Consider the following 57,671-nt stretch of genomic DNA (forward strand, 5'->3'; position numbering starts at 1 on the left):
CTAATTTGACCTACACCGATTTTAGTGTTTAATAAATTAAATGTTTTGAAATCTTGATTAAAGATTTCTTGTACACTTTTACCAGTAAGAGATGTACCGGCTTTAAACAGTTGATGGGCGTAATCTTCAACATTAATATTAGCCATTTTAGATAATCTATTTAGCATTAATTTATCCATATCAGTAGATGTTGGTGACTTAAATAATAGTGTATCAGAAATTATAGCACTGCATAATAAACCAGCTATTTGCTTAGATGGTCTTATTCCATTTTCAAAATATATAGAAGCAACTATAGTAGCTGTACTTCCAACAGGTTCATTTCTAAAGTATATTGGAAGACCTGTTTGTATATCTGCAATTCTATGATGATCGATTATTTCTGTAACTTCTGCATCTTCAAGTCCATCTACAGATTGAGATAGTTCATTATGATCTACCAATACAACGTTTTTATTGATTTTGGAAATTAAATGAAAACGTGATATAGTTCCTAACACTTTATTATTTTCATCAAGTATAGGATAGCTTCCAAATCTTGTTTTAATCATTGTTTCTTGTACATTTTCAACAAAGTCATTATTCTTGAAGCTTATAATGTTATCACTAGTCATTACATATTTTACTGGAATGCTTTGAATAATCATTCTTGATGTTGTAAAAGAATCAAATGGAGTTGAAATTATAGAGCATCCTTTTTCAGAGGCTTTTTCAATTATTTTAGCATCAATTTCATGGTTTCCAGTGACAATCATTAAAGAAGTATCAGATTCTATAGCTAATTGCTGAGCTTCTTCTCTGTTTCCACATATTACTATATCCCCTGGCTCTATAACTTTTTTGATACCTTCAGAATTCATAGCTGTAACTATTATTTTACCATCAAATTTTTTGGATTTATCGTTATGGTATATTGATTTACCAGATAAAGCATCAAGCATGTTTTCAAATGAAACATTACTTTTTGCAATTATGTAATTATCCCATATATCCATGTATGCGGATGTTAAGTCGGATAAGCTTACAATTCCTAGAAAAGTATCATTTTCATTTATTACAGGAATAGTTTTTATATTGTTTTTTTTCATTAAGTTCCAAGCAGTTTTTAAAGAAACTTCTGGAGAAAGTGGTGCTGCTGTATCCATATTTAAGTCATTAACTGTAGCTTTTAAAGTATTTACTAATTTTGGTGTATCTACTCCAAAATAATCTAATGCAAATTGAGTTTCTTTATTTAGTTCCCCTAATCTGATTGGTATAGCATCAGCGTTTTGTGTTTTGTTTTTAAATTCTGCATATGCAATAGCAGAGCAAATTGAATCCGTATCAGGATTTTTGTGCCCAGTTACATAAATTATGTCTTTCATAAAAAAAAATACCTCCCAAATTAAATAATCAAATTTCACTTTATTATTTTACCACAAAAACATCAATTTGCATTATTTTTATGAAAAAATATAATTTTTTCATAAGATACCACATAGCTTTCATATATATTTATAAGAATACAAGAAAAGTGTGACGCACTATAAGAATATTGTTACACAATATTCTTAGATTGTGGATAGGGGGAAAAACATGATTAGGGAAAAAGATTTGATGAGAGGTCTTACTAATGATGAAGCAAATAAAAGATTGCAAAAATATGGGCTAAATGCACTAAAGAAGAAAAAGAAAATATCATCCTTTAAAATATTTTTGGACCAGTTTAATGATTTTATTATTTGGGTTTTAATTGCTGCTACAATTTTATCAGCACTTATGGGAGAAAAAGCAGACTCTATAACAATTATAATTATAGTGATTATGAATGGGGTTTTAGGTTTTGTTCAAGAGTATAAAACAGAAAAATCTTTAGAGGCTTTAAAAGAGCTTGCAGCACCTACAGCTAAGGCTATAAGAAATGGTGAAGTCAAAGTTGTAAATGCTGAGTTCTTAGTTCCAGGTGATTTAATAGTTATTGAGAGTGGAGATAAAATACCAGCAGATGCTGTGTTGGTAGAAGAAAACAATTTATTGGTTGATGAGTCATTACTTACTGGAGAATCGGTAGGAGTTGAAAAAAATAGAGAGAGTAAGAATAATAAAATATATATGGGTACTATAGTTTTAAGAGGAAGAGGAATGGCTAAAATAGCACAAACTGGAATGAAGACAGAAATGGGTAAAATTGCAAATATGCTTCAAAATATAGAAACGGAAAAATCTCCTTTAAAGAAAAAATTAGCTTTTTTAGGTAAAGTTATGGTTTTTATATGCATTGCAATTTGTATAATAGTTACTTTTATAGGTATACTTAGAGGGCAAGATAAATATCAAATGCTTCTTTTAGGTGTTAGTTTAGCAGTTGCTGCAATTCCAGAAGGTATGCCAGCTATAGTTACAGTAGCCTTAGCTTTAGGAGTTTCAAGAATGCTTAAGAGAAATGCTTTAGTTAGAAAATTGCCAGCAGTAGAAACTCTAGGATGTACTTCAATAATTTGTAGTGATAAAACAGGAACTTTAACTCAAAATAATATGACTGTTGAAAAAATATATTTTAATGAAAGAAGCTGTAATGTTATAGAAAAGGAATGCTTAAACTGTGAAATCTTAAAAAAAGCATTTGTATATTGTAATGACTGTACCTATGATTTTAATCAAAAAAGGTTTGAAAAAGTTTTAATAGGAGATCCAACTGAAACTGCTTTGATAAAAGCTTTTTTTAAGGATAGTAAGAGTATTAAAACTTTTGTATCTAAAGCTAAAAGAATGTACGAAATTCCTTTTGATTCTAATAGAAAAATGATGTCTGTAGTAGTAAATGAAGGAAATAAAAAGAGATGTTATGTTAAAGGTGCACCAGAAAGAATAATAGAAAATTGTAAATATATTTTAATAGGAAGTGAAATTAGTTTATTTAATAGAGAATATAAACAAAAGGTTGTAAAACAGGTTGAAAAAATGTCTTTTGATGCATTAAGGTGTATAGCAGCAGCATATAAAGAAAATAACTTAAATCAAAACAATAAGTTAGAAGAAAATTTAATTTTTTTAGGAATAGCTGGGATGAAAGACCCACCAAGACCAGAGGCGGGAGAAGCAGTATTAAACTGTAAAATTGCAGGAATTAGACCTGTTATGATAACTGGTGATCATAAAAATACAGCTTATGCCATTGCAAAGGAACTTAATATATGTAAAAATGGTTCGGAAGTTATAACAGGTACAGAAATCGATGATTTATCGGATAAAGAACTAATTAATAAAATAAATAAAATTTCTGTATTTGCAAGAGTAAGTCCTAAACATAAATTACGTATAGTTAAAGCATTTAAAAAGAAAAATAATATTGTTGCTATGACTGGAGATGGAGTGAATGACGCTCCAGCAGTTAAAGAAGCAGATATAGGAATTTCTATGGGAATTTCAGGAACTGATGTGACAAAAGAAGCATCCTCAATGATATTATTAGATGATAATTTTACTACTATTGTATCTGCAGTAGAGGAAGGCAGAGTAATATATGATAATATAAGAAAGTTTATTAGATATTTGCTTTCGTGTAACTTAGGAGAAGTATTAACTATGTTTTTATCATCATTATTTTATTTAGAAACGCCACTGCTTCCAATTCAAATTTTATTTATTAATTTAGCTACTGATGGATTACCAGCTATGGCTCTTGGAGTTGATCCTCCAGATAAGGATATAATGACACAAAGACCAAGAGATAAAAATGAGAGTGTTTTTGCTAGAGGGCTTAAAGAAAAAATTGTTTTAAGAGGAACCTTAATTGGAATATGTACAATTTTCGCATTTTTGTCAGGAAAATATTATGATATGAATTTAGAGGCGTGTAGAACTTTAGCATTATCAACTTTAATAATGTCTCAGCTCATTCATGTTTTTGAGTGTAGATCTGAGAAACATTCTATTTTTGAGATAAAGCTTTTTACTAACATATATTTGGTAGGTGCAGTTTTGCTTTCTATTGTGATGCTCTTATCTATAATTTATATACCGTTTTTACAAAAAATATTTCATACAGTTTCATTGGATTTAGGACAATGGATTATAGTAATATTTTTCTCAAGCTTTGTTTCATTTATAAATAGCTTATATCTATTTTTTAGAAAATAATATTTCACTTCTTAACAATTAAGAGTTAAGAGTTAAGGAGTGAATTCAACAAGCTGAATTCTATAAGTAAAGATAATTTTAGGTGTAATTAAGCAATAATAAAAAGCCGTTGTAAGTCAACGACTTTTTATTTAGATATTAGTTTTGCGATTAATTGTTAATTATTAACTCTTAATTGTTTTCTTACTATCTGTATTTTACCTTTTGAGCTTTTTGAAGCTTTTTAATAGCATCTCCACCTTCAACAGGTACAAGTTGTTTTTTAGTAGTTAAGTTAAAGATATTCATTACTTCAATAAGTTCACTATTGCCTTTACCCTTTTTGCCTTTTACTCCTTGTACTACAACTGAATGACCTTGAGATAAATTCATAAATTCAGGTTTTTTAAACCATCTATTTTTTCTATACAAACATTTTGTAACATTTCTGCTTCTATCTGGCTTTACTACTACTGTTACTGTTAACTTATGAAAAATCCATAGTATAGATTTTTCTTGTATCTTTACGGAAAGGACCTTTCCTTGAGCTTGTGTAATTCTATCACCGTATTTTTTTAAATAAGATTCTGCATATCTTTGAGATAACTTTTCCTTAAGACCCATTCTATTAACTCCTTTACATATAATTTCTAATATAGCGAATTATGAAAGTATGAATTATAACTAAGGTTTATTATATCATAGTATTATTTTTTTTAAAACAGTTATTCATAGTTTTACCTAATACAGCTTAATACATGTACATACTGTGAATTTAAATTTATACAATAAAACATTTATATCAAAATTTGTTCCTAAATTAATATTTTTAGAATATTAATATAGTAAGGTGCAGGAAAGGGGGAGAAATATGAATATGGAATTATCATCCCGAGATGTAACATACAAATTTAATATTGAGGGTATTGATTTAGAAAAGTATAAAGATAATTTACCAGAATACACAGAAGAAGTTTATGATAAAATAAAGACTGCATTAGAAATATATGAAGAGGGATTTAATGTTTATTTAATAGATGATTTTTCTAAAAATAAATTAGCAAATATTGAAAAATTTATAAATAATATATTTGAAAATAGAGATAAACCTAAAGATATATGTTATGTTATAAAAGATGATGTTGAAAAACCAGTGTCCTTAATTTTATCGAATGGAAAAGGAAAGATATTAAAACAAAGTGTGATAGAATTGCAAGACACATATTATAATGTTATATATGATTTTTATAATAATTCTGTAAATAAAGAAAAAGACGAAATAATTGAAAATATTCAAAAGAAAAGAACGGAGCTTATAACAGAACTAATGCAAAATGCAAATAGTAAAGGATTTGAAATAAGATATGCTTCTAAAGGTTTTACATTTATTCCACTTAAAGAAGAAGGAGTTATGACAGAAAAAGAATATGATGATTTAGATGCTGATAAAAAAGAGGAATTATTAAATAAAGTTTCAGAACTTAAAAATAAATCACAAGATATATTAAAAATATTAAAAAATATTGAGATTAGTGAAATTGAAAAGATACAAAACATTTTAATAAAATATTTGAAAGATGAAGTAGAAAATTTCAAAAAAAAGTATAAAGAAGAGTTTATATGTGATTCGAATGCTGTGGAATTTTTAACAGAAATGTGTAATGAAATAGAGAAAGAAATAGTAGAAAATTATTCTATGGTATATGAAGATGATGAAGCAGGTATTAATGAAATAATAATGAAATATGATGTTAATGTTTTAGTGGATAATAGTGAATTTTTAAGACCTAGAGTTATTTTTGAAGAAGATCCTAGTGTGAATAATTTACTTGGAAGTATAGAATATAAAAATCAAAATGGAAATTATGTTACAGACTGTTCTTTAATTAAGGGCGGTTCTTTATTAAAGGCAAATGAAGGTTGTATTATAATACGGGCTAATAGTCTTTTATCTAATCCTTCAACATATTATAATTTGAAAAAAACTATAATGAATGAAAAAGTTGATTTTGACCACAATAAAGGATATGTTGAGCTTTTGTCTTTAAGTAGTTTAAATCCGGAACCGATTAGAAGTAAAGTAAAGGTAATATTGATAGGAGACTATCAAATTTATGATTTATTATATAATTATGATGAAGATTTTAAAAAGATATTTAAAATAAAAGCTCAATATAAACCAGTTGTGGATATTAATGAAAGTACTAAGGCAGCACTAGTAAATGAAATTTTAGAGATTTGTAATGATAAAAAATTAAAATCCTTAAATAAAGAAGCTATTAAGGAAGTTGCAAAATTTTTATCACGTAAAGCGGAAAATAAAAATAAACTATTTTTTAATGATGAAGAACTAAGTAAAATTCTTATGCTTTCTAATAATAAGGTTGTAAGTGAAAATAGAGATAATATTACAATAAAAGATATAATTGATATAGCAAATGATGAGGATTTGATAGAAAAAGAAATTAGAAATTACTATAAAGATGGCAAAATACTGCTTAATGTAACAGATAAAAAAATAGGGCAAATCAATGCACTTTCTGTTATAGATTCTGGATATTTTAGTTTTGGAAAACCAATAAGAATAACCTGCTCATGTTATAAAGGCGGAGGAGATATTATAGATGTTCAAAAACAGAGTGATATGAGTGGAAATATTCATGATAAAGCAGTTAACACCTTAAGGGGAGTTATAAATGGATGTTTCGGTAAATACAGTAAATTACCTGTAAATTTCCATTTGAGTTTTGAACAGATATATGGAAAAGTAGATGGAGATAGTGCTTCGGTTGCAGAATTTATTTGCATGATCTCAGCTTTAAGCAATATTCCTATAAAACAGAATATTGCTGTAACAGGTTCTATAAACCAATTTGGTGAAGTGCAGCCGGTTGGTGGTATTAATGAAAAAATAGAAGGATTCTTCAAAACTTGCAAATGTATTGATACTATTGAAAATAAAGGAGTTTTAATACCTTTTTCTAATAAAGATAATTTAATTTTAAGCTATGAAATAGAAAAAGCTATAGGAGAAGGAAAATTCCACATATATACTATGAAGGATGTTAGGAATGCTGTAGAGACTTTAATGGGTGAATATAAAAAAGTTTTTTCTACTGCAAAGAAAGAAATAAGAAAATATTCTAAAATATTGCTGTAATTACTTGACAGGTAGAAATTAATAACGAAGAATAATAAAATTTTGGTAAATCAAAATAAAAAACGTAGGCATTTGCCGACGTTTTTTATTTTGAAAAATTAAACGTTAAATCTAAAATGTACTATGTCTCCATCTTGCATTACATATTCTTTGCCTTCAAGCCTATAGAAGCCTTTTTCTTTTGCAGCTGCTTCAGAACCACATTCTATAAGTTTATTATAAGAGATTATTTCAGCTCGAATGAAGCCTCTTTCAATATCGGAATGAATTTTACCAGCAGCTTGAGGTGCTTTAGTTCCTATTTCTATAGTCCAAGCTCTAACTTCATCACTACCAGATGTTAAGAAACTCATAAGACCTAGAAGAGAGTAGCTTGAATTTATTAACTTATTTAGTCCAGGTTCTTTTAAGCCATATTCAGATAATAATTCATCTCTTTCTTCATCTTCAAGAGAAGATAATTCTTCTTCAATTTTAGCACATATAGTTACAACTTCTGAATTTTCTTCTTTAGCATAATCTTTAACTTTTTTTACAAAATCATTTTCTATATTTCCTGATACAAGCTCTTCTTCAGAAATATTCGTTACATAAAGTATAGGTTTTGAAGTAATTAAAAATAAATTTTTTACAATTATACTTTCATTTTCATCAAGTTCAAGAGTTCGTACAGGTTTATTTGCTTCAAGATGGGCTTTTACTTTTTCCATTACTGTAAGCTCAGCTTTAGCTTCTTTATTGCCTGAAGAACGAGCAGATTTGACTGTTCTTTCAAGCCGTCTTTCTAATACTTCAAGGTCTGCAAAGATTAATTCAAGATTTATTGTTTCAATATCACGAATAGGATCTACAGAACCTTCAACGTGCACTATGTTACTGTCTTCAAAACATCTAACAACATGGACGATTGCTTCAACTTCTCTTATATGAGATAAAAACTTATTTCCAAGACCTTCGCCTTTGCTTGCTCCTTTAACTAGACCAGCAATATCATAAAACTCAACAGAAGCATATATTTTTTTCTTAGGGTTATACATTTTATCAAGTACATCTAATCTTTTATCTGGAACATTTACAACTCCAATATTGGGTTCTATGGTACAAAATGGATAGTTTGCAGATTCAGCTCCAGCTTTAGTTATTGCATTAAATAAAGTACTTTTTCCTACATTAGGTAAGCCTACAATTCCTAGCTTCATTTATGTACAGTCCTTTCTTTACTTATTAGTATAATTTCCTAATAAATTATACTCTAGATTAGGTAGTATTTCAAGGAAGGTATGTAAATGTCAATATATAACAGGTTTCCATAAAAAATTATAGAATATAATTTAATTTACTTTTAAATTTTATTAAAGTTTTTTAAATTATTAGAAGGAGTTTTTAGTTTTTTATAGAATACTAAGAAAAGTAGTGAATTATTTAAATATCATACTAAGTATTTTAGAAAAAATTAATTTGAGCATTTGTGCCACAAAATCTTTTAGAATATGCTAATCCTAAAAAGGAAATAGTAAGTATTAGAGTAATAAATAGACTTAAGATATGGAGCAAGAAAAAATGGGATAAATATAATAATTTAAATGTAGATTTTAATTGAGATAGTAGTAAAAATTGATAAACTAGGAATATAAAGGACAGAAGGAGAATATTTGAATGATAGAGTTTAAGCATGTATCAGTATTATTAAATGAAGTAATAGAATCACTTGATATAAAAGAAGATGGAATATATGTAGATTGTACACTTGGTGGCGCGGGTCATTCAAAGGAAATATTAAAAAAATTATCTAATAAGGGTAGACTTATTGGTATTGATCAAGATACAAATGCTCTTAAAGCTGCAAAAGAGAGATTGAAAGAATATTCTAATGTAACTTATGTTCATGATAATTTTTATAATATAGATAATATTTTAAAAGAACTTAATATAAATAAAGTTGATGGTATACTAATGGATTTAGGAGTATCTTCATATCAATTAGATACTACTGAAAGAGGATTTAGTTATATGAGAGATGCGTCCCTTGATATGAGAATGAATACAGAAAATGAGTTTTCGGCATATGATATCATAAATAGTTATAGCGAAACTGATATTTTTAGAATTATCAAGGAATATGGAGAAGAACGATTTGCTAAAAAAATAGCAAGATTTATTGTAGAAAGAAGAACAGAGAAACCTATAGAAACAACTCTTGAACTTGTAGACATTATAAAAAGTGCTATACCAGCTAAATTCCAAAGAAAGGGTCATCCAGCAAAAAAAACATTTCAAGCTATTAGAATAGAAGTTAATAAAGAATTAGAAATATTGAATCAGGCTGTTGAAGATAGTGTAGAAAGTTTAAATATTGGAGGAAGACTAACAATAATTACATTCCATTCACTAGAGGATAGAATTATAAAAGTTAAGTATAAGAAACTTGAAAATCCATGCACTTGTCCAAAAGAATTTCCTATATGTATTTGTGGTAAAAAACCTATAGTAAAGGTTTTAACAAGAAAACCTATAGAACCAACAGAAGAGGAAAAAGAACTTAATTCAAGAAGTAAAAGTGCTAAGCTTAGAGTGTTAGAAAAGATTTAGTTCTAAATTGGGAATGGAGGGAATAAAGTGATAGTGGCGAACAAAAAAAATACTGTAAATGGTAACAATGCTTTAGCTCCAGAATATGTTCCTTCAAGAGGAATAAATGATCATAAATACAAAGATTTAAAGCAATCTAAGAAAGATCATAAAAAAATTAATAAACAAAAACAAATTAGATCAAAGACAAGTGTGCTAAGAAATATAATATTAGCATTTACAGTATGTATCACTTTAGTATATAGATATTCTTTAATATACAATATGGAAAAAGATATACTCGATATAAAAAAGCAGATTTCAAAAGTTAATGCAGAAAATGAAAATTTAAGAATAGGTCTGCTTATGTTTAATAATATAGAGAGTATTGAACGAAATGCTATAGATAATCTAAATATGATTCCTAAAAGTAGAGCTAATGCAGTGTATGCCAATTTAGAAAAAAATAATTTTAATGAAATAACAAAAGTTAAGGATAAGTCTAATGAAAGTGTACTAGCCAAGATAAAGAAGATACTGTTCTAACGGAGGTAAGATATTGTGGCTAAAAAAGAATATAGAGACAAAGTTATAATAAAACAAAGGATGCTAGGGGTTTTTGGCATACTTTTTCTTTTGTTTTTTGGACTAGTATGTAGATTGTCGTATTTGATGATAGTTAAATCTGGCGAATACAAAAACATTGCAACAGCACAATGGACAAACGAAGTGAAAATTGATGCTAGAAGGGGAAAGATACTTGATAGAAATGGACATGAACTTGCTGTAAGTGCTAATGTATATAGAGTAGATTTAGATATGAATACTCTTAGAAAAACTAAAGATAAGAATAATATTTCCTATGAAGATATAGCAGTTAAGTTGGCTGATGCGATAGACATGGAGAAAGATGAAATAATAAAGATTTTAAATAAAAAATTGCCTAATGGATTACCGATGGGATCTGCTACATTAAAAAGAAGAATTGAAAAAGAGGAAGCTGATAAAGTTAGAAACTTAAAAATTAGAGGAGTTATTGTTTCACCAGATACAAAGAGATATTATCCTAATGGAAATTTTTTAGCACATGTATTAGGACATACTAGGTCAGATGGAAAAGGGTTAACAGGAGTAGAACTTAAGTATAATAAATATTTAGCTGGTATACCTGGAGTTAAAATATCGGAAACAGACATAAAAAAACAAGAGCTACCTTATACTATTTCAGAATATACAAAACCTGTTCCAGGAAATGATATAATATTGACTATAGAAGATATGATACAGCATTTTTGTGAAAAAGCTGCAGAGCAGGCTTTAATTGATAATAAGGCTAAAGCAGTTACTATAATTGCTATGAATCCTCAAAATGGAGAAATACTAGGTATGGCTAATAAACCCGATTACAATCCAAATTCTCCATGGGAAGAAGGAATAAGTTTTGGTGAGCTTCAGAAAAAATGGAGAAATAGGGCAGTAAGTGATACTTTTGAACCAGGTTCAATATTTAAAGTAATAACAGGGGCAGCAGCTATGTCAGAAAAGGTAATAGATGAAGATTCTTATACAATTACTTGTCATGGTGGCAAGAAGATAGGAAGAAGAACACTTCACTGCTGGAATTGGAGAAAAGGAGGACATGGAACAGAAAAGTTTGTTGATATCTTTAAAAATTCTTGTAATGTAGGTTTTATGGATTTAGGAGAAAGACTAGGTGCAGAAAGATTAAATAAATATATTAAAGCATTTGGATTTGGACAGAAAACAGGAATAGATCTTCCAGGTGAAGCACGAGGTATAGTGAAAAAAACAGAAAATATAAGTGAAACAGATTTAGCTACAATATCATTTGGACAGACTAATACAGTAACTTGCATTCAGTATTTAGCAGCTTTAAATACTATAGCAAATGGTGGGGTTTGGATAAGACCACATGTTATGAAAGAAATTGTACATTATGATGAAAATAATGAGAAAATAATAGATAAAAAATTTGAGAATAATGGTAAAAAACGAATAGCAGATGAAGATGTTATGGCTAGATTAAGAGGTTATCTTGAAAAAGTTGTTTCAGAAGGAGGAGGCGGAAAGGCGGCTGTAGAAGGATATAATATAGGAGGTAAAACTGGTACTGCTCAAAAGGTTGTGAATGGCAGATATGCTTCAGGTAAGTATATAGCTTCTTTTGCAGGAATAGCACCAGTTTCGGCTAATAAGAAACCTAAGATTACACTGCTTATATCAATAGATGAACCGGATCCTTCTAATTATTATGGAGGACAGATTGCAGCACCAGTTGCAAAACAAGTTTTTACTGATATATTTAATTATTTGGCTTTAAAAGAAAATAACATAGATAGTATGGTTCAAAATGTTGTTATTCCTGAAGTAAGAGGTTTAAAAAAGAGTGAAGCTATAAAGGTTTTACAAAAATCAAAATTAAATTATAAAATTGATGGAAAGGGAGAATATATTGTAGATATAACACCTAAACCAGGATATTCTGTAGAGGAAGGCAGAAAAATACAGCTTTACACAGGTACATCAAAAAATTATAATAAGGAAGTAGCAGTTCCAAACTTAAAAGGTTATAACAAAGAGAAAGCAGAAAAATTACTAAAAAATTTAGGAATTAAAGCTAAAATTATAGGTAAAGGAGTAGTTAATGAACAAAGCATAGGTTCAGGTCAAAAAATCAATAGAGATACTACTACAATTGTTCTTAAGCTAAAAGAAATAGGAGATTAAATTTATTTTAGCGGTTGGACATATATATTAAATAATGAAAACAAGACAATAGTAAATCAATAAAATTTTAAGGCAAAGCTATGATAAGTAGCCAAAGAAAAAATTATTGAAGAAAAAATTATCAAATGTGATTAGCAAGGGAAATGTGCTAATCACATTAATTTGTAAATTATAGAGGTGATAGGTATGAAGCTTTTAGAAATACTAAAAGGATTAAATTATAAAGTTATTAAGGGAAATATTAGTGTAGATATTAATAAAATAGAATATGATTCACGTAAAATTGAAAAAGGAGATATGTTTGTTTGTATAGAAGGGTTTAGTGTTGACGGACATAAATATATAGAAAGTGCTTATGATAAAGGGGCTGCTGTAGTTATGTGCAGTAAGCAGTTGGCAAATTTACCAGATTGTATTGTGATAAAAGTAGATAATACTAGAGAAGCACTTGCAGTTGGTGCATCCAATTTTTATGATAAGCCATCAGAAAAAATGAAATTAATAGGTATTACAGGAACAAATGGAAAAACTACATCTACATATATGATAAAATCGATTTTTCAACATTCTGGATATAAAACAGGACTTATAGGAACTATTGCTAATTATGTTGGAGAAAAAAAGATAAAAACTGAAAGAACTACTCCTGAATCATTAGAACTTCATAAGCTTTTTAATAAAATGGTAGTTGAAAATGTTAAATATTGTATAATGGAGGTTTCATCTCATTCGTTAAGTTTAGATAGAGTATATGGATTAAAATTTGATGAAGCTATTTTTACAAATTTAACACAAGATCATTTAGATTTTCATAAAAATTTTGAAAATTACTATAAGGCAAAATTAAGGTTGTTTAAAAACACCAATAATTCTGTTATAAATATTGATGATAATTATGGTAAGAGAATATATAAGGATATCATACAAAATAAAATTACATATTCAACTGAAGGACATGGGGATGTTATGGCTAAAAATATAATTCCTCATTCTAGAGGAATAGAGTTTGATTTATATTATAAAGAACAAAGTGTACATGTTAATTTGGGTATTCCTGGAAGATATAATATTTATAATGCATTATGTAGTGCAGCTGCGTGCATTAATGAAGGTATATCACTAAAAAATATTAAAGAGGGACTTGAAAATGTGGTAGTTCCAGGAAGATGTGAAATAGTTACTAAAGAATATGATTTAGGCTTTGATGTTATTATTGATTATGCTCATACTCCAGATGGGCTTGAAAATATATTAAATACTGCAAGGGAATTTACAAAAGGAAAACTTATAAGTGTATTTGGGTGTGGTGGAGATAGAGATAGAACTAAAAGACCTATAATGGGAAGGTTAGGATCAGAAATATCTGATATTGCAATAGTAACTTCAGATAATCCAAGAACGGAAAATCCTGATTTAATAATAGAAGATGTAATAAAAGGAATTGAAAAAGATAATTACATTGTAGTTGAAAACCGTAGAGCAGCAATAAAGAAAGCGATAGAAATAGCTAAAAAAGGTGATATTGTTGTTGTTGCAGGTAAAGGACATGAAGATTATCAGATTTTAAAGGATAGAGTTATACATTTTGATGAAAGAGAAGTTGTGAAACAGATTATAGAGGAGGTGCGTTAGGTGGAACAATTAACCTTAGAAGAAATAGTTAAAGTTGTAAATGGTAAGGTAGACATAAATGGAGAGTGTAGAAAATATAATTATTTAAGTACAGATACAAGAAAATTAAGAAACAATAGTATATTTGTAGCATTAAGAGGAGAGAATTTTAACGGTAATGATTACGTAAAAGAAGCAAGTGAAAAAGGTGCCAATTTATGTATAGTAGATCAGATAAAGTTTAATCCAGATGAATTAAAAGGTAATACCTCAATTATATTAGTAGAAGATACTAAACAAGCATTATTATCATTAGCAGAGTACTATAGAAGTAAACTAAATGTTAAAGTCATAGGTATTACAGGATCAACAGGTAAAACTTCAACAAAGGATTTGCTAGCAGCTTTTTTAAGCTCTAAGTTTAAGGTGTTTAAAACAAAAGGAAATTTCAATAATGAAATTGGACTTCCCCTTATGATTTTTGAACTTGATAATACTTATGATATTGCTGTGTTAGAAATGGGTATGAGTGACTTAGGAGAAATTCATAGGTTAGCAAAGGTAGCAAGACCAGATGTTGCAATAATAACTAATGTAGGAATATCTCATATAGAAAATTTAAAGACAAGAGAAAATATACTTAAAGCTAAAATGGAAATAACAGATTATTTTAATGATAATAATATATTAATAATAAATATTGAAAATGATCTTTTATCTTCAATACCTTCAGACAAATATAAAGTTGTTAAAGTAGGATTTAACAAAGAATCAGATTATAAAGCAGATAATGTTACTCTGAATCAGAGTTTTATAGAATTTGTGGTGTCTGATGATAATAATGAAGAAGAGTTTCATATTGATATTCCAGGTAAGCATAATATTTTAAATGCCTTATTAGGAATTGCAGCAGGAAAAATATTAGGAATAGAATATGAAGAAATGAAGAGTGGAATAAAAAATTTAAGCGTTACATCTATGAGATTGGATATAATTAAAAACGAAAAAATTACTATAATAGATGATTGTTATAATGCTAGTCCAGACTCCATGAAAGCTGCTTTAGATGTTATGAATTCTATTGAAGGTAAAAGAAAGATAGCAGTATTAGGAACAATGAAGGAACTCGGCGATAAAGCAAATGAGTCACATAAACTAATAGCAGAATATGCATCAAAACAAGGTGTTGACATTTTAGTAACTATAGGAGAATTTAATGATGCATATAGAGAAGGATTTAAAAATGATAAAGGATTTAAATCTTTTGAAAATAATAATAATGCATCTGAATTTTTATTAAATAATACTAACAATGGAGATGTAATATTAGTTAAAGCTTCAAGAAGTATGAAGTTTGAAAGTATTGTAAATAAACTTAAAGCTGAAAATTAAAAATTGCTAAAGGGGATAGTTAAATGAGTTTGATGATATATTCAGTATTGGTTGCATTTTTCATAGCACTTCTTCAAGGTCCTATATTGATTCCAATGTTTCATAAATTGAAATTTGGTCAGAATATAAGAAATGAAGGCCCTGAAAGTCATAAGAAAAAATCTGGAACTCCAACAATGGGAGGAGTAATATTTATTATTTCATGTGTAATAACAGTATTAATTATTTTAAATAAACCTGGCAGTGAAACCTTACTAGCAATATTTGCTTTAATTGGGTTTGGAGCAATAGGATTTATAGATGATTTGCTTAAAATAATACATAAGGACAATGAAGGATTGAATCCTAAACAAAAAATGATATTATTACTTATAATTTCTGGTATAATTGCATTTTATGGATATAAAAATCCTAATATAGGAAGTAGTATAATAATTCCTTTTACACATAAAACTTGGAATTTGGGAGCCTTATACATTCCATTCATAATAATTTATTTTACGGCTACTACTAATGCTGTTAATTTAACAGATGGATTAGATGGGTTGGCAACAAGTATTACTTTGCTTGTAATGACTTTTTTTGCTGTAGTTAGTTATGCAACTGGATATTATACTCTTGCTATATTTTGTTCAGCTTTAGGTGGAGCACTTCTGGGATTTTTAAGATATAATGCTCATCCGGCTCAAATTTTCATGGGAGATACTGGATCTTTAGCATTAGGTGGGGCAGTAGGAGTAGTAGCTATGATATTAAAGTTGCCTTTGCTAGTTATAGTAGTAGGCGGTGTATATGTAGCAGAAACTTTATCTGTAATACTTCAAGTAGCATCAAATAAGTTATTTGGAAAAAGAATATTTAGAATGTCCCCAATACATCATCACTTTGAATTAGGAGGATGGCATGAAACAAAAGTTGTTGCTGTGTTTTCAATAGCTACTGTAATATTATGTTTGGTTGGTTTTTTAGCTCTAATAGGAATGAGAGGAGTATCCCTATAAGTAATTATAAATAGGAGGATATAATATGAAAAAACCAAAAAATAAAATGGGTCAAGTGGATTTTGTGCTGTTTGCAACTATAATGACATTAGTTGCTATTGGTGTAGTAATGGTATATAGTGCTAGTTCGTATACAGCATTACATAGTAAGGGATGTCGTTATGATGACATGTTCTTTCTAAAGAAACAAAGTTTATGGGTGATTATTGGAACGATTTGTATGGTTGTTGCTGAAAAAAGAGATTATCATAAATTAAAGAAAAATACTAATTTCTTTATGATTGTAACTATCATATTACTTATGGCGGTTTTTGCTTTTCCAGATAATCATGGTGCAAGAAGATGGATATATCTACCAGGAGGAGCATCTATACAACCATCAGAAATTGCTAAATATGTAGTAGTACTCTATATGGCTAAAAGTATAGAGCAGAAAGGGGAAAAAATTAAAAATTTTAAATATGGCGTTATACCATATTTACTTGTTGCTGGTTTTTATGCAGGGCTTGTACTTTTAGAGAAAAATTTAAGTATTGCATCAGTAATTATGATAGTAACTATTATTGTTTTATTTTCAGCAGGATGTAGGAAAAGACATATAGCTTTGGTTTTAATGTTAGTTGGAATGGCAGGAGTGGTTTTTACTGTAATTGAGCCATATAGAATGAAAAGATTTGTAAGTTTTCTAAATCCGTGGGAAGATCCTAGAGGTGATGGATATCAATTAATACAGTCTTTGTTGGCTCTAGGTTCTGGAGGAATTTTAGGGGCGGGACTAGGGCAGTCAAGACAAAAATGTTATTATATACCAGAGCCACATAATGATTTTATATTCTCTATAATTGGTGAAGAACTTGGACTTATAGGATGTATTAGTATAATATTATTATTTTTGTTTTTTATATGGAGAGGTATAAGAACTGCTATAAGAGCAAAAGATGTATTTGGAACGTTGCTGGCTATTGGAATAACAGGTGTTATAGCTGTTCAGGCTATTATAAATATAGCAGTTGTAACAGGCTCTATGCCTGTTACTGGAGTACCACTTCCGTTTATTAGTTATGGTGGTTCGGCCCTAGTTTTTAATTTAATAGCTATGGGAATTTTGCTTAATATTTCAAGACAAACTGCCAATTAAAACACAGCATTGCACTGCAATGCTGTGTTTTAATTGTAATAAATTAATTTGATTTAAAAAACATTAAATACATTTAATCTAAATATATAATGTGGTATTATATATTTAGATAATTAATTTTGAGCTTGAAAGGATTTAAATCATGACTAAAAAAAAAACAAGCAATAAATATAAAAATAAACTAATAGAAAAAAGAAGAAGAAAAATAAAAATAAGAAGGTGCTTTTTATTTTTTATAATTTTAATTTCTATAAGTATTACGTTGTGTTTAAAGCATCCTTATTTTAATGTTAAGGAAATTCAAGTTTTTAATAATAGAAATATAAGCTCAGAAGAAATAAAGAAAATATCCAAGTTAAATATTAGGAAAAATATATTTTATTTAAATTTCAAAGAAAGTAAAACTAATATACTTAAAAATCCGTATATATTAAGTACAGATATAAAAAGAAAACTTCCTAATAAAATCAAGATATATGTACAAGAAAGGACAGCGGTATTTTATGTTAAGGAAGATAATAAATATTTAGTTATAGATAAAGATGGAATTGTTTTAGAAAGAAAAGAATCAATAAACAAAATGAAGTTACTTAAGCTGCAAGGGTTTGAAGAAAAGACCTTTACAGTTGGAGAAGTAATTAGTAAAAAGGATTCAAGAAAAGTAGAAGTGATTTCTTATATTACCGATTTGATTAAGAGATTAAAGAAAGGAATACCAGAGCCTTCTATGGTTGATGTAGGAGATTTGACTAATATAAAGATGTATTATGGCAATATGGTAATAAAATTAGGGACAAGTGATGATATTGAAAAAAAATTTAATACTGCCATTAATATTTTGAATAGTAATGATTTGATTAGTAAAAAAGGATATATAGATGTAAGTTTTAAAGAAGAACCTGTATTTTTAGTGGAAAACTAGGAGGAACTTGCTATGAGAAAAATATGTTCACAGATTTCAGTGGCAATAGTATGTATACTGCTTGGCTTTATGATAACATATCAATTAAAAGCAGTTATAAATGAAAATAAAAATTCAGATAGAGATACTAATGCTGCACAAATCACACTGGAAATTGAACAATTGAAAAAGCAAAAGGACAGTATGGAAGAAAAGATAAATGAATTACAGATACAAATTAAAGATTATGAGCGTGCAGCTGCTAATAATGATGAAATGACAAAGCAAATAGTAAGAAAATTGGAAGACACAAGAATACTTACTGGAAGCGTAGATGTAGAAGGAGAAGGAGTTACATTGTACATAACTCCTCAAAATGATTTTTTTGGCAATAGTACTGAAGGACCCGCAATTACAGATAGTGATTTAGTTAGAATAGTTAATGAATTGAATGCAGCTGATGCTGAAGCGATATCTATAAATGATATAAGGATAACTTCAAGAACGGGTATAAGGAATGCCAGCAATTATATTACCATAAATGAAGAAAGAATTTCTCCATATAATCGTATTACAATAAAAGCTATTGGAGATAAAAATAAATTAAAAAATGCTTTGGAATTTCCAGGAGTTCTTGATGTGGGGTTTGCTGGATGTGATATTAAATATGATTTTATAGACAAACTAGAAATTCATAAATATAATAAAAATTTTGGTTTTAAATATGCTAAACCTATAAAAAATAACTAGAGGGGTTTTTGTATGATAATATTTATTGGATTAATAATTGGAATAATTGTAGGAATGTTTTGGAATGTTAGCATTCCTTTGAAATTTTCTCCATATCTGTCTGTTGCAATTTTTGCATGTTTAGATTCAGTGTTTGGAGCAATAAAAACATCTATTACTAAAAAATTTAGAACAGATATATTCATTTCAGGTTTTTTTGGAAATGCCGTTTTAGCTGTGGCACTTACATACCTTGGCGATAAGCTTGGAATGCCTATATATTTAGCAGCTGTAATTGTGTTCGGAGAAAGAATATTTAATAATTTTGCAGCTATAAGAAGATTATTATTAGAAAAAGCAAAGTCGCATCAATGAGGTGATTAGATGAAAACAAGTGAAGCTACTATATTTGTTTTTATGGCTTCAATAATTATAGGGATAATGATTTCATCAAGTATTAGTTTGAAAAAGATAAATAATAAAGTCTTTTTAACTCCTACACAATATCAAGAAGCTTATGATTATAGAAAAAAATTAAGCAAAGATATGAAAAACTTAAATCAAAAGTATTATGATGCTTATAGCAAATTGCAAAAATATAAACAAATAGAGAATGATAAATCTAAAGTACTAAAAGAAATGGAAAAAGAAATAAGTAATAATGAGATGATATTAGGAAATACTGATGTTGTAGGTGAAGGCATAATAATAAATATGAAAGATGCTAATGTCCAATTTTCGGCTACAGTTGATCCTAATAATCAATGGGCTAGCCTTATACATGATGGAGATTTATTGAATTGTATTAATGATTTAAAAAGTGTAGGTGCTGAAGTAATTTCAGTGAATGGACAGAGAATTACTAATAATTCAAGTATTATATGTTGGGGACCTTTTGTGCGATTGGATGGAGTAAAAATACCAACACCATTTAATATAAAGGCAATTGGAAATAAAGATAAATTGTTTAGTTATATGACAGCTGAAGGAGGATATTTATCTTATTTAAAACTTAGAGGAATAAATATTAATATTACTAAATCTGAAGAAGTAAAGGTTTCAGCTTATGAGGGAGATACAAGTTATAAATATATAAAAGAGCTTAAAAAAGAAAAATAAAACATTTAAGGAGGGGTATAAATGTCTATAAAAGAAAACATTAAAAAAGTTAATGCCTATATACCTAAAGATGTTAAGTTAGTTGCTGTTTCAAAAACTAGGAAACTTGAAGAATTGGAAGAAGTGTATAGCATTGGTGTAAGGGATTTTGGAGAAAATAAGGTTCAAGAACTTGCTGAAAAATACGATAATTTTCATAAGGATGTAAAATGGCATTTCATTGGACATCTTCAAAGGAATAAAGTAAAATATATTGTAGGAAAAGTTTCCCTAATTCATTCGTTAGATAGTATTAAATTATTAGAAGAAATTGAGAAGAAATACGTTGCTGCTGGACAAGTTGCTGATGTATTAATACAAATTAACATAGGACGTGATCCTAATAAATCAGGTGTTTTATTAGAAGAATTAGATGAGTTAATTAATATCTGTGAAAAATGTAATAATGTAAAAGTAAAAGGATTAATGACAATACTTCCAAAAGGAGATGAGCTTAGCAATAGGAATTATTTCAGACAGATGAAAGAAGTATATGATGATTTATATGAAAAACAATATAAGAATATAAGAATGAAATATCTTTCTATGGGTATGACAGGAGATTACAAAATTGCTATTTCAGAAGGAGCAAATATGGTCAGAGTAGGAGAAGGCATATTTGGAAAAAGAATATATAATAATATTTAGGAGGAATTCAAAGTGGCAGGTAAAGTATTAAATAAAGTTATGGATTTTTTAGGTCTAGAAGATCAATTTGATGAAATAGAAGAAATAGAAAATGAACAATCAAAATTAAATGAAGAATATGAAATAGATAATATTTTTAATTCTTCTAAAAATAAAAAGCAAAACAATAAAGTTGTAAGTATTCATACAGCCTCAAGCACAAAGGTTGTAATTGTTAAACCCAATGATTATGATGAAGCTATAGGAATTTGTGATCATTTAAAAAATAGGAAGATAACAGTTGTAAATATGACTAAGCTTGAATCTAAAGTTGCTCAAAGACTTTTAGATTTTATGGCAGGTGCAAGCTATGCATTAGATGGATCACTTGAAAAAGTTGAAGGTGGAGTATATTTATTATCACCATCTAATGTTGACATATCAAACGAATTTAAAGATGAACTTACAAGTAAAGGATTATTAAACTGGAATAGATAGATTGGAGGATCAAATGATGATAGTGATTAGAAGTGCTTTTAATTTATTATTTGAAGTTTTAGAAATCCTTATATTAATTGATGTAGTGCTTTCATGGGTATATAGAGGTGAAAATGTTTTTACACAATTAATACACACATTTACTGAACCTTTTTTAGCGCCAGGAAGAAAAATACAAGATAAGTTTATACAAGGGCTTCCAGTAGACTTATCTCCTATATTTGCATTAATAATAATAAGTTTATTAAGAAAAATTGTTTTAAGTATATTAGGAATATTATAGGATAGATATGTATATTAAAAAAAAGGAATTTTTACAAACCATAAATTGTGAAGACAAATTGATCTTATCAAAATTGTATGATAAAATTTTACTTTTTCATAAGATTAATAAGAATATTTATCTTAATGAATTTTATCCACCGAATATTTGGAAGCCGTTAGTGAATATAAGTGACAAATTAGAATGTAAAATAAGTACATATGGTATTTTTAAAGATAGTGAAAGAAGAATGTTGTCTATATTAGAAAATGAAGATAGCGATAGTAGCTATCCAATAGAATTAATTAGAATTAACAATAAATCTTCTTTTTCTACTTTAAAGCATTCGGATTTTTTAGGTTCTATGATGACTTTAGGAATAAAAAGAGAAAAAATAGGAGATCTAGTACTTGAAAATAACATTTGTTATGCAGCAGTATGTAGTGATATTTGCGAATACATAAAAAATAATTTAAAAGGAATAGCAAAATCGCCTTGTGAGGTTGAAATATTAAATCTAGATGAAGTAAAAATTCCAATGTGCAGATTTCAAGAAAAAAATATCATAGTTACATCTATGAGAAGTGACTCTGTTATTGCTGCATTATGTGGAATATCTAGAGGTGCTTCAACGGAAATGATAAAAAAAGGAAAAGTTTTATTGGATTATGAAAAAGTTTTTGAAAAAAATATTAATGTGAAAGTTGGTTCTGTTATAACTGTACGTGGATATGGAAAGTTTAAGATTGCTGATTATATAGGAAATACCCAGAAAAATAGGATGAAATTAAATATAAAAAAATACATATAGGCATGAGGTGGTTAAGATGATAATAACATCAATGGACATAAATAATAAGGAATTTAAAAAAACCCTTAGAGGATATGATTGTGATGAAGTAGATGAGTTTTTAGATAAAATAAGTGAAGATTATGAAAAACTTTATAAAGAGAATTCTACATCGAAAGAGAAAATGGAAATGCTTGAAGAAAAAATAAAGCATTATTCTAAAATTGAAAATACTATTCAGAATACATTATTATTAGCTCAAAATGCTGCAGACCAAGCAAAGCAATCTGCTCAAAATGAAGCGGATTTAATAATTAAGAAAGCTAGTGATTCTGCCCAAAAAATAATAGATAAAGCACATAATGACGTTATAAAAATAAATGATGAGTATGAAGCACTAAAACAAGAATTCCTAAAATTTAGAGCTAAATATAAGAATTTTGTTAATGCACAGTTAGATACTTTTAATAGCTTAGAGAGTGAATTCATTAAAAACTTTAATATAGGAGAGGTAGTTAATACAAATACAACTGAATTACCTAAAGTTACACATCCAAAGGCTAAGGAAATAGAAGCTCCTATAGGAACAACTCAAGAGTTTAATGAAAATGATTTAGATGCAATTAAAAGTTTTTTTGCTAAACAAGATTAATAGAATTCTCTCACTCATTGAGTGAGATTTTTTAATTTGTGTAAAGAAATCCGAATTATTGACAATAAAAAAGTATTACTGTATGCTAATATAAGCACATAATTGTTATTTGAAAATAATTGTGTATATGAAAGGAGATTACTTATGGTTATTGGAATTATAGGAGCAATGGATGAAGAAGTAGAAATATTATTAAATAATATTGAAAAAAATAAAAAACAAGTTAAAGCAGGAATGCAATTTAATGTTGGGGAATTATGGGGAAAAGAAGTTGTTGTAGTAAGAAGTGGCATAGGTAAAGTTAATGCTGCTATATGTACCCAAATTTTAATAGATGATTATAAAGTTGATAGAATAATAAATGTTGGAGTAGCAGGTGGTATTGGAAAAAACATTTATCCTGGTGATGTTATAGTAGCGGATAGTTTAGTACAACATGATGTGGATACTTCTGTTTTTGGAGATAGATTTGGACAAATACCAAGACTAGAAACTTTTGATTTTAAATGTGATGAAGAATTAATTAAGCTTGCCATGGATGCGTGCAAAGCGTTTAAAAACTATAATAGTTTTGTAGGAAGAATAGTTTCAGGAGATCAGTTTATAGCAGATATCGATAAAATAACTTGGCTAAAATCGGAGTTTGATGCAGTAGGATGTGAAATGGAAGGCGGTAGCATAGCTCAGGTTTGCTATTTGAATAAAACTCCTTTTGTTGTAATAAGATCAATTTCTGATAATGCTAGTAATGGGGCCCATATAGATTATGAAAAATTTATTCCTATTGGAGTTAAAAATTCTACTAATATATTAAAAAGTATGCTAAAAGCTATGTAGGTGATGAACAAATGGAAAAATTATTAGCTGATAATGATAATGGTGATGCACTAAAAGTAAATGTAAAGGATATTATTATAGGTGGAAATAAAAAGGTTATAATTTCCGGACCATGTGCGATAGAAAGTTATGATAGCCTATTTAATATTGCAAAAGAATTAAAAAAAATGAATGTAGATATCTTAAGAGGTGGAGCTTTTAAGCCAAGAACATCTCCATATAGCTTTCAAGGACTTCAGGAAGAAGGACTAAAAATAATAAGAGCAGTTGGAGATGAGGTTAATATTCCTGTAATTACAGAAATAATGGATACAAGAGATATTGAAAAAGCTATGCAATATACAGATATGATTCAAATTGGTTCTAGAAATATGTATAATTATAGTCTTTTAAAAGAAGTTGGAAGAACTAAAATGCCTGTTTTACTTAAAAGAGGTATGAGTGCAACTATAAAAGAATGGATATATGCTGCTGAATATATTATGGCAGAGGGAAATTTAAATGTAGTATTATGTGAAAGAGGAATAAGAACTTTTGAAACATATACAAGAAATACATTAGATTTAAATGCGGTTACAGTAGTTAAGCAAAAATATAGGTTGCCTATTATTGTAGATCCAAGTCATGGTACAGGATTTAGAGAATTAGTACCTAAGATGTCGTTAGCAGCTATTTGTGCTGGTGCTGATGGTCTTGAAATTGAAAGTCATATTAATCCTGAAAAAGCAATATCAGATGCAAGACAAACTATATCAATGGATACTCTTGAAAAAATAATCCATGATGTAAAAAAATTTAATATGTATTTTTCATAATGTTAGTAATAAAAAAAAATTATTTACAAAAAATAAATAATAGACCTAATGAATTTAAATAATTAAAAATTATTTAATATAATAAGGAGCTGTTATTTATGAATAAAGTTGAAATGAACTATTTTAAAAGTAAACTTTTAAGAGAAAGAAAAAAGGTAGAGGCTATCTTGAAGCAAATGGAAGAAAATGGGGTTATAAATTCTAATAGTGAAATGGCCTCAGAATTGTCTTTTTATGATAATCATCCTTCAGATATTGCCACAGAATTGTTTGATAAGGAAAAAGGGATTGCCTTGAAAAAAAATGAGACTAATGTTTTAAAAGAAATAGACATTTCTCTTCAAAATATACAAAGTGGAACTTATGGTAAGTGCAAGGAATGTGGAAAAGAAATTTCAGAGGAAAGATTGAATTTTATTCCATATACTCAGTATTGTGTGCATTGCAAAAAAGAACAACTTAATCATATGCCTGCTGAAAAAGATAATAGACCATCTGAAGAAGCAGCAGTAGGTAAGCCTTTTGGATATGGATATAATGATTTTAAAGATCAAACCAAGTTTGATGCTGAAGATACCTATCAAATTGTTGAAAATTTTAATAAAATGAATAATGTATATGATTATGGAGATTATGAATATGAGGATGAAGATGATGTTGGATTTGTTGAAGATATAGAAAAGATAAGTAATAATCAATATAGAGATCAATTACCAGACTGATAGATAGTTAAGTTAATAGTTAATAATTAATGGTTAATTATTATTTGTATTTTAATTGTTGCTAAATATTAAATAATAACTTATTAACTCTAAATTATTAACTATTAACTATTAACTAAAGTGTTGGGGGGAATAGTGTGGAGTTTTTAATTATCATTGTAGGTATATTACTAGATAGAATAACAAAAAAGTGGGCACTTAATATTTTAGCTAATGGAAAAGATATTGAGGTTATAAAAAATTTCTTTACTTTTCAATATTTAGAGAACAAAGGAGCTGCTTTTGGCATTTTTCAGGGTAAAATAATATTATTAGCTTTAATAACTTTATTAGTATTAGTAGGTATGGTATATTATTTGATAAAGTATAAACCAAGTTCCAAATTACTTAAGATAAGTTTTGCATTAATAATAAGTGGAGCATTAGGAAATTTATATGATAGAGTCATATATAAATATGTAGTTGATTTTATTATGCTTCATTATAAACATTTATATTATTTTCCTACTTTTAATGTTGCAGATATACTAGTAGTATTTGGTACTATAACTTTAGCGATTTACATATTAAAGGAAGGTAGGTAATGGATATACAAGAATTTATAATTGATAATACAAACATAAATTGTAGAGTAGATGTGTTTCTTTCAAAAGCCTTTGAAGATAAATCTAGATCTTATATTCAAAAGCTTATAAATGAAGGAAATGTTAAGATAAACGATAGAAATAAAAAAAGTAATTATAAATTGAAGTTAAATGATAAGGTAATTGTAGAGATTCCACAACCTCAAAAACTTATAGTACAGCCAGAAAATATCCCTATTAAGATAGTATATGAAGATAGTGATTTAATTGTAGTAAACAAGCCTCAAGGTTTAGTAGTGCATCCTGCACCAGGTAATTATACAGGTACTTTAGTAAATGCGTTATTATATCATTGTGATGATTTATCTGGTATAAATGGAGTTATAAGACCTGGAATTGTTCATAGAATAGACAAGGATACATCAGGGATTTTGGTTGTTGCTAAAAATGATAATTCTCATATGAAATTAGCAGAACAACTTAAAGAACATTCTATGAAAAGAGAATATATAGCTCTTGTTGAAGGGGTAATCAAAACAGAAATTGGAACAATTGATACACTTATAGGGAGACATCTAAAAGATAGAATAAAAATGGCTGTTGTTAAAAATGGAAAAAGAGCTGTAACTCATTATGAAGTATTAAAAAGGTTTGAAAAGAATACTTTGGTTAAATGTATATTAGAAACAGGAAGAACTCATCAGATAAGAGTTCATATGGCATATATTGGCCATGCATTAGTAGGTGATCCTATATATGGATTTAAAAAACAAAAATTCAAATTAAATGGTCAAATGCTTCATGCAAAAAAATTAGGATTTATTCATCCATCTACTGGTAAATACATAGAATTCGAGTCAGAACTTCCAAATTATTATATAGATGTACTTAACAAGCTTTCAAGCTGTTAATTTTTTAATGGTAAAAATACTTTTACCTAAGTAAATTTGTAATAAGGAGGTAAATAAATGAAACTTAAGTCTATGCTTTTAGATGAAAAAGCTATGAAAAGAACTTTGACTAGGGTATCTCATGAAATTATAGAAAAAAATAAAGGTGTAGAGGATATCGCGCTTATAGGAATAAAAAGACGTGGAGTCCCTATAGCTAATAGAATAGCTGAACTCATGGAAAAATTTGAAGATACTAGAGTTCAAGTTGGTTCTGTTGATATTACTCTATATAGAGATGATTTGAGTGAGATAGGATCACAGGCTGTAATTAATGATAATGAATTGGGAATTGATGTGCAAAATAAAAAAATTATTTTAGTTGATGATGTGCTTTACACTGGTAGAACTGCAAGAGCTGCTATGGAAGCAGTTATTGTTCATGGTAGACCTGCTAATATTCAACTTGCAGTACTTGTAGATAGGGGACATAGAGAACTACCTATAAGAGCAGATTATGTAGGTAAAAACATACCAACTTCTAAAAAAGAAGTAATTTCTGTAAAAGTCTCAGAAATTGATGAAGAAGATTCAGTTATACTGTATGAAGTTGATTAACAAAAAACAATTGAGAGTTGATATATAATATCAACTCTCAATTGTTTTTAAAGTTGGTTCTTTAGGAGTAATATATACTGATTGATTTGTAGAATATATTACCATTCCAGGTTTTGCACCATTTGGTTTCTTAATATGTTTAACTTCAGTATAATCTACAGGTACTTTTGAAGAATGTTGTGCTTTACTGTAATAAGCAGCTAGATTTGCAGCTTCTACTAAAGTAGTATCTGGTATTGTATTAGTACTTTTTATAATAACATGTGAACCAGGTATTTCTTTTGTATGAAGCCATATATCATGTTTGTTTGCAAACTTTAATGTTAAATAATCATTTTGAATATTATTTTTTCCTACATAAATATGAATGCCATCACTAGAAATAAAATGTAAAGGCTTTGAAGATTTAGATTTATTTTTTTTGGACGATTTTTTAAACTTTATATAATTAGTTTCTATGAGTTCTTTTTTTATATCTTCAATTTCAACATAATTATCAACATTTTGTAGATTTGTTAGTACAGAATTAAGATAGAGTAATTCACTATCATTTTGTTTTAATTGTTCATGCGCTGATTCTTCAGATTTTTTTAATTTATTATATTTTTTATAATAAGCTTGAACGTTATGTGAAGGCGTTTTGTTTATATCTAAAGGAATTTTTACATTTTCTGATTTTTCACTGTAATAATTTAAAACTTCTATTTCTGTCATACCCTTTTTTAAAGCGTATATGTTAGATGTTAAAAGTTCTCCCCAAAACTTAAACTTTTCTTTTTCTTCGCATTTTATGAGCATGTTTTTTAATATTTTAGTCTTTTTTGTACATCTATTTATGTTGTTATTAATAATTTTTTGTAAATCAGCTCTTTTAGCTTTTAATCTATCAAATTTATCCTTAGAAAAATAAAAATTTTCCATTAACATAGAAGCAGAAGAATACGATGTTTTTATATATTCATTCATACTTTTTAATTCCAAACAATAAAAGTCAACAAGTGCTTTATTTTCTTTTGAATATGAATTAAATTGAAAATTATTTGAATTTAATTTATCAAGGAATTTTTTGCAATAAAGTATAATATCGTTTAGAGATTCTAATTCTAAATTTATTTTATTTAAGCTCAAGTTGTAAATTAATTCTTTTGATAAAGGTTTGCTTATACCAGTAAAAAGCTTTGAAAAAATAGTTTCATCGAAATTAATACTATTTTCATCAATATATTTACGGACTTCTTCAGCAGTAAAGTTAAATGGGTTTAATTTAGTAGATTTAGGTGGATAAATATACTCTATACCAGGAAATATATTTCTATAAGTATTAATATCTGAAGTAATGTGTTTTATGCTGTCCATTATAATATTATCTCTTTGTCTAACCAATGTTATATTACTGTGTCTTCCCATTATTTCAATTATTAATGAATATATGCTGTTAAAACCTAATTCATCAGTGCTTTCAAAGTCAATGATTGCTATTCTATCATTATTTATTTGTCTAATATCAACAATTTTAGAATTAGTTAAGTATTTTCTCATAACCATACAAAACATAGGTGCTTTTAGAGGATTGGGTTTATTAAATTTGGTTATATGTAATCTTGGATAATTGGAGCTTGCGCTTATAAGCAATTTATTTTGAGTTTTTCCTTGTCGAATATTTAAAGTTATTTCATCTTTTTCAGGTTGATTTACTTTATCAACTTTTCCATTTAAAATAGTGGTTTTTAATTCATACATTATGCTGTTTAAAAATATTCCATCTAATGCCATAGTATCATCCTTTCTTTATATGTAAACTTTATCGTTTGATTAAAGAATTATATTTATTATCGTTGGTATACTCTTTATAGTATATTAGTTACAAGTATTATTTACAAGTCAAATAATAAAGGACAAACAATTTGACTGTATTGACTATATCGTGTAATTAAAGTAACATATGGGTAATATATATTTTGACCATAGTGATAATTTTAAAACATAGGGGGTTATTAATTTGAAGTTTACTAAGATGCATGGGACAGGAAATGATTTTATTGTAATAGAGGATTTAGATGAAGAACTAAAGGAAAAAGAGAGTGAATTATCTAAGAAACTTTGCCATAGACGATTTGGAATTGGTGGAGATGGTGTTTTAGTGGTTAGAAAAAGTAACATTGCTGATGTAAAAATGGAAATAATTAATTCGGATGGTTCTTATGCAGAAATGTGTGGAAATGGTATAAGATGTTTTGCTAGATATGTATATGATAAATCAATTATAAAAAAGGATATTATTAATATTGAAACTGGAGATGGAGTTAAGATTGCATATTTACAATTAGAAGATAATCAAGTCGTTGGAATTAAAATCAATATGGGGAAATATTCATTGGAACCTAAAAACATACCTGTAAAATCAGAAGAAAAAGTTATTAATAAAGATATAATTATAAATAAAAATGAGTATAAAATCACTTCAATGTTTATGGGAGTACCTCATACGGTTATTATGTGTAAATTGGAAGAGCATGATATAGAAGAAGGAAAATTTATAGAGCAATGTGACTTTTTTGAACAAGGTACTAATGTTAATTTTTGTGAAGTAGTAGATAAAAATACTATAAAGGTTAAAACATGGGAAAGAGGAGCGGGACCAACATTAGCTTGTGGTACGGGAAGCTGTTCTTGTGTTATAGCATGTAATTTATTCGGATATACCAATTCAAGTGTTAGAGTAATTGTACCAGGGGGAGAACTTAAAATTCAATATTTACCAGAAAAAGTTTTCATGACAGGTCCAGCAGAAATAGTTTATGAAGGAGAAATTTTAATATGATGAAATAAAAAAGTGCTAAAGTTTAGCACTTTTTTATTTGGACATCTAATCTTCTTTAACTAAATATAAAAGATTGTCTTCTATTTTATAAAATAATGGTGCAACTAATATATTAGGATATTTTTTTCTTAAACGTTTTGTTTCACTCAATAAAAACTCTATCTCATCTTTGATTTCAAACATTGGAGAACAGGTATTAAAATGTTCTTCTGCTTGTTCTATATTCCAGCCTGCGTTTTCAACTAATCCTTTGATAAACTTTTCTTTTTTAGATTCTAAATTTACCATTCCACAGTTGTTATGGCCTATTAATGCTATTGATTTAACTCCTCCAAGAGCAATGGCATAGGATATTTTAAATTCACTATAACGTAAATTACCTCCACCTGAGCGAAGAATATATGCAAAATTATTTGGAAGCTTAAGTTGTTTACGGTTATCCATACACATTCCTATTAATATCTTTGCTTTGAGGTGATTTTCAAAAGGCTGTTTTAAATTATGGTATTTTAGCAGAGTTTCAATTGGTGTACCCTGATAGTGTAAAAATATATCTTCTTGATTTGATACTTTAATTAATTTATTCATATGTTATATACCTCCTTTCTGTTGCGTTATCAGATAATAAATAATATTTGTACAATTATATCATATAAATTGAGAGATTTGTTTATGGGTTTTTCAGTTATACCATTAAAAATAAAGAGTGCTTTTAAATTTTACATTAAATGATTAAATAATGTAAATATGTCAAAAATAACAAATATAAATCGCCATAAAATTTTATTTAAAATAATATGGGAGGAGAAAATGTTAGTTAAGCTTGAAGATATGCTATTAAAGGATCAAATAATAACATTAGATGAATATAGAAAAGTTTTGCAAATTAAAAATAAAACTAATGAAGAAATAGAGGAAATATTGTTAAGTAACAGTATAGTGAAAAAAGATATCATTTATAAAGTATTAAAAAGAAAATATAAAATAGATAGTATTCAGTTAGATAGTATTATAATACCTTCCAATGTTATCAAGCTTTTACCAGAAGAAATAGTTAAAAAACACAGTATTATTCCATTTAGTATAAAAGAAAACAAAATATGTTTAGCTATGGTAGATCCCCTCAATTTTTCTGTTATAGATGATATTAAGTTCATGACAAATAAAGAAGTTATACCTTATATCGAAATAAAGAAAAATATATTATTTTCAATTGAAAATTATTATAGTAGAGAAGTGGCAAGAGAGACTTTAGAGGTATTAGAGGAAAATTCAACAAATGATGATAAAGAAAATGAGCTTAATTATGATGATATTGAGAATGCACCAATAGTCAGGTTAACTAATTTAATTATAAATCAAGCTATAAATGAAAAAGCAAGTGATATACATCTAGAACCTTTTAAAGATGAGGTAAGAATAAGGTTTAGAATTGATGGAATTCTTAAAGAAAAGAGAAATATATCAAATAAAATATATTCTGCTGTTTGCAAAAGAATAAAGATAATATCTGGAATGGATATTTCTAAAAAAATGATACCTCAAGATGGAAAAATAGAATTTAAAAATAAGAATAAATTATTTGATTTTAGAGTTTCATCTATGCCCACTATATATGGTGAAAAACTAGTAATTAGAATTTTGTATAAGGGAAGTAATAATATCTGTTTGGATAATTTGAAGCTTGAAGATAAAGAAAAGGATATTATAAAAAGAATTCTGAAAAATCCATGTGGAATAGTGCTAGTTACGGGTCCAACTAATAGTGGTAAAACTACTACGCTCTGTGCTCTTTTAAATGCTTTAAACTCTGAAGAAAAAAACATTATTACTATTGAAGATCCAGTTGAATATACAATACCAGGAATTAATCAGGTTAATGTAAATACTAAAGCTGGACTTACATTTGCTTTAGGTCTTAGAAGTATTTTACGACAGGATCCAGATGTTATTATGGTTGGAGAAATAAGAGATGAGGAAACAGCAGAAATTGCAGTTAAAGCAGCTATAACAGGACATTTAGTGCTAGCTACTCTTCATACTAATGATGCTCCAAGTGCTGTTGAAAGATTGATAGATATGAATGTACCGCAATATTTAGTTGCTGATGCACTAGTTGCGGTTATAGCGCAGAGATTAGTTAGAGAAATATGCCCTTACTGTAAAGAAGTGTGTAGTCATATTGAACAAGAAACTCAATCTTTAGAAATTAGCTTTGAAAAACAATTATATAGAGGAAGAGGTTGTGAAAAATGTAATAAAACCGGTTATAAAGGAAGAAGAGCAGTATTTGAAATAATGTATTTAAGCAATGAACAAAAAAAATTAATTTGGCAAAAAAGATCTATAGACGAATTGAGAAAACAAAGTATTAAAAATGGAATGATACCTTTAAATGTTAGATGTAAAGAAATGGCTAAAAATGGTATAACTACATTTGAGGAAATGACGAAGGTGTCTTATGAAAGTATATAAGTATGAAGCCGTAGATATTAAAGGAAATAACATTAAAGGAAAATATTTATTAGATAATGAAAAACAGCTTATAAACATATTAGGTAATAAAGAATTTTTCCTTTTGAATTATACAATTTGCCATAATAATATTAAAAATTTTTTAAGGTCAAAAGTTAGTTATAGAGATTTAGCTATATTTAGCAAGTGTTTTTTTGAAGTATTAAACTCTGGAATAAACCTATCAAAAGGATTGGAAATAATGCTACAGCAGAAAATGAATATATCTATAAATGAAAGTTTATCCATTATTAAAAATGATATTGAAGAGGGAAAGAGCATTTTTGAAAGTATGAAAGAGTTTACACATATTTATCCTAAATTAATGATAGAAATGGTAGAAATAGGAGAACAAAGCGGTAGTCTAGATAAGGTTTTTTTAAATTTACATAAATATTATTTAAAACAGTATGGTATTTATAGAAAAATAAGAGGGATTTTGATATATCCAAAAGTGTTGATTATTACCACTATAGTAATAACGGTTGGCATTATTACTAAAATTGTTCCTGTTTTTGTGCATAATTTTATGATTGATTCTATACAAGTTCCAAGTAGTATAAATAGAATAATTGCTATTAATAATTTTTTCAGATCAAAAGCGTTTATAATATTATTGATTTTATTAGTTTTAGTAATAACAATTATTAAAGTTAAAGGGTATAGTGAAAAAATACTAGATAATTTAAAGTATAAACTACCATATATTAAAGATATTTATAAAAAATCATATGAATTGAAATTTGCGAGGAACTTAAATTTGTTAATTGGCAATGGAATACCAATTATTACATCAATTAATATAGTAAAAAATAGTTTAAGTGATAACTATATGAAACAAAAAACAGAAAGAGTAATTTTAAATATTGAAGAAGGAATGAGTTTAGCTGATGCCTTGAAAAGTGTAAAGTTTTTTGATGAGTTTTATATCTCTATGATTGAAATGGGAGAAGAAACTGGAAAACTAGATGATATGTTAGATAATATAGCTAATATTTATGAAGAAAACATAAATGATAATATAAATACAATTTCCTCTTTAATAGAACCTATCACTATAATTATTTTATCTATTATCATTGCTATAATTATTATTAATATAATGATGCCTATCATCAATGTTATAAATTCATTGGGAGAAGTATTTTAAATATTGTTATTAGGAGTGATGTACCATGAAACGTATTCTATTAAACAAAAGTAAAGGATTTACATTAATAGAGCTTTTAGTAGTTATGGGGGTAATAGTTATACTAATAAGTTTTTTAGCACCTAGTTTAAAAGGATATATAGGAAAAGCTCAAAAATTAAAAGCAATTAATACTGGACGACAGTTGTATACTGCTACTTTTGAAAGTTTTATAGAGAATAATGGGAAACTTTCAAAAGAAAAAATTGAAGAAACGGCTTCGGAATTGTTAGGAATTGGAAATATAACAGTTACGTCTGATACGTCTGACACGTCTGAGAAAATTACTAATTCTGATGAGGTTTATATAACATATCATGCAGATAGTAAAGAATATTTATTAAAATTTAAGATACAGGATAACGGATTTAGTATAATACAAGATAAGGATACGGAGAAAGAGAATGATGAGGATAAAGTAATATATACATCTTTGAAGCAAGATACTAATTAAAAAAATAATAATAAGATTTATTTATAAATAATAAATAATTTACAAATCACAACATTTTAGAGGAAGTTGAGTTTTGAGAAAAAGGAAAGGATTTACTTTATTGGAAGTAGTTATTGTATTGAGTATTATAGGATTAATAGGATCATTTACTGTAGTTAATTATTATAAAATTTATAATAATTCAATAAATGATTTAAATACAGATTTATGTAATAACTCCATACTGCATATGATAAATGATTCCAAATTATATTGTAGAAATATAAGTAAACACGGACATTTATTATTTAATCATAATGACAATACTATCATTTTTCATTGTAATTCTAAGAAAATACAAACGTATAATTTTCCTAAAGGATTTAAATTGGAATATCTTAATACAGCTGATGGCGTTCAATTGATAAGAATAGATGAATTTGGTAATACTTCAAATGCTTGCAGCATTAAATTTACTGATATGAAAGGAGAAATACACAAAGTAACTCTACGAGTTGCTACTAATTATGTTGAAATTAAGGAAAAATGAGCATAAAGGTATAGGGATAATAGATGTAGTTTGCAGTTTGGCTATATTTTTTGTTTTATTAATCTTTATATTTTCTATAAAAATGAATGCTTTGAATTTAAGAAATAATAATGAAAAAGTTGTTAAGTATATTGAATTTGTAGAAGCGTTAAAGAATGTTATTTATTATAATCATAATTTTAATGAAATAGAAACACTTGTAAATACAAATAAAGTTGTTATAAATAAAGGAGATATAAGTTTAGAAAGTATTAAAAATAAAGATTTAGAGGATATATTTGTGCGTAATAGTTCAAAAGAAATGCCCTATTTAATAATGAAAGTTGAAGAAGATGATGGAGAAGTAGTAAAACTAAGTTTAAATTTACATTTTATAAATAAGAATAAAAATAAAACTATAAAATGTATCTGTTATAAAGGAGAATACTAACGCATGAAAAAAGGTTTTACACTTATTGAACTTATAATTACACTGTTTATTTCAAATATCATTATACTAATGGGAACTAATATGATTTTTAATGGAGCTTTAGAATATAAAAAAGCAATAAAACAGGATAGAGAAAAAAATTATTGCACAGAGGCTCTGAGGTTTATTGAAACACAAATAGAGGACAAAGATAATAAGGATATAAGTGTAAATCATGGTGAGCTTGTAATAAAGAAAAACACTAGTGATAAAGAAAATATAATAAAAAAAATAAAACTATATAAAAAGGCAGATAAACTACAAATAACTTATTATAAAAAAGATAATTTTAAATTAAACACTAATACTATTATAAACAATATTGAACAATTCGACGTATATAGAGATAAAAATGTTATTTATGTAGGTATAGAAAGCGAAAGTGGAAAGAAGTATGAAAGATGTTTTGGAATAAAAGTAGGAAAAAAGGTTTCGTAATGATATTTACATTGCTGGTTCTTAGTTTACTTGTTATAGCTATGTTATATGTTTTTAAAATAGAAATTATAAAAAAACAAGATAATGTTAACCTTATTAAGTATGGACTAAATAGAGATATATACGAAAATGATAGGGAACATTTAAAATATAAATTAAGCGTACATATTAAAAAAAATCAAGAAAGTTTAAATGAAGAAATTATTAAAAAAATATTAAGTGGTATTGATAATAAAGATATTATATACAATAAATCCTTTGTTAAATATGATTTAGAAAGTAAAAATATTACTTTAGACTTAGTTTCTGAAACGGGTTCAAAAATAAAAGAATATTATAGATGCGAAAAAGATAAAGTGAATAATAAAATTAGATTTGAACTGGTCAAAATTGAATATTAATAAGAAGGGTATATGTTATGTTAAAAAGAGATGTGATACTTAAAATATCTAAAAATAATATTGTGAGTATGAAACTTCGTACAGAAAGAAATATATTAAAAAATAAAAGAAGAGCAGGCAAATTAATTTTTGAAAATTTAAAAGATTTAGAAGTATGTATAAAAAATAGAAATGTATATGTATTAGTTGAAGGAGAAGAGGTATATATAAAATATATGGTTGTACCCAAAGTGGATAAGTATAAATTAGATGTTATAGTTGAAAATCAATTAGTTTATTTATATGGAAATAAAGCTGATAAAATATTTTATACATATACAATATGGAATGATAAAGGAAACGAATTAGAAGTATTAGTATTTTGTATTAATTGTGATAATCTTAAAGTTTTAGAGAAATGTATTAATAATAAAATAAAGTCCATCAATTTAATACAATTTAATTTTTTAAATTATTTTAATAAGTGTATTTTGGAAAAAAATTATGTTTTAATATTTAATTTTAATAAGGATACATATTTATTGGGAATATGTAGAAAAAAGATTGTAGCTAATAAAATTATAAAATTTAATAATAAAAAATGTACGTTAATAATAGAGGGTTTTAATTATATTATAGATAAATTATCAATATATAATTGTAAAATTACCAAAATATATAGTGCTAATTTCAATGAAGAACAATTTAAAAAATATATTGAATCTCAAAACAAGTTCAAATATGTTGAATTAGGTGGTATAAAAGATGATGGATTAATCAAATCATTTATAGTTAACAGGAGATAGTGTATGGAAGATTATAATTTTTTACCATTGTGGTATAGAAAGAAAAAGAAAGATAGATATAGGTTAAGATTTAAGATACAAGTGGTACTGTTTTTAATATTAATTATTGGTTTTAGTATAAGATTATTGGTATATACGAAAAAAGTAAATGAATTACAAAATGAGATAAACTTAATTACTAAACAAAAAGTTTTAAAAAATAATAAAATAGAATTTAAAGAAAAGCAAAAAATGAATACTATAATTACGTTAAATGATTTTCTTGATAATATAAATGATAAAATTTGGTTTGATTATGTAAGTATATCTGATAATATAATTAAATTAGAAAATAATGATGTGGATATAGAGAAAATAAATGATTTCATAAAATATATGGAAGGTAGTAAGCAATATAAAATAAATAATTTAGAAATTACAGAAATTAAAGAGAATAAAAATAAGTTTATGATATGTTTAGAGGTAAAAGGTAATGAATGAAAAATTGAGATTTAATTATGCAAGAATAATACTACTAATGATAGTAGCAGTAGTTATTATAAGTGGGAATTTTCAGAAGCATAAATTTAATGATAAAAAAGAGCAACTAGCAAAAGTTCATTGTGTCGAACTGCCTAAGAAGTATATAAAGTATAGATATAGTAATATTTTAGATGGAATAGGAAATAACGAAAATATAAATATAAAAAAGATAGTAAAAAGATTAGATTCTAAACCAATAGTGTCTGTTTGTTTAGAATTAAAGGGAGAAGTGAGTGTTTTAAGTAACTTTATAAAACTTATTGAAAAAAAAGATGAATTTCATAAAATTAGCAATATAGAAATTAAAAAGCTACAAAATCAAGAGATTATTAGCAGCATGACTATAGAATTCTCTGTTTAAAGCAAAAAAATATTTTAATATTAATATGTTCTATACATAAAATAAATCTATTTGCAAATATTCGCAAGTTTTGATAAAATATCATTGGTTAGAATAAAGGGGTGTATATAGATGATATGCATGAGAATTGAAAATATAAGAAAAAAGATGGAGAAAAAAGGCATAGATGCTCTTCTTCTTGTGAGTGATTCCAACAGAAATTATATGAGTGGATTCACAGGAAATGAAAGTTTTTCAGTTATAACTTTAGATAGAGCTATTTTTATTACAGATTCAAGATATACTCAACAGGCTAGAGAAGAAGTTAAGGAATATGAAATATCTGAATATAAAGGAAGTTTTTCAGATTACTTATCTAAACTAGCTAAGGAATTAAACATAAATAAATTAGGGTTTGAGGACGATATCATTTCTTATAGTCAATATTTAGAGTATGAAGAGAAGTTATCCTGTGAATTAGTACCAATAAAAGGAATGGTTCAAGAATTAAGAATAATCAAGGATAATGATGAAATTAAAAACATAAAAAAGGCAGCTTCAATAGCCGATAAAGCTTTTAAGCATATGCTTACATTTATTAAAGCTAGTATGAGCGAAAAAGAAGTTGAATTAGAACTTGAATTTACTATGAAAAAATTAGGTGCAAGTGGTTTGTCGTTTACATCTATAGTTGCATCTGGAGTAAGATCAAGTTTACCACATGGAACAGCTACAGATAAAATTATTCAAAATGGTGAGTTCTTAACTATGGATTTTGGATGTGTTTATAATGAGTATTGTTCAGACATGACCAGAACCCTAGTAATTGGAGAACCAAACGATAAGATGAAAGATATGTATGAAGTAGTATTAGCAGCACAAAAAAAAGCTTTAAAAACAATTAAGCCTGGTCTTACTGGCAAAGAAGTTGATAAAGTTGCAAGAGATTATATACAATCAAAGGGATATGGAGAATATTTTGGTCATGGTTTAGGACATGGTGTTGGTAGAGTGGTTCATGAAATGCCAAGAATAAGTCCTACTGGAAATGAAATATTAAAACCAGGAATGGTAATTACAGATGAACCTGGAGTATATATACCTAATTTTGGTGGATTAAGAATAGAAGATTTGATTTTAGTAACAGAAGAAGGATGCGAAATTCTTTCAAAATCACCAAAAGAGTTAATATGCATAAAATAATTTTCTCTGTTTAAAATAAGACTAGCATTAATATGAATTTTAGAGCTATAATAAAAAATATATAATATATAATAGAAAATAGAATAGTGGAGGTATACATAATGATTTCAGCTGGAGATTTAAGAAAAGGAACTACTTTTGAGATGGAAGGACAAGTTTTTACTGTGTTGGATTTCCTACACGTTAAGCCAGGAAAAGGTGCTGCATTTGTAAGAGTTAAGATTAGAAATGTAATGAATGGTGGAGCAACAGAAACTACGTTTAATCCAAGTGCTAAGTTCCAAGAAGCAGTTATAGAAAGAAAAGAAATGCAGTATTTATATAGTGATGGTGAATTATATTATTTCATGGATCAAGAAACATTTGAACAAATACCAGTAAATCATGACCAAGTGGAAAATGCAATTAAGTACTTAAAAGAAAATATGTTTGCAATAATTAAGTTCTTTAAAGGAAAGGCTTTTTCAGTTGAAGCTCCTAACTTTGTTGAACTACAAATAGTTGAATGTGAACCAGGAGCAAAAGGAAATACTACTACTAATGTAATGAAGCCTGCAACATTAGAAACAGGTGCGATTGTTCCAGTGCCTTTATTTGTTAATGAAGGAGATACTATAAGAGTAGATACTAGAACTGGTGAGTACATGGAGAGAGTGTAATTACCTCAAAGGAAGTGATTGTATGAATTCTCTTATGTCAAAAGTATCTTCTTTAAACGAAGCTTTGGAAGAATTAAAAGTTAAAGAAAATACTAAAGAAGCAGAAGTTTTATGTAAGATGAATGATGTATTATCTGAAATAGTATGTAAAATTAATGAAATTCAAAAAGAACAATTAGAATTTAATGAATATGTAACTATTTTAGATGAAAACTTGTGTAATTTAGAAGAAGAATTATATGGAATTGAAGAAGATGAGGAAGAATTCAATACTTTTGATTATGCTGATATTGAATGTGAAAAGTGTAATGAAGTTTTAGCTATTGAAAAAAGTTTGTTAAATAGTGATAACAAAATAATGTGTCCGAATTGTGGAAATAAAATTGTTTTAAAAGATATTAAGAAAAATTAGTGTAAATAGCATGCGTTATTGTAAAGAAAACTTTATAATAGCACATGTTATTTTTTTATGCCTAAAAATCATATACTGAGTAAAATTCATTATATTTTACTCGGTATATGATTTTATTTTTGTTAAGAACTATATTTAAAAAAAATTATTAGGAATAATTTGGACAACTTGTAAATAAAAATTTAATAAGAAAGGAGAGATGAAAATTATGAGCACTAAAGAAGTATTTTATATTTTACCACAAGATGTAAGAAAGAAAATAGAGAATGTTAAAAGAATTGAAAATTTACAGGAAATAAGAATAAAGATTAACAAACCGTTAGTAATTTATATTGGAGAGAATGAGATTATAACAGATTACATTATAACAATTGAAGATATAAAGACGATTCTTCAAAGAATTAGTAATTATTCAATATATGCTTTTGAAGAAGAAATTAAACAAGGATATATAACAATAAAAGGTGGTCATAGAGTTGGAATATGTGGGTCCTGTGTTATGGATAATTACAAAGTAAAAACAATAAAAAATATTGCTTCAATTAATATTAGAATTTGTAAAGAAATAATAGGCTGTTCTTTAAAAATAATGCCCTATATTATTGAAAATAAAGAGATTTTAAATACTATAGTTATAGCTCCACCCAAATGTGGTAAGACAACTTTGATAAGGGATATTACTAAAAATTTATCCAATGGTATTAATTTAAATATGAAAAAAATAGGAGGAAGAAAAATATGTGTAATTGATGAAAGAAGTGAGATTGGAGGTTGTTGTGATGGAGTTCCTCAAATGGATGTAGGATTGAGAACCGATGTGCTTGACAATTGTCTTAAAAGTGAAGGAATTATAATGGCGATTAGAAGTATGTCACCAGATATTATTGTTTGCGATGAAATAGGTACTCATAAAGATATAGAAAGTATATTAGTTGCAATGAACTCAGGAGTTAATTTAATAACTACTATCCATGGTTTTGGTATAGAAGATTTATATAAAAGAACAGTGTTTAAAGATATGTTGGATAATAATGTATTCGAAAGAGCCATAGTATTAAGTGCAGAAGATGGAGTTGGAACAGTAGAATATATTTATGACTTTAATAAAAAAGATAAACTTTGGAGGCGATAATGTGTATCTAAAGTTTATAGGATGTATTTTGATTATATTTGGGTCTACATTAATAGGGTTTATATATGGAGAAAACTTAAAAAAAAGGGTTCAACAACTTCAAGAATTAGAAAGAGTAATATATCAATTGCAAAATGAAATAATGTATACGCATACGCCTCTTCCTGAAATTTTCATTCATGCAGGGGAAAAGTGCGATAAACCTATAGGTGAAATTTTTTTAGAGGTTTCTAAATTACTTTTAAAAAATGAAGTTGATAATGTTTATTGTGCATTTAATCAAGTTTTAAAATGTAATAAATCTCTTTTGGATTTAAAGGACGATGATATTAAAATAATTTTAAATTTAGCAAAAGCGTTGGGAGAAACAGATATAGATGGTCATAAAAATATTATATCTCTTACTTTGCTTAATTTGAAAAAGCAAATAAAAAATGCTGAGGAAATCATGAATAAAAATGTTAAAATGTACAGATATTTAGGGTTTTCTTTTGGTGCCATATTGGCCATTATGATTGTATAGGAGGAATAAGTATGTTGGATGTAAGTTTAATTTTTAAAATAGCGGCTATAAGTATATTAATTATTGTATTAGATAAAATTTTAAAAACTACAGGCAAAGATGATTATGCTGTTATAGCTAACTTGGCTGGTATAGTTATTGTTTTAATGATGGTAATAAATTTAATAAATAAATTATTTAGTACTGTTAGAACTATGTTCCGATTTTAGGAGGCTAATATGGAGATAATAAAAGTTGTTTCGTTTGCATTTATTTCACTATTCATTGTACTCGTATTTAAAAGAAGGAGAGATGAATTAGCGATACATATTAGCATAGCGGCAGGTATACTAATATTTTTATTTATGATGGATAAAATCACATCTGTACTTCAATTACTGCAAGAACTTGCCCTTAAGGCTAATATAGATTTTGTTTATCTAAATATTGTTTTTAAAATATTAGGTATTGCATATTTAGCATCGTTTTGTAGTGAAATATGTAAAGATGCTGGAGAAAGTAATCTGGCGGGAAAAGTTGAATTTGCAGGTAAGATACTAATACTAGTATTAGCAATACCTATACTTATGGCAGTGCTTCAATCTATTCTAAAAATAATGTAAAGATATGTGGGGTATATAATATGAAAAAAATTATAGTAATGTTAATGATTTTTTTAATAATTCCCTTGAATGTACAAGCTTATACTGAAAACCCATTAACAGATAGTAAAGAGAATATGAAAGTAGAACAGTTATATGACTATATGACGAATGTAAAAAATGAGTATGAAATATTAAATGATATTGATATTAAGTCATATGTAAAGCAGTATATTAAAAGTGGAGATGGTAAATTTTCAACTAAAAAATTTATAAAAGCTTTATTGATATATGCATTTAAAGAGGTGGCGGCATGTGGCAAATTAATGTCCATGATAATAATAATATGTATAATATGTGCACTTATTAAAAACTTAGAAAATGCTTTTAATAATGGAAGTATATCAAATATAGCCTACTTTGCTTGCTATGCCTTATTAATCATATTAATTTCAAAAAATTTTTATATGGGAGTTTCAACTGTAAAAGAAGCAATTAAAAGTATGACAGATTTTATGGGAGCACTAATACCCGTTTTGTTAATGCTTTTAGCTACAGTAGGCGGGTTTACACAAGCAGCGGTTCTAGACCCTTTAATTTTAGGGGCTATTAATGTAAGTGCAAGAGTATTTAATGATTTAATAATCCCAATAATTAGTATGACGTTTGTTATACAATTTGTAAATAATGTTTCAGAGGATTATAAGATAGATAAATTATCTAAGCTGTTAAATCAAATTGTACTTTGGACACAGGGAATTGTTATGACTATCTTTATAGGTATTATAACTATAAGAGGAATAAATACTTCAACTATAGATGCAGTGGCAGAAAAAACGGTTAAATTTGCAGTGGATAATTTTATACCTATAGTGGGAAAAAGTTTATCTGATGCTATTTCTACAGTAGCAGGATATTCTTTGCTTTTGAAAAATGCACTTAGTAGTATAGGATTAGTAATTTTGATTATTATGATAATTTTCCCCTTGATTAAAATGCTGATGATGGCATTAATATATAAAGCAACTTCAGCGTTAATAGAACCAATTAGTGATAAGAGGCTAGTTCAGTGTATATCATCTGTAGGAGATTCATTAATTCTTATTACTTCTTGTCTGATTTGTGTTTCGGTTATGTTTTTTATTATGATAGCAATTGTAGCTTCGGCAGGAAAGATGGTCATAGCGGGATAAAGGGGGGTGAGTAGATGATAGAGAATCTTAGAAGCTGGATTATAAATATTTGTTCAACTGTGATTTTTATTACTGCAGTTGAAATGATACTTCCCAATAATAATATGAAAAAATATGCAAAATTTGTTTTAGGGTTAATATTAGTAACTGTTTTGATTAATCCTGTAATAAAAGCATTTGATAAAAATTTCAGTGTAGATAGATGTGTTAATGAAGCGTCGAGATATTTTGAAGAAAAAGAATATGAAAAAAATTATGATAAGTATAAAAACGTAACTATAGATAAAACGGTTGATGCTTTTTCAAAAAATTTAGAAAACTTATGTACAAGAAAATTAAAAGAAAAATTTCCAAAGGATAGTTATAAAGTTGCGATAGATGTTAATTATGAGGATGAAAAAGAAAACTTTGTTATTGATACAGTAAAAATAGGAGTAACTGAAGGAGGAATAAAAAAAATAACAAAAATACAAAAAATTAAAATAAAAGATAGTGAAGAGGTTAGTGGAAAAGAATCAATAGATAGTAAGAAGTTAGAAAGTATTAAAAAATACTTAAGTGATATTATGGATGTTTCAAAAGATAAAATTACGGTGTACAAAGCGTAATTTAAAAAGGTATAAACTTAAAACAAAGAGGGGGATGTTATGGATTTTAAAAAAATATTTAAGTTAGAAAACGTAAAAGATAAGATTAAAAATAAGTCTAATAATGAAGCTAATATAAAAAAAGATAAAGAAATAGTAAAAGGTAAAATAGGAAAAAACAAAATAGGAAATTTACTAATACTTATTTTGGTTGGAGTATTATTATTGATGGTTAGTAATGTTTTTAAAGATAGTAGCATGGGAAAAAATGATAACAATATGAAAAAATTAGGTAAAGCAGTATTTGAACAAAATAAAATTAATGATGAAAATACAAATGTAATGGATAAAGAAAAAACAGATAGTCAAAATGAAATGGAAAATAAACTTAAGAATATATTAGAGAACATTGAAGATGTTGGGAAAGTTGAAGTGATGCTTTATTTTAAGGGAGGTGAGGAGCAGATTCCAGCTATTAATGTCAATGATTCTACTAGCTTTATGGAAGAAAAAGATAATGATGGTGGAATAAGAAAAACAACACAAAAAAATGATGGTAGAACTGTAGTAATGATGAATACGGAAAATGGTACAAAACCACTTATAGTAAAAAAATACAATCCAGAGGTTACTGGGGTATGTATAGTAGCTGAAGGAGCTGAAAATAATTTAATAAAACTACAAATTCACAAAGCTGTTATGAATTTATTTGATTTAGAAGATGATAAAGTTAATGTATATCCAATGAAAAAATAACATATATTTTGTGAAACAAGCATATAAATTTTTTAGAAAGGTTATAAAAGATAAAATAGGAGGAATTTAAATGAATAAAAAGCAAGGAGTCATTATTGTTGTGTTATTGGCACTTATAGTATGTGCAGGAATAGCAGCTACAAAGTTAAATGCTGATTTAGATTATGTAGCTGGTAATGATATGTTAAATGGAAAGAACACGATTTCTTTAAATGAATCAAATGAAAAAACTACTGCAACCAATTTTTTTCAAGAATCTCAACTTATAAGGGATAATAAAGAAGCACAGACATTACAGACATTGAAAGCGCTAATAGATGATGAAAATGTATCAAAAGAAGAGAGAACAAAGTTAAATAAGCAATATACAGAATTAGCTTTGGCAATTAAAGATCAATCACAAATAGAGACTGTTTTAAAGAGTAAAGGTTATGATGAAGTGCTTTGTTATATTAACGAAAGTAAGGCTACAGTTGTTATTAAAACAGATGAGTTAACAGAAAAAGATAAAAAACAAATTCAAGAAGTTGTTATGGATGTAACTCAAATTAGAGATGTAGAAATTCAACCGAGCAAAAAATAAATATATTTGTAAAATCATACTCTATTTGATATAATAAGCATAAGATTTATTTGTTTTGAAAAATCAAAACAAAGGAGGGACAAATATGAACGAACAAGTGATTAATGGAGTCGAAATGGGTATTGTTAAAATATCAGATGAAGTGGTTGAAGTTATTGCTGGACTTGCGGCTTCTGAAATAGATGGAATTGAAGGTATGAGCACCACTTTAGTAGGAGGAATAACTCAAATCTTAAGTGGAAAGAAAAATGTATCTAAAGGTGTAAAAGTTAATGTTGGAGAAGAAAGTGCAACTATTGATTTATATGTTGTAGTTAAATATGGTGTTAAAATATCAGAGGTAGCAAGAACTGTTCAAGAAAATGTTAAGAAATCAGTAGAGTCTATGACTGGGCTTGCTGTTTCAGCAGTTAATGTTTATATTCAAAGTATAATGCTTCCCAAAATAGAAGAAAACGAAGAAGAAGAAGAAAAAGAAGAATAATTATTACACCCTCTGAAAACAGAGGGTGTTTCCATGTTTAAGATGTATAAGAATAACTAAGTTGACAATAATTTAAATATAAATAAAATCAAAATAATGTATGGAATATATAGGAGGTACTATGAACAGAAGAAAATCAAGAGAAATAGCTATGAAATTATTATTTGAAATGACTATAAACAAAGGAGAATATGAAGAAATATTAGAAAACTTTAAGCAATCTATTGAAATGGATTTAGAAGATGTAGATTTTACTTATGTAGAAACTTTAATAAAAGGAATTGAAAATAATATAGAAACTATAAATGATAAAATAGAGAAAAATTTAAAAAATTGGAAAATGAATAGATTATCTAAAGTAGATCTTTCCATTCTTAGATTAGCTACATATGAAATTATTTTTTCTAGTGATGTACCAAATAAAGTAGCAGTCAATGAAGGAATAGAACTTGCTAAAAAGTATTCAGCATCTAATGCACCAGCATTTATAAATGGTGTGCTTGCAAATATGATATAAAGAGGTTCCTAAGCTTCAGGTAGAGTTTTACTTTATCTGAAGCTTAGAAACTATTATATAGGGATAATGCTGTTTAACTTACCGTTTGTAGCCACAAGAGTATTATATTATCAGAAGGATAGAATTGAATAACCTTAAGACAAGTTTTAGAGGTGGAATTATGGGAATAAAATTAGATGGTAAAAAAGTTGCACAAAAATATCAAGAAGAAATAAGAAGATTTATTAAATTAAAAAAAGATAAAGGTCAAAAAGTTCCGGGAATGGCTAACATTCTTGTAGGAAATGATAGCGGTTCTATATATTATGTTAATAATCAAAACAAGTTATGTAATAAGCTAGGAATAGATGTAAGAAGTATTTTTCTAGAAGAAAATATTCATGAAGATAATCTGATGAATATTATTAGAAAATTAAATTGTGATGATGAAATAGATGGGATAATACTCCAACTACCACTTCCAAAGCATTTAAATGAAGCTAAAATAACATCTGAAATATCTTATAAAAAGGATATCGATGGACTAAGTAATCTTAGTACAGGTAAATTTTATAAAAAAGAAAAATGTCATATGCCATGTACTCCAAAAGGAATAATTAATTTAATAAAGAGTACTGAATTTGAAATAGAAGGTAAATACGCAGTGGTTATAGGAAGAAGTAATATTGTAGGAAAACCAATTGCTCAGTTGCTTTTAAATGAAAATGCTACAGTTACAATATGTCATTCTAAAACTAAAAATTTAAAACAAATTTGCAAAAATGCAGATATTTTGGTATGTGCTGCAGGAAAGCCTAAGTTTATTACTAAAGAGTATATAAAGGAAGGCGCATTTGTGATTGATGTTGGTACTACAATGGTAGATGGTAAACTTACAGGAGATGTATGTTTTGAGGAAGTAATTGAAAAAGCTTCGTTTGTAACGCCAGTTCCAGGAGGCGTTGGTGCTATGACAACTACTATGCTAATGAAAAATCTTTGTGAGGAATTAAAATAATATGCATATAAAAACTTTAAGTATTTCTCAATTAAATAATTATATAAAAAAAGTTTTAGATAATGATTTTATTTTAAAAAATGCTAGTATTAAAGGAGAAATATCAAATTTTAAAATTCATACTAGTGGACATATTTATTTTTCCTTAAAAGATGAATATTCAAAAATAAATTGTATAATGTTTAAATCTTATGCTAAAGATATTAAATTTAATCCTCAAAATGGAAATAGTGTTATAGCTAGAGGAAGAGTATCTTTATATCTTAAAGATGGATTATATCAATTTTATTGTGAGGAAATGCAACAAGAAGGAAAAGGCGATTTATTTGCTGCGTTTGAAAACCTAAAAGATAAACTTAAGAAGGAACATATATTTGAAGAAGCTCATAAAAAGGTGATACCTAGATATGCAAAAAAAATAGGAGTAGTAACTTCTCCCACAGGAGCAGCTCTTAGAGATATTATAAATGTAACAAAACGTAGAAATTCTAGTGTGGAAATGTTAATTTATCCAGCACTTGTTCAAGGAGAAACTGCAAGCGCACAAATAATCAATGGTATAAAATATTTTGACAGTAGAGAAGATATAGATGCAATTATTTTAGCTAGAGGTGGAGGTTCAATAGAAGAACTTTGGGCATTTAATAATGAAAAATTAGCTTATACAATTTATAATTGTAATAAACCTATTATAACTGGTGTTGGTCATGAAACAGATTTTACAATTGCAGATTTTGCAAGTGACAAAAGAGCGCCTACACCATCAGCAGCGGCAGAAATTGCTGTGTTTAATCTTAATGAGTTGAATTCTAAGATACAAAATTATAAAGAGCTTATGTATAATAAAATCCAAAGTAATGTAAATGAAAGATATAGTTATCTGAATTTATTGAGTAAAAATTTGAAGATTTATAGCCCAATGATTAATATTGCCAATCAATATACTAAAATTGATAATATGAAGCAAATACTTATACATAAAATACAATTAAAAATCAATAAAGAAAAAGAATGTTTAGTAAAAATGAATTCCTTGCTATCTGCACATAATCCTTTAAATGTTTTAAATAAAGGATTTTCTATAATTCAAGATAGTGAAGGGAATATTGTTAGTAGTACTGAAAAATTAAAGCAGCAATGCTCCATAGAAATAACATTTAAAGATGGTAAAGTTAAAACAGATATATGTAACTGCGATTGATTGGAGGGGTTATATGGCTAAAAGAAAAGAATCCTATGAAAGTACAATTAAGAAGCTAGAAAAAATCATAGGTGAAATGGAAAATGAAGAATTGTCTTTAGAAGGATCTTTGAAAAATTATGAAGATGGAGTAAAACTTTGTAATAAACTCTATAAAATGTTGAATGATTCAGAAACTAAAATAAAAATTTTAACTGAACAAGGAGAAAAAGACTTTGTAGAGGTAGATGAATAATATGAAAATGAATAATATGAAATGTGAAATAGATAACTGGCTTAAAACATATTTTAGTGATAAGGGTACATATAACAAAATAATATATGAATCAATGGAGTATAGCTTAGAAGCAGGGGGAAAGCGTATAAGACCTATACTTATGATTTTTACCTATAATATTTATAAAAGAGACTACAAAAAAATTTTACCTATAGCGTGTGCTTTAGAAATGATTCATACCTATTCACTTATACATGATGATTTGCCTTGTATGGATGATGATGATTTAAGACGAGGGAAACCTACGAATCATAAAATGTTTGGTGAGGCTGTAGCGGTTCTTGCGGGCGATGGGTTGTTAAATGAAGCTTCAAATTTGATGTTTGATTATTGTAGAAATAACATTAGTAAAAATAATTTGGATGCCTGTACAGTGATTTCTAAGGCAGCAGGTGTAGATGGGATGATAGCAGGTCAAGTTGTAGATATTATAAATGAAGGTAAAGATATAAGTGAAGAAGAGTTATGTTATATGCATATAAATAAAACAGGACAGTTAATTAAATCAGCAATTGTTTCTGGTGCTTTGTTAGCTAATGCACATGTTAATGATATAAATATTTTAAAAGAGTTCGGAGAAAAATTGGGATTAGCGTTTCAAATTAAGGATGATATTCTTGATGTGATTGGAAACGCAGAGTTGTTGGGGAAAAATATAAAAAGTGATGATAATAAAGATAAAAATACATTTGTATCTAAGTTTGGGCTTGAAAAATGTAAAGAACTTTGTGAAAATTTAACTTTAGAATGTTTAGAGTTGTTGGATAAAATTTTAAAAGATACGAAAATTTTGAAAGAAATGACTCTTTTTCTTCTAAAAAGAGAATTTTAACATTAATATAATTAAATCATACGGTGATATAATTATACTTTATTGGTGTAAACAAATTTTGAAATATTGTACTACCTATGATATAATCCGTATGTAAAAGAGTGGCGCAGTATTCTAGTCAGGTAAGTATTTTCTGAAGGCGGGGCTAAAAATCCGCTAAAGGGCACATCGATGAAGCTTCTGGTGCTGGCTTGTAACGCCCAGTTATGGGTTGGTGCTGGGAGTAAGGGGGGCTGGGGCAACCGCAAAGGCATGCGTTATTGACCCTACCTTCGTGGAGACCACTGATTGTGGTATGGGAGAGATTCCCATATTACGACAATGGATTAAACCTGCATTGTGGTGAAAAGCTATGTGCAGCGTAGCCTGCCTTGAGTGAAGTAGGGAGAGGTAAGTAGGATAAAAGACTTAATGAAACCTACTTTGCAAAAGAGGCTAGGGAAGTACCTAACTGTTGAGGAAAACTCCTAGGCTGTTTGAAAGAAGCATACTAGAGATTGCAGTACGGACTAAGTGGTAGTCTAGTTTTATAGTTGGTGACACTATAAATAGAACATTAAAAGGAAACTGTCAGAACGGCGACGTACTGATTGCTCTATGGGAAATCCTACTAGACCTAAGCCGTAAGATTTATCTAGCATGCTGCCATTCTCTGATACATATATTGGAGGAAGTTTTTTGGATGGTTTAAAATATAAAGAATTAAATAAAAAAGATAAGAAAACTATTTGTAATTCTTCAAAAAAGAAAAGAAAAAATAAAAAGAAAAATAATAAAATGTGGATAATAAAAATAGTGTTTTGGACAATAATACTATCTGGAAGTATTTCGTTTTTTGCCAATATGATACTTCCAAATGTCAATTTGATACTAGCATCTATAATTCTTATTTGTGTAATTTCATTAGGCGTTTTTTTTGATATTATAGGTGTTGCAGTTACAGCAGCAAGTGAGGTGCCATTTCATGCTATGGCATCAAAAAAAATTAGCAGCGCGAAAATTGCTGTGAATTTGGTTAGAAATGCTGATAAAGTATCTAATTTTTGTAGTGATGTAGTTGGTGATGTGTGTGGCGTAGTTAGTGGATCTATAGGTGCATTAATTTTATCTCAAATTATATTAAATATGCCAAATTTAAATAATATGCATGTTTTATTAATAGGCTCATTAATAGGAGCTGTTATTGCTGCAGCAACAGTTGGTGGAAAAGCTGCAGGCAAAAGTTTTGCTATAAAAAAAAGTAATGATATTGTTTTTATAGTATCAAAAACAATACAAGTTATAAAAAAGGAAAGATGAATTATGTATGAGATTCTTGATAATTATAGCGATTTTCGTGATTTGAAAAAAATGCAATTTAATAAATTGAAAAAAATGTCAAATGAAATAAGACATTTTTTGATAGATAATATATCTAATACAGGAGGACACTTAGCATCAAATTTAGGTATAGTAGAATTAACATTAAGTTTATATAAAGTTTTTAATTTAGATGAAGATAAAATAATATGGGATGTTGGACATCAAACTTATGTACATAAGATATTGACAGGCAGAAAAGAGGAATTTCACACATTGAGAAAGTTTGGAGGATTGAGTGGATTTCCGAAAAAATGTGAAAGTAAATATGATATGTTTGAAACCGGTCACAGCAGTACGTCACTTTCAGCTGCATTAGGTATGGCAAGAGCTAGAGATTTGAGCAAGAGAAAACACCATGTAGTTGCAGTTATAGGTGATGGTGCACTGACTGGAGGAATGGCATTAGAAGCATTAAATGATGTAGGATATAGAAAAACAGATTTAACAATTATATTAAATGATAATCAAATGTCTATTGCCAAAAATGTTGGTGGAATGTCTACATATTTAAGTAAAATAAGAATTGATCCTAAATATAATAAGTTTAAAAGAAATTTTGAACATGCTCTAAAGAAAACAAATTTTGGTAGTGGACTTGCTGAATCTTTAGTGAAAATTAAATCTGGCATTAAACAAATTGTAGTACCAGGAATGTTTTTTGAAGATTTGGGAATTAAGTATATTGGTCCTATTGACGGTCATAATATAAAAGAAGTTTCTAAAGTTTTATCTATGGCAAAAAAAATAAAAGGACCTGTAATTATACATACAATAACTAAAAAAGGTAAAGGATATAAATTTGCTGAAAAAAATCCTGGTAAATTTCATGGAGTTTCACCTTTTGATAAAGTAACAGGAGAGATTAAGAGCAGTAACAAAACATATTCGAAGGTGTTTGGAGATAAAATGATTGCCCTAGCATCTAAAGATAGCAGAATAGTAGCAATTACAGCGGCTATGAGAGATGGAACTGGTTTGAAAAAATTCAGTAGTGAATTTAAAAAGAGATTTTTTGATGTAGGTATTGCAGAACAGCATGCAGTAACTTTGGCTGCTGGTATGGCTACAGAAGGGTTAAAACCTGTTTTTGCAGTATATTCTACATTTCTTCAAAGAGCATATGATCAAGTTATACATGATGTATGCCAACAAAATCTTCCTGTTATTTTTGCTATTGATAGAGCAGGAATTGTTGGAAAGGATGGAGAAACTCATCAGGGAGTCTTTGATATATCTTATCTTTCTCATATGCCAAACATGACAATTATGAGCCCAAAATGTACTGATGAACTTGGAAATATGCTTGAGTGGGCACTAACTCAAAATTATCCTATTGCTATAAGATACCCTAGAGGTGGAGATATAGATAAATCAAATTTAATAGCTCAAAAAAAATTTACTAGAGGTAATTGGGAAATAATTCATGACAAGGGTAATGTAGCTATAATAGCTGCAGGAAGAATGGTTCAATCAGCTTTACAAGTAAAAGAAAAAATGCAATCACTTGGTATAGAAGTTACTGTGATTAATGCATGTTTTATTAAACCTATTGATAAGAAAATATTAAATAAACTTGTAAAAGAAAATTATAAAATAGTTACATTGGAAGATAATGTTCTACATGGTGGCTTGGGAACATTGGTTATAGAATATATAAATTCAATAAGTAGTAGTGTTAAAGTTTTAAACTTAGGATTTGAAGATAAATTTATACTTCATGGAGATGTAGATGTCCTATACAAATTAAATGGATTAGATCCAGATGGTATTTTAAAAAGTATAATTAGTATATTATAAATTCAGCTTACGAAATTTATTTTAAGGATAAAGGGGTTTAAAAATGAGCTCAGTAGAAAAAAAGAGATTAGATATGCTTTTAATAGAAAAAGATTTTTTTGATTCTAGGGAAAAAGCTAAAGCAAGTATAATGGCAGGAGAAATTTTTGTAGATGGTAATAGAGTAGATAAATGTGGTCAAAAAGTTCCAGAAAACTCTAAAATAGAATTTAAGGGAAAAGTTATGCCTTATGTTAGTAGAGGTGGTTTTAAGCTTGAAAAAGCTATGAAAAGCTTCAATATAGATTTAAAGGATAAAGTATGTATGGATATTGGTGCTTCTACAGGAGGATTTACTGACTGTATGCTTCAAAATGGAGCAAAAAAAGTATTTGCAGTAGATGTTGGATATGGACAGTTTGCATGGAAATTGAGAACGGATCCTAGAGTAGTTTGTATGGAGAGAACTAATGCAAGATACTTAACGAATGAGAATATTGGAGAATATGCAAACTTTGCAAGTATTGATGTTTCTTTTATTTCATTAAAGAAAATTATTCCTGCAATCGTAAATATATTAGATGATAAAGGAGAAATATCAGCATTAATAAAGCCACAATTTGAAGCTGGAAGGGATAAAGTTGGAAAAAAAGGTGTGGTTAAAGATATAAATACACATAAAGAAGTTATACTTGACATATTAAATTTTTTATTAGAAAGTGACTTAAGAATCAAAGGATTACAGTATTCACCAATAAAAGGACCAGAAGGAAATAGAGAATACTTAGTTTATTTTACAAAAGATAAGAGTTTTGAAAACAATTTTGATAAAAAAACTGTAGATTTGGTAGTTGATTTATCTCATGAGAATCTATAATAGGAGGAAAAATGAAGAACATAGGGGTAAGTATTAATAGCAGTAAATTCATTGATGAAAAAATTGTAAATGAAATAATTGGTAAAATTAGTACTTATAATAAAGGAGCTAATATCAAAACATATAAGGATTCAATAGATTCATATGAGATTATAGATGAAAAATTAGATGTTATAATAGTATTAGGTGGAGATGGAACTATTCTAAGTGCAGCAAGAACAGTAGCTCCGCTGGGAATTCCTATTTTAGGAATCAATATGGGAAATTTAGGGTTTTTAACTGCGGCTGAGAGTTTAGAATTTGAAGAAGCTTTAAAAAAATTAAAAGAAAATAAATATTACATAGAAGATAGAATGATGCTGCAATGTGAGATAGAAAATAATAATGATAGAAAAGAATATGTTTCTTTAAATGATATTGTAATTTCAAAAGGAACTTTATCAAGAATATTTAAATATGAGATATTTATTGATGATAAATTTTATACATCATTTAAAGCTGATGGTATAATTATATCTACACCTACAGGCTCTACAGCATATGCGTTATCTGCAGGAGGACCTATAATATATCCAACAATAGATGTAATAGCTTTAGTGCCTATATGTCCACATTCAATGCATATGAGAAGTATTATTTTAGAAGGTAATAGTAAGATTAATATAGTAATTAGTAAAAAAAATGAAAGTGCTTTTTTAACTGTAGATGGTCAAGATTCTATAAATTTAGAAAAATATCAAAATGTAATAATAAAAAAAAGCAATGAAAAATGCAAGCTGATAAGAATTGAAGGATATGATTATTTTGATGTATTAAGAAAAAAAATATTTTAAGGAGATGTAATATGAAGATTGAACGTCATTCAAAAATATTAGAAATTATAAAATCCAAGGATATAGAAACTCAAGAAGAACTTGCAGAAGAACTAAAAAAAAAGGGTATGGATGTAACTCAAGCTACAGTTTCAAGAGATATTAAAGAATTGAAACTAATAAAGGTTTTATCAGAAAAAGGTACATATAAATATGCATCAATTACACCAAGTGAAAATTTTTTATCAAATAAGATGGTGAATGTTTTTACTAATACTGTAATTAATGTTGAGAATGTCCAGAATTTTGTTGTTGTGAAGACGCTTTCAGGCTCAGGTTCAGCAGCAGCAGAGGCTATAGATTCTATGAATTTTTCAGGCATTGTTGGAACTATAGCAGGAGATAATACAATTTTTATATTAAGTATTAATGAAAAAAAAGCTCAAGAATTGGTTAAAAAGTTAAAAAAGATACTTGCGAACAAATAGGAGATGGTTACATGCTTCTTCAATTAAATATTAAAAATTTTGCCCTAATAGAAGATTTAAGTATATCCTTTGAACAGGGATTAAATATTCTAACAGGAGAAACAGGAGCGGGTAAATCTATTATAATAGATGCAATAAACTATGTTCTTGGTAGTAAATTTAATAAAAATTTAATAAGAACTGGAGAAAATAGAACTTTTGTAGAAGGTATTTTTGATATAGAAAATAATAATATTAAAACAGCTTTAAAAAAAATGGAAATAAATTTTGATGATTTAGTTATTATTAGTAGGGAAACTTTTAAATCAGGAAAAAGTGTTGTTAAAGTTAATGGTAAATCAGTTTTAATATCACAAATTAAAAATCTGGCTAAAAGTCTTCTTAATATTCATGGACAACATGAAAATCAAGAATTATTAAATAAATCTAGTCATATTAGTTATTTGGATAAATTTGGAGAAGATAAGTTATCTTTATTACTAGAAAAATATTCAATTAATTATAATAAATTAATTGAATTTGATAATAAAATAAAAAAATTTGGTGTTGAAGATGGTGAAAGAGAAAAGATAATTGATTTTTTAAAATATCAAATAGATGAAATTAATAGTGCTAATTTAAAACTAGGTGAAGATGAGGAATTAGAAAAAAAATATGCTATTTTAAATAATTCTGAACGAATAAATAATATTCTTATGAATAGTTATAATATTTTATATAGTAGTAGTGATAACTATATGTCAGTATATGATTCATTAAACAAAGCGCTTAAAGAGCTTAAAACTATAGAAAATAAAATGGATAATATAAAACGAATTACAGATTCATTAGAAGAATCTTATTTTAATATTGAACAAACAATACATGATATACGGGATATAAAAGATACTGTAGTTTATGATCAAAATGAGTTAGAACATATTAATCGTAGAATTTTTCAAATCGATACATATAAAAGGAAGTATGGAGAAAATATAAGTAAAGTACTAGATTATAAAGATAAAATAACTAAGCAATACGATGAAATGATTAATGCAAATGAAATTATAGAAGAATTAAAAAACAAACGTAAAAAGATTACTGAACATATGAAACAAGAAGCTTTATGTATACATAATATAAGAAAAGAAATTTCAAAGATTTTAGAAATTAAAATAAAAGAAGAATTGGATTATGTTGGATTAGAAAAAAGTGTTTTTAAAATTCAAATTGATTTTGAAGATAAGTTTTATAATAATGGCTGCGATAAAGTACAATTTTTAATATCAACAAATCCTGGTCAACCATTAAAATCATTAGAAAAAATTGTGTCAGGTGGAGAACTTTCAAGAATAATGCTCGGATTAAAAACAGTTTTTGTACATAAAGATGAAATACCATCTGTTATTTTTGATGAAGTTGATACAGGTATAAGTGGAAGAATAGCTCAAAGAGTAGCAGAAAAAATGTATTTGATATCTAATTTACATCAAGTGTTTTGCGTGACTCACTTGCCTCAAATTGCTAGTATGTCAGATACTCATTTTTTGGTTTCTAAACAAGTTAAAGACAACAAAACTTTTACAAATATTAGAAAAACAAGTGATTCAGAAAAAGAATATGAACTTGCTAGAATGATAGGAGGTTCTGAAATCACAGATTTAACTTTAGAACATTCTAAAGAAATGATAAATCTTGCTAATTTTAGAAAAAAGGAATTGCTTTGCACAAAATAATTCATAATCGGTATATGATTATGAATTATTTTTGTTTTTAAAAAATAGCATATATTTGTTTTCTTATTAAAGAAATTACTAAGTATGCAAAGATACAATAGCATAATAAAATTACATAAGGGAAAATTAAAGTTAAATAAAGTATGTTATGCAGGAGGTAAGAATATGAAAAAAAAGGTTAGATGCATAATATGCTGGACTTTAATTCCTTTAATGATTTTTGCTATTAGTATGTGCTATAAGCTATTTATTATTCCAAGCACAATATTTTCAAGAGAAGGTCAGGAATTAGAATCCAATAATATTATAAGACTAAGCGAATACAATTTGTACTCTAAGCAATATAATAAAAAGAATAAAATTTTAAATATTAAATTGTTAGGAATTGTTCCAGTTAAATCTGTTTTTGTAAAATCTATTCCTGAAATTTATGTATATCC

General features: G+C 27.3%; 65 protein-coding genes (2 of these 65 running past the window's edge). 60 read left to right on the forward strand and 5 right to left on the reverse strand.

The annotated features are described in order from the left end of the window. Positions 1 to 1,367, reverse strand: the 5' portion of a protein-coding gene (locus OW763_RS05005; RefSeq protein ID WP_268039982.1) for a putative manganese-dependent inorganic diphosphatase. 277 nt of this gene lie to the left of the window's left edge; the window shows 1,367 of its 1,644 coding nt (coding positions 1–1,367); the start codon lies at positions 1,365 to 1,367; its stop codon lies beyond the left edge, outside the window. Between the two features lie 211 nt (positions 1,368 to 1,578). Here OW763_RS05005 and OW763_RS05010 point away from each other — a divergent pair, with 211 nt between their 5' ends. Then, positions 1,579 to 4,122, forward strand: coding sequence for a calcium-translocating P-type ATPase, PMCA-type (locus OW763_RS05010; RefSeq protein WP_268039983.1), 2,544 nt, complete (start codon positions 1,579 to 1,581; stop codon positions 4,120 to 4,122). Between the two features lie 186 nt (positions 4,123 to 4,308). On the opposite strand, the gene OW763_RS05015 is transcribed toward OW763_RS05010, so the two are convergent. Next, on the reverse strand, positions 4,309 to 4,725 hold the full coding sequence (locus OW763_RS05015) for a hypothetical protein (protein WP_268039984.1): 417 nt from the start codon (positions 4,723 to 4,725) through the stop codon (positions 4,309 to 4,311). A 247-nt stretch (positions 4,726 to 4,972) separates the two neighbouring features. Here OW763_RS05015 and OW763_RS05020 point away from each other — a divergent pair, with 247 nt between their 5' ends. Next, entirely contained in the window at positions 4,973 to 7,261 is a 2,289-nt protein-coding gene (locus OW763_RS05020) for an AAA family ATPase (protein WP_268039985.1), read from the forward strand. A 98-nt stretch (positions 7,262 to 7,359) separates the two neighbouring features. Here the strand turns inward: OW763_RS05020 and ychF are convergent, their stop codons facing one another. Next, positions 7,360 to 8,460 (reverse strand): redox-regulated ATPase YchF, encoded by a 1,101-nt coding sequence (gene ychF / locus OW763_RS05025; protein WP_268039986.1) that lies wholly within the window; start codon positions 8,458 to 8,460, stop codon positions 7,360 to 7,362. Positions 8,461 to 8,729: 269 nt separating this feature from the next. On the opposite strand from ychF, the gene OW763_RS16955 reads away from it, so the two are divergent. From OW763_RS16955 to pyrR, 23 genes are all read left to right on the forward strand, one after another. Further along, complete coding sequence (locus tag OW763_RS16955; RefSeq protein WP_418921789.1) at positions 8,730 to 8,861, forward strand: MraZ C-terminal domain-containing protein; 132 nt, start codon at positions 8,730 to 8,732, stop codon at positions 8,859 to 8,861. Positions 8,862 to 8,920: 59 nt separating this feature from the next. Further along, complete coding sequence (gene rsmH / locus OW763_RS05030) at positions 8,921 to 9,850, forward strand: 16S rRNA (cytosine(1402)-N(4))-methyltransferase RsmH (RefSeq protein WP_268040633.1); 930 nt, start codon at positions 8,921 to 8,923, stop codon at positions 9,848 to 9,850. Positions 9,851 to 9,877: 27 nt separating this feature from the next. Further along, on the forward strand, positions 9,878 to 10,375 hold the full coding sequence (locus OW763_RS05035; protein ID WP_268039987.1) for a hypothetical protein: 498 nt from the start codon (positions 9,878 to 9,880) through the stop codon (positions 10,373 to 10,375). Positions 10,376 to 10,390: 15 nt separating this feature from the next. Further along, positions 10,391 to 12,577: a stage V sporulation protein D gene (locus OW763_RS05040; protein ID WP_268039988.1), complete on the forward strand. Its 2,187-nt coding sequence runs from the start codon at positions 10,391 to 10,393 to the stop codon at positions 12,575 to 12,577. Positions 12,578 to 12,763: 186 nt separating this feature from the next. Next, positions 12,764 to 14,209: a UDP-N-acetylmuramoyl-L-alanyl-D-glutamate--2,6-diaminopimelate ligase gene (locus OW763_RS05045; RefSeq protein ID WP_268039989.1), complete on the forward strand. Its 1,446-nt coding sequence runs from the start codon at positions 12,764 to 12,766 to the stop codon at positions 14,207 to 14,209. Further along, positions 14,210 to 15,580, forward strand: a complete 1,371-nt coding sequence (locus tag OW763_RS05050; protein ID WP_268039990.1) for a UDP-N-acetylmuramoyl-tripeptide--D-alanyl-D-alanine ligase — start codon at positions 14,210 to 14,212, stop codon at positions 15,578 to 15,580. It begins immediately after the preceding gene. Positions 15,581 to 15,603: 23 nt separating this feature from the next. Next, positions 15,604 to 16,581 carry a phospho-N-acetylmuramoyl-pentapeptide-transferase gene (gene mraY / locus OW763_RS05055; protein ID WP_268039991.1) on the forward strand — a complete coding sequence of 326 codons (978 nt, stop codon included), beginning with the start codon at positions 15,604 to 15,606 and terminating at the stop codon, positions 16,579 to 16,581. Positions 16,582 to 16,606: 25 nt separating this feature from the next. After that, positions 16,607 to 17,719 (forward strand): stage V sporulation protein E, encoded by a 1,113-nt coding sequence (spoVE, locus tag OW763_RS05060; protein WP_268039992.1) that lies wholly within the window; start codon positions 16,607 to 16,609, stop codon positions 17,717 to 17,719. A 142-nt stretch (positions 17,720 to 17,861) separates the two neighbouring features. After that, positions 17,862 to 18,641 carry a cell division protein FtsQ/DivIB gene (locus tag OW763_RS05065; RefSeq protein WP_268039993.1) on the forward strand — a complete coding sequence of 260 codons (780 nt, stop codon included), beginning with the start codon at positions 17,862 to 17,864 and terminating at the stop codon, positions 18,639 to 18,641. A 12-nt stretch (positions 18,642 to 18,653) separates the two neighbouring features. Further along, a complete protein-coding gene (locus OW763_RS05070) occupies positions 18,654 to 19,370 on the forward strand; it encodes a DUF881 domain-containing protein (protein WP_268039994.1) in 717 nt (238 codons plus the stop codon). 12 nt (positions 19,371 to 19,382) lie between these two features. Continuing rightward, positions 19,383 to 19,724 (forward strand): small basic family protein, encoded by a 342-nt coding sequence (locus OW763_RS05075; protein ID WP_268039995.1) that lies wholly within the window; start codon positions 19,383 to 19,385, stop codon positions 19,722 to 19,724. Between the two features lie 9 nt (positions 19,725 to 19,733). After that, positions 19,734 to 20,468 (forward strand): DUF881 domain-containing protein, encoded by a 735-nt coding sequence (locus OW763_RS05080; RefSeq protein ID WP_268039996.1) that lies wholly within the window; start codon positions 19,734 to 19,736, stop codon positions 20,466 to 20,468. Between the two features lie 21 nt (positions 20,469 to 20,489). Then, positions 20,490 to 21,155 carry a YggS family pyridoxal phosphate-dependent enzyme gene (locus OW763_RS05085; protein WP_268039997.1) on the forward strand — a complete coding sequence of 222 codons (666 nt, stop codon included), beginning with the start codon at positions 20,490 to 20,492 and terminating at the stop codon, positions 21,153 to 21,155. A gap of 12 nt (positions 21,156 to 21,167) precedes the next feature. Then, positions 21,168 to 21,632, forward strand: coding sequence for a cell division protein SepF (locus tag OW763_RS05090; protein ID WP_268039998.1), 465 nt, complete (start codon positions 21,168 to 21,170; stop codon positions 21,630 to 21,632). A 13-nt stretch (positions 21,633 to 21,645) separates the two neighbouring features. Beyond that, complete coding sequence (locus OW763_RS05095) at positions 21,646 to 21,915, forward strand: YggT family protein (protein ID WP_336296879.1); 270 nt, start codon at positions 21,646 to 21,648, stop codon at positions 21,913 to 21,915. Between the two features lie 160 nt (positions 21,916 to 22,075). Beyond that, positions 22,076 to 22,705, forward strand: coding sequence for a YlmH/Sll1252 family protein (locus OW763_RS05100; RefSeq protein ID WP_268039999.1), 630 nt, complete (start codon positions 22,076 to 22,078; stop codon positions 22,703 to 22,705). Positions 22,706 to 22,721: 16 nt separating this feature from the next. After that, positions 22,722 to 23,336: a DivIVA domain-containing protein gene (locus OW763_RS05105; protein WP_268040000.1), complete on the forward strand. Its 615-nt coding sequence runs from the start codon at positions 22,722 to 22,724 to the stop codon at positions 23,334 to 23,336. Between the two features lie 144 nt (positions 23,337 to 23,480). Continuing rightward, on the forward strand, positions 23,481 to 24,173 hold the full coding sequence (locus OW763_RS05110; RefSeq protein ID WP_268040001.1) for a 5'-methylthioadenosine/adenosylhomocysteine nucleosidase: 693 nt from the start codon (positions 23,481 to 23,483) through the stop codon (positions 24,171 to 24,173). 11 nt (positions 24,174 to 24,184) lie between these two features. Next, complete coding sequence (aroF, locus tag OW763_RS05115; protein WP_268040002.1) at positions 24,185 to 24,988, forward strand: 3-deoxy-7-phosphoheptulonate synthase; 804 nt, start codon at positions 24,185 to 24,187, stop codon at positions 24,986 to 24,988. Between the two features lie 98 nt (positions 24,989 to 25,086). Next, positions 25,087 to 25,710 carry a TraR/DksA C4-type zinc finger protein gene (locus tag OW763_RS05120; RefSeq protein WP_268040004.1) on the forward strand — a complete coding sequence of 208 codons (624 nt, stop codon included), beginning with the start codon at positions 25,087 to 25,089 and terminating at the stop codon, positions 25,708 to 25,710. Between the two features lie 137 nt (positions 25,711 to 25,847). After that, the gene (lspA, locus tag OW763_RS05125; RefSeq protein ID WP_268040005.1) at positions 25,848 to 26,294 is read left to right on the forward strand and encodes a signal peptidase II; all 447 of its coding nucleotides are present in this window, start codon (positions 25,848 to 25,850) and stop codon (positions 26,292 to 26,294) included. After that, the gene (locus tag OW763_RS05130) at positions 26,294 to 27,205 is read left to right on the forward strand and encodes an RluA family pseudouridine synthase (RefSeq protein ID WP_268040006.1); all 912 of its coding nucleotides are present in this window, start codon (positions 26,294 to 26,296) and stop codon (positions 27,203 to 27,205) included. Before lspA ends, OW763_RS05130 begins: the two co-directional genes overlap by 1 nt. Before the next feature lie 57 nt (positions 27,206 to 27,262). Further along, positions 27,263 to 27,802 (forward strand): bifunctional pyr operon transcriptional regulator/uracil phosphoribosyltransferase PyrR, encoded by a 540-nt coding sequence (gene pyrR, locus OW763_RS05135; protein WP_268040007.1) that lies wholly within the window; start codon positions 27,263 to 27,265, stop codon positions 27,800 to 27,802. 30 nt (positions 27,803 to 27,832) lie between these two features. Here pyrR and OW763_RS05140 read toward each other — a convergent pair whose 3' ends face one another. Beyond that, a complete protein-coding gene (locus OW763_RS05140) occupies positions 27,833 to 29,575 on the reverse strand; it encodes an Rqc2 family fibronectin-binding protein (protein ID WP_268040008.1) in 1,743 nt (580 codons plus the stop codon). A 226-nt stretch (positions 29,576 to 29,801) separates the two neighbouring features. On the opposite strand from OW763_RS05140, the gene dapF reads away from it, so the two are divergent. Beyond that, positions 29,802 to 30,623: a diaminopimelate epimerase gene (gene dapF / locus OW763_RS05145; RefSeq protein WP_268040009.1), complete on the forward strand. Its 822-nt coding sequence runs from the start codon at positions 29,802 to 29,804 to the stop codon at positions 30,621 to 30,623. Positions 30,624 to 30,668: 45 nt separating this feature from the next. On the opposite strand, the gene OW763_RS05150 is transcribed toward dapF, so the two are convergent. Beyond that, positions 30,669 to 31,211, reverse strand: coding sequence for a carbonic anhydrase (locus OW763_RS05150; protein WP_268040010.1), 543 nt, complete (start codon positions 31,209 to 31,211; stop codon positions 30,669 to 30,671). Between the two features lie 222 nt (positions 31,212 to 31,433). Here OW763_RS05150 and OW763_RS05155 point away from each other — a divergent pair, with 222 nt between their 5' ends. The 34 genes from OW763_RS05155 to spoIVB all read left to right on the forward strand — a co-directional run. Then, entirely contained in the window at positions 31,434 to 33,098 is a 1,665-nt protein-coding gene (locus OW763_RS05155) for a GspE/PulE family protein (RefSeq protein ID WP_268040011.1), read from the forward strand. After that, positions 33,085 to 34,287, forward strand: a complete 1,203-nt coding sequence (locus OW763_RS05160; protein ID WP_268040012.1) for a type II secretion system F family protein — start codon at positions 33,085 to 33,087, stop codon at positions 34,285 to 34,287. Before OW763_RS05155 ends, OW763_RS05160 begins: the two co-directional genes overlap by 14 nt. Positions 34,288 to 34,312: 25 nt before the next feature. Then, on the forward strand, positions 34,313 to 34,780 hold the full coding sequence (locus tag OW763_RS05165) for a type II secretion system protein (protein WP_268040013.1): 468 nt from the start codon (positions 34,313 to 34,315) through the stop codon (positions 34,778 to 34,780). Between the two features lie 73 nt (positions 34,781 to 34,853). Beyond that, positions 34,854 to 35,309 carry a type II secretion system protein gene (locus OW763_RS05170; RefSeq protein ID WP_268040014.1) on the forward strand — a complete coding sequence of 152 codons (456 nt, stop codon included), beginning with the start codon at positions 34,854 to 34,856 and terminating at the stop codon, positions 35,307 to 35,309. Then, a complete protein-coding gene (locus OW763_RS05175; RefSeq protein WP_268040015.1) occupies positions 35,287 to 35,739 on the forward strand; it encodes a hypothetical protein in 453 nt (150 codons plus the stop codon). The genes OW763_RS05170 and OW763_RS05175 overlap by 23 nt, the downstream gene beginning before the upstream one ends. Positions 35,740 to 35,742: 3 nt before the next feature. Continuing rightward, positions 35,743 to 36,216: a type II secretion system protein gene (locus tag OW763_RS05180; protein WP_268040016.1), complete on the forward strand. Its 474-nt coding sequence runs from the start codon at positions 35,743 to 35,745 to the stop codon at positions 36,214 to 36,216. Beyond that, positions 36,216 to 36,617 (forward strand): hypothetical protein, encoded by a 402-nt coding sequence (locus OW763_RS05185; protein WP_268040017.1) that lies wholly within the window; start codon positions 36,216 to 36,218, stop codon positions 36,615 to 36,617. The genes OW763_RS05180 and OW763_RS05185 overlap by 1 nt, the downstream gene beginning before the upstream one ends. A 17-nt stretch (positions 36,618 to 36,634) precedes the next feature. Next, a complete protein-coding gene (locus tag OW763_RS05190) occupies positions 36,635 to 37,402 on the forward strand; it encodes a hypothetical protein (protein WP_268040018.1) in 768 nt (255 codons plus the stop codon). 3 nt (positions 37,403 to 37,405) lie between these two features. Continuing rightward, a complete protein-coding gene (locus OW763_RS05195; RefSeq protein WP_268040020.1) occupies positions 37,406 to 37,882 on the forward strand; it encodes a hypothetical protein in 477 nt (158 codons plus the stop codon). Then, entirely contained in the window at positions 37,875 to 38,285 is a 411-nt protein-coding gene (locus OW763_RS05200) for a hypothetical protein (RefSeq protein WP_268040021.1), read from the forward strand. Before OW763_RS05195 ends, OW763_RS05200 begins: the two co-directional genes overlap by 8 nt. Before the next feature lie 111 nt (positions 38,286 to 38,396). Further along, complete coding sequence (locus OW763_RS05205; protein ID WP_268040022.1) at positions 38,397 to 39,467, forward strand: M24 family metallopeptidase; 1,071 nt, start codon at positions 38,397 to 38,399, stop codon at positions 39,465 to 39,467. A 101-nt stretch (positions 39,468 to 39,568) separates the two neighbouring features. Further along, positions 39,569 to 40,126, forward strand: a complete 558-nt coding sequence (gene efp, locus OW763_RS05210) for an elongation factor P (RefSeq protein WP_268040023.1) — start codon at positions 39,569 to 39,571, stop codon at positions 40,124 to 40,126. A gap of 22 nt (positions 40,127 to 40,148) precedes the next feature. Then, positions 40,149 to 40,538, forward strand: coding sequence for a CD1247 N-terminal domain-containing protein (locus OW763_RS05215; RefSeq protein WP_268040024.1), 390 nt, complete (start codon positions 40,149 to 40,151; stop codon positions 40,536 to 40,538). 208 nt (positions 40,539 to 40,746) lie between these two features. Then, on the forward strand, positions 40,747 to 41,670 hold the full coding sequence (spoIIIAA, locus tag OW763_RS05220; protein WP_268040025.1) for a stage III sporulation protein AA: 924 nt from the start codon (positions 40,747 to 40,749) through the stop codon (positions 41,668 to 41,670). A gap of 1 nt (position 41,671) precedes the next feature. After that, on the forward strand, positions 41,672 to 42,193 hold the full coding sequence (gene spoIIIAB, locus OW763_RS05225; protein WP_268040026.1) for a stage III sporulation protein SpoIIIAB: 522 nt from the start codon (positions 41,672 to 41,674) through the stop codon (positions 42,191 to 42,193). 11 nt (positions 42,194 to 42,204) lie between these two features. Next, positions 42,205 to 42,402 carry a stage III sporulation protein AC gene (gene spoIIIAC, locus OW763_RS05230; RefSeq protein ID WP_268040027.1) on the forward strand — a complete coding sequence of 66 codons (198 nt, stop codon included), beginning with the start codon at positions 42,205 to 42,207 and terminating at the stop codon, positions 42,400 to 42,402. A gap of 9 nt (positions 42,403 to 42,411) precedes the next feature. After that, on the forward strand, positions 42,412 to 42,795 hold the full coding sequence (spoIIIAD, locus tag OW763_RS05235) for a stage III sporulation protein AD (RefSeq protein ID WP_268040029.1): 384 nt from the start codon (positions 42,412 to 42,414) through the stop codon (positions 42,793 to 42,795). 20 nt (positions 42,796 to 42,815) lie between these two features. Next, positions 42,816 to 43,967 carry a stage III sporulation protein AE gene (gene spoIIIAE, locus OW763_RS05240; RefSeq protein WP_268040030.1) on the forward strand — a complete coding sequence of 384 codons (1,152 nt, stop codon included), beginning with the start codon at positions 42,816 to 42,818 and terminating at the stop codon, positions 43,965 to 43,967. 14 nt (positions 43,968 to 43,981) lie between these two features. Next, positions 43,982 to 44,575, forward strand: a complete 594-nt coding sequence (spoIIIAF, locus tag OW763_RS05245) for a stage III sporulation protein AF (RefSeq protein WP_268040031.1) — start codon at positions 43,982 to 43,984, stop codon at positions 44,573 to 44,575. 39 nt (positions 44,576 to 44,614) lie between these two features. Next, positions 44,615 to 45,310 (forward strand): stage III sporulation protein AG, encoded by a 696-nt coding sequence (gene spoIIIAG / locus OW763_RS05250; RefSeq protein WP_268040032.1) that lies wholly within the window; start codon positions 44,615 to 44,617, stop codon positions 45,308 to 45,310. Between the two features lie 70 nt (positions 45,311 to 45,380). Further along, entirely contained in the window at positions 45,381 to 45,893 is a 513-nt protein-coding gene (locus OW763_RS05255; RefSeq protein ID WP_268040034.1) for a SpoIIIAH-like family protein, read from the forward strand. Positions 45,894 to 45,978: 85 nt separating this feature from the next. Then, the gene (locus OW763_RS05260; RefSeq protein ID WP_268040035.1) at positions 45,979 to 46,377 is read left to right on the forward strand and encodes an Asp23/Gls24 family envelope stress response protein; all 399 of its coding nucleotides are present in this window, start codon (positions 45,979 to 45,981) and stop codon (positions 46,375 to 46,377) included. 121 nt (positions 46,378 to 46,498) lie between these two features. After that, positions 46,499 to 46,894 carry a transcription antitermination factor NusB gene (gene nusB / locus OW763_RS05265; protein WP_268040036.1) on the forward strand — a complete coding sequence of 132 codons (396 nt, stop codon included), beginning with the start codon at positions 46,499 to 46,501 and terminating at the stop codon, positions 46,892 to 46,894. 160 nt (positions 46,895 to 47,054) lie between these two features. Continuing rightward, positions 47,055 to 47,891 (forward strand): tetrahydrofolate dehydrogenase/cyclohydrolase catalytic domain-containing protein, encoded by an 837-nt coding sequence (locus tag OW763_RS05270; RefSeq protein WP_268040635.1) that lies wholly within the window; start codon positions 47,055 to 47,057, stop codon positions 47,889 to 47,891. Position 47,892: 1 nt separating this feature from the next. Beyond that, the gene (gene xseA, locus OW763_RS05275; RefSeq protein WP_268040037.1) at positions 47,893 to 49,092 is read left to right on the forward strand and encodes an exodeoxyribonuclease VII large subunit; all 1,200 of its coding nucleotides are present in this window, start codon (positions 47,893 to 47,895) and stop codon (positions 49,090 to 49,092) included. Between the two features lie 13 nt (positions 49,093 to 49,105). Further along, positions 49,106 to 49,327 (forward strand): exodeoxyribonuclease VII small subunit, encoded by a 222-nt coding sequence (locus OW763_RS05280; RefSeq protein ID WP_268040038.1) that lies wholly within the window; start codon positions 49,106 to 49,108, stop codon positions 49,325 to 49,327. A 1-nt stretch (position 49,328) separates the two neighbouring features. Beyond that, on the forward strand, positions 49,329 to 50,201 hold the full coding sequence (locus OW763_RS05285) for a polyprenyl synthetase family protein (RefSeq protein WP_268040039.1): 873 nt from the start codon (positions 49,329 to 49,331) through the stop codon (positions 50,199 to 50,201). A gap of 678 nt (positions 50,202 to 50,879) precedes the next feature. Further along, a complete protein-coding gene (locus tag OW763_RS05290) occupies positions 50,880 to 51,500 on the forward strand; it encodes a hypothetical protein (protein ID WP_418921790.1) in 621 nt (206 codons plus the stop codon). Positions 51,501 to 51,503: 3 nt separating this feature from the next. Then, a complete protein-coding gene (dxs, locus tag OW763_RS05295; protein WP_268040040.1) occupies positions 51,504 to 53,360 on the forward strand; it encodes a 1-deoxy-D-xylulose-5-phosphate synthase in 1,857 nt (618 codons plus the stop codon). 43 nt (positions 53,361 to 53,403) lie between these two features. Then, positions 53,404 to 54,216 (forward strand): TlyA family RNA methyltransferase, encoded by an 813-nt coding sequence (locus OW763_RS05300; RefSeq protein ID WP_268040041.1) that lies wholly within the window; start codon positions 53,404 to 53,406, stop codon positions 54,214 to 54,216. A gap of 11 nt (positions 54,217 to 54,227) precedes the next feature. Beyond that, positions 54,228 to 55,049 (forward strand): NAD(+)/NADH kinase, encoded by an 822-nt coding sequence (locus tag OW763_RS05305; RefSeq protein ID WP_268040042.1) that lies wholly within the window; start codon positions 54,228 to 54,230, stop codon positions 55,047 to 55,049. Between the two features lie 11 nt (positions 55,050 to 55,060). Further along, positions 55,061 to 55,516: an arginine repressor gene (locus tag OW763_RS05310; protein ID WP_268040043.1), complete on the forward strand. Its 456-nt coding sequence runs from the start codon at positions 55,061 to 55,063 to the stop codon at positions 55,514 to 55,516. 11 nt (positions 55,517 to 55,527) lie between these two features. Next, a complete protein-coding gene (gene recN, locus OW763_RS05315; RefSeq protein WP_268040044.1) occupies positions 55,528 to 57,231 on the forward strand; it encodes a DNA repair protein RecN in 1,704 nt (567 codons plus the stop codon). 165 nt (positions 57,232 to 57,396) lie between these two features. Then, positions 57,397 to 57,671: the 5' portion of a SpoIVB peptidase gene (gene spoIVB / locus OW763_RS05320; protein WP_268040045.1), read on the forward strand. Its footprint extends 940 nt past the window's final position; the window shows 275 of its 1,215 coding nt (coding positions 1–275); it begins with the start codon at positions 57,397 to 57,399; its stop codon lies beyond the right edge, outside the window.

Source organism: Clostridium aestuarii, assembly GCF_026735135.1.
GTDB lineage: Bacteria > Bacillota > Clostridia > Clostridiales > Clostridiaceae > Clostridium_H > Clostridium_H aestuarii.

Excerpts from the sequence above, each read along its gene's own strand:
- OW763_RS05010 (WP_268039983.1), top strand. The coding sequence starts at position 1,579 with ATGATTAGGGAAAAAGATTTGATGAGAGGTCTTACTAATGATGAAGCA.
- OW763_RS05015 (WP_268039984.1), bottom strand. The coding sequence starts at position 4,725 with ATGGGTCTTAAGGAAAAGTTATCTCAAAGATATGCAGAATCTTATTTA.
- OW763_RS05020 (WP_268039985.1), top strand. The coding sequence starts at position 4,973 with ATGAATATGGAATTATCATCCCGAGATGTAACATACAAATTTAATATT.
- ychF (WP_268039986.1), bottom strand. The coding sequence starts at position 8,460 with ATGAAGCTAGGAATTGTAGGCTTACCTAATGTAGGAAAAAGTACTTTA.
- OW763_RS05045 (WP_268039989.1), top strand. The coding sequence starts at position 12,764 with ATGAAGCTTTTAGAAATACTAAAAGGATTAAATTATAAAGTTATTAAG.
- mraY (WP_268039991.1), top strand. The coding sequence starts at position 15,604 with ATGAGTTTGATGATATATTCAGTATTGGTTGCATTTTTCATAGCACTT.
- spoVE (WP_268039992.1), top strand. The coding sequence starts at position 16,607 with ATGAAAAAACCAAAAAATAAAATGGGTCAAGTGGATTTTGTGCTGTTT.
- OW763_RS05065 (WP_268039993.1), top strand. The coding sequence starts at position 17,862 with ATGACTAAAAAAAAAACAAGCAATAAATATAAAAATAAACTAATAGAA.
- OW763_RS05070 (WP_268039994.1), top strand. The coding sequence starts at position 18,654 with ATGAGAAAAATATGTTCACAGATTTCAGTGGCAATAGTATGTATACTG.
- OW763_RS05075 (WP_268039995.1), top strand. The coding sequence starts at position 19,383 with ATGATAATATTTATTGGATTAATAATTGGAATAATTGTAGGAATGTTT.
- OW763_RS05080 (WP_268039996.1), top strand. The coding sequence starts at position 19,734 with ATGAAAACAAGTGAAGCTACTATATTTGTTTTTATGGCTTCAATAATT.
- OW763_RS05085 (WP_268039997.1), top strand. The coding sequence starts at position 20,490 with ATGTCTATAAAAGAAAACATTAAAAAAGTTAATGCCTATATACCTAAA.
- OW763_RS05095 (WP_336296879.1), top strand. The coding sequence starts at position 21,646 with ATGATGATAGTGATTAGAAGTGCTTTTAATTTATTATTTGAAGTTTTA.
- OW763_RS05105 (WP_268040000.1), top strand. The coding sequence starts at position 22,722 with ATGATAATAACATCAATGGACATAAATAATAAGGAATTTAAAAAAACC.
- OW763_RS05110 (WP_268040001.1), top strand. The coding sequence starts at position 23,481 with ATGGTTATTGGAATTATAGGAGCAATGGATGAAGAAGTAGAAATATTA.
- aroF (WP_268040002.1), top strand. The coding sequence starts at position 24,185 with ATGGAAAAATTATTAGCTGATAATGATAATGGTGATGCACTAAAAGTA.
- OW763_RS05120 (WP_268040004.1), top strand. The coding sequence starts at position 25,087 with ATGAATAAAGTTGAAATGAACTATTTTAAAAGTAAACTTTTAAGAGAA.
- OW763_RS05130 (WP_268040006.1), top strand. The coding sequence starts at position 26,294 with ATGGATATACAAGAATTTATAATTGATAATACAAACATAAATTGTAGA.
- pyrR (WP_268040007.1), top strand. The coding sequence starts at position 27,263 with ATGAAACTTAAGTCTATGCTTTTAGATGAAAAAGCTATGAAAAGAACT.
- OW763_RS05140 (WP_268040008.1), bottom strand. The coding sequence starts at position 29,575 with ATGGCATTAGATGGAATATTTTTAAACAGCATAATGTATGAATTAAAA.
- OW763_RS05150 (WP_268040010.1), bottom strand. The coding sequence starts at position 31,211 with ATGAATAAATTAATTAAAGTATCAAATCAAGAAGATATATTTTTACAC.
- OW763_RS05155 (WP_268040011.1), top strand. The coding sequence starts at position 31,434 with ATGTTAGTTAAGCTTGAAGATATGCTATTAAAGGATCAAATAATAACA.
- OW763_RS05160 (WP_268040012.1), top strand. The coding sequence starts at position 33,085 with ATGAAAGTATATAAGTATGAAGCCGTAGATATTAAAGGAAATAACATT.
- OW763_RS05165 (WP_268040013.1), top strand. The coding sequence starts at position 34,313 with ATGAAACGTATTCTATTAAACAAAAGTAAAGGATTTACATTAATAGAG.
- OW763_RS05175 (WP_268040015.1), top strand. The coding sequence starts at position 35,287 with ATGTTGAAATTAAGGAAAAATGAGCATAAAGGTATAGGGATAATAGAT.
- OW763_RS05180 (WP_268040016.1), top strand. The coding sequence starts at position 35,743 with ATGAAAAAAGGTTTTACACTTATTGAACTTATAATTACACTGTTTATT.
- OW763_RS05185 (WP_268040017.1), top strand. The coding sequence starts at position 36,216 with ATGATATTTACATTGCTGGTTCTTAGTTTACTTGTTATAGCTATGTTA.
- OW763_RS05190 (WP_268040018.1), top strand. The coding sequence starts at position 36,635 with ATGTTAAAAAGAGATGTGATACTTAAAATATCTAAAAATAATATTGTG.
- OW763_RS05195 (WP_268040020.1), top strand. The coding sequence starts at position 37,406 with ATGGAAGATTATAATTTTTTACCATTGTGGTATAGAAAGAAAAAGAAA.
- OW763_RS05200 (WP_268040021.1), top strand. The coding sequence starts at position 37,875 with ATGAATGAAAAATTGAGATTTAATTATGCAAGAATAATACTACTAATG.
- OW763_RS05205 (WP_268040022.1), top strand. The coding sequence starts at position 38,397 with ATGATATGCATGAGAATTGAAAATATAAGAAAAAAGATGGAGAAAAAA.
- efp (WP_268040023.1), top strand. The coding sequence starts at position 39,569 with ATGATTTCAGCTGGAGATTTAAGAAAAGGAACTACTTTTGAGATGGAA.
- OW763_RS05215 (WP_268040024.1), top strand. The coding sequence starts at position 40,149 with ATGAATTCTCTTATGTCAAAAGTATCTTCTTTAAACGAAGCTTTGGAA.
- spoIIIAA (WP_268040025.1), top strand. The coding sequence starts at position 40,747 with ATGAGCACTAAAGAAGTATTTTATATTTTACCACAAGATGTAAGAAAG.
- spoIIIAC (WP_268040027.1), top strand. The coding sequence starts at position 42,205 with ATGTTGGATGTAAGTTTAATTTTTAAAATAGCGGCTATAAGTATATTA.
- spoIIIAD (WP_268040029.1), top strand. The coding sequence starts at position 42,412 with ATGGAGATAATAAAAGTTGTTTCGTTTGCATTTATTTCACTATTCATT.
- spoIIIAE (WP_268040030.1), top strand. The coding sequence starts at position 42,816 with ATGAAAAAAATTATAGTAATGTTAATGATTTTTTTAATAATTCCCTTG.
- spoIIIAF (WP_268040031.1), top strand. The coding sequence starts at position 43,982 with ATGATAGAGAATCTTAGAAGCTGGATTATAAATATTTGTTCAACTGTG.
- spoIIIAG (WP_268040032.1), top strand. The coding sequence starts at position 44,615 with ATGGATTTTAAAAAAATATTTAAGTTAGAAAACGTAAAAGATAAGATT.
- OW763_RS05255 (WP_268040034.1), top strand. The coding sequence starts at position 45,381 with ATGAATAAAAAGCAAGGAGTCATTATTGTTGTGTTATTGGCACTTATA.
- OW763_RS05260 (WP_268040035.1), top strand. The coding sequence starts at position 45,979 with ATGAACGAACAAGTGATTAATGGAGTCGAAATGGGTATTGTTAAAATA.
- nusB (WP_268040036.1), top strand. The coding sequence starts at position 46,499 with ATGAACAGAAGAAAATCAAGAGAAATAGCTATGAAATTATTATTTGAA.
- OW763_RS05270 (WP_268040635.1), top strand. The coding sequence starts at position 47,055 with ATGGGAATAAAATTAGATGGTAAAAAAGTTGCACAAAAATATCAAGAA.
- xseA (WP_268040037.1), top strand. The coding sequence starts at position 47,893 with ATGCATATAAAAACTTTAAGTATTTCTCAATTAAATAATTATATAAAA.
- OW763_RS05280 (WP_268040038.1), top strand. The coding sequence starts at position 49,106 with ATGGCTAAAAGAAAAGAATCCTATGAAAGTACAATTAAGAAGCTAGAA.
- OW763_RS05285 (WP_268040039.1), top strand. The coding sequence starts at position 49,329 with ATGAAAATGAATAATATGAAATGTGAAATAGATAACTGGCTTAAAACA.
- dxs (WP_268040040.1), top strand. The coding sequence starts at position 51,504 with ATGTATGAGATTCTTGATAATTATAGCGATTTTCGTGATTTGAAAAAA.
- OW763_RS05300 (WP_268040041.1), top strand. The coding sequence starts at position 53,404 with ATGAGCTCAGTAGAAAAAAAGAGATTAGATATGCTTTTAATAGAAAAA.
- OW763_RS05305 (WP_268040042.1), top strand. The coding sequence starts at position 54,228 with ATGAAGAACATAGGGGTAAGTATTAATAGCAGTAAATTCATTGATGAA.
- OW763_RS05310 (WP_268040043.1), top strand. The coding sequence starts at position 55,061 with ATGAAGATTGAACGTCATTCAAAAATATTAGAAATTATAAAATCCAAG.
- recN (WP_268040044.1), top strand. The coding sequence starts at position 55,528 with ATGCTTCTTCAATTAAATATTAAAAATTTTGCCCTAATAGAAGATTTA.